Genomic DNA, 57,671 nt, shown 5'->3' with positions numbered 1-57,671 from the left:
ATATCCTCCGGCTCGAGCTCGAAATCGAACACGTCCGCATTTTCACGAATCCGTTCTTCCCTCACCGACTTGGGGATGGTAACAACGCCGAGCTGCAAGTGCCAACGCACAACGACCTGCGCCGGAGTTTTGCCGTACTTGGCAGATAGCTCCGCGAGCAGCGGAAGATCGAGATTGCCTTGCATCAGCGGGCGCCACGATTCAAGCTGAATGCCTTCCTTGCGGCAGAATGCCAGCAGCTTTTTCTGCGTGAGCATCGGATGGAACTCCACCTGGTTCACCATCGGCTTAATCCGGCAGTGAGCCATCAGATCTTCCAGATGACCGATCGTAAAGTTGCTGACGCCGATCGCCCTGATCCGGCCTTGGTCGTACAGCTCCTCGAGCGCACGGTATGTATCTATGTATTTGCCTTTCACCGGCCAATGGACCAAATACATGTCGACATAGTCCATCCCCAGCCGATCCAAACTGCTTTGAAAAGCTTTAAGAGTAGAGTCGTAGCCTTGATCATCGTTCCACACTTTTGTCGTTATGAACACCTGATCGCGCGGGATACCGGATGCCCGTACTGCGCGCCCCACATCTTGTTCATTCTTATATAACGAGGCCGTGTCGATGCTGCGGTAGCCGGCCTTCAAAGCTGCCGAGACCGCATTCTCCGTCTCTTCCCCCTCCTGCGTACGCCACACGCCCAGACCGAGCCGAGGCATCGTAACCCCATTCAAAAGCTCCACCGTCGAGGTGATTGATAGCTGCATCCGAATTCCTCCCTTGATTGGTAAAACCGCCTATTTGCTATTTTAACATTTACATATCTGTTCCCGCACATTGTGTGCCGCCATCCGGTCTGCCATACTAGGGAAAACAAAGTACGGAGAGGTGATTCGGATGAAAATCGATGTTTATTCGGATATGGTGTGCCCGTGGTGCCGCATAGGCAAGAAAAATATGAACGACGCTTTACTGGCGTGGAGCCAGGAAAGCGACGCGACGATCGAAGTGAATTATCATGCGTACCAGCTTGATCCGAGTCTTCCACCGGAGGGACTGCCTTTTAACGATGCGATGGAGAAAAAAATGGGTGGAGCGGAGCGTTTGCGGCCTATGCTGGAGCGGGTTACCGAGGCTGGTGCGGCGGTCGGCGTAACTTTTCGATTCGATGAGGTCCCCCGTATGCCGAACACTGTTCTGGCTCACAGAATGACAGCGCTGGTGCCTGAAGATCGGCAACCGGAATGGGTGGAGGCCGTAATGAGGGCTTATTTTGAAGAAGGCAGGGACATTGCGGTGAAGCAAGTCCTGCTGGACATTGCCGCAGAATTAAAGATCGACGCCGAGGATCTCGGCCGGCGCATCGACGCCGGTGAGGGGTCCGACTCCGTGCAGAAGGATATCGAGACCGCGCAAGGGCTGGGCCTAACCGGGGTACCGTTCTTTATCATTAACAATAAATATGCGTTGTCGGGCGCTTATCCGGCCGCGCAATTTCTCGAAGCGTTTCGCAAAATCGAGCGGCAAGGCTAGGAGAGGCCGGATTTGGTAGGGTCCGCTGAACTGCGAGCGGCTCGATAGGCTGGATTGGGCGGAGTCCGCAGAAGTGCAGCAGGCTCGATAGGCCCATTTTGTCCGTATTCGCGTGAGTTGTGCATGTGAGTCTAGATTTTACGGACATTTTGGGCGTATCGGTGAGCGTCGGCATGTGTTGTACGGCAAAATGCCGGCTCATATGCCCTTTTTGTCCTTATGCCAGCGAATCCAGCGTGGAGACAGACTTGTTACGGATGTTTTGGGCTTATGAGTTGGCTGTAGCGATCTTTTTCATCATTGTGGAGTAGTTGCAATGGCTGCTGCGGCTGATTAACGATGTTTTTCATCGTTAATCTCGCTTCCCTCACCCTTTGAACCCCATTTGCGCAGCGAAGTACGATGTTTTGCACCGTTGTTCGGGTCGGTCAGCGACGAGAAAGCGCATTAGCGATGTTTGGCATCGTTAATGCGCTTTTTGTTTCAGACGAGCGTATCGGTAATTGCACGCGCGATCCAGACGCCGGCAGCGCCGGCTTGCGCCAGGCCGCGGGTGACACCGGCGCCGTCGCCGCCGCAATAGAGGCCGGCGATCTCCGTCTCCAGCGTTGCACTCAGCTTGGGTCGCGCCGAATAGAATTTGGCTTCCACGCCGTAGAACAACGTATGCTCGGAGGCAATCCCCGGCGTTACCTTATCAAGCGCTTCGACCATCTCGATCAAGCTTCTCATCGTATTGTACGGAAGCACCAACCCGAGATCTCCAGGAACCGCCTCTTTCAGCGTGGGTTCGAGGAATCCCTCTTTGATCCGGCCGCCGGTGGAACGCCTTCCCCGCAGGATATCGCCGTATTTCTGCACAATGACGCCTCCGCTGGATAAATCGTTCGCCCTTTTACAAATTTCGCGAGCATACTCATTAGGTTTATCGAAAGGTTCGGTGAATTTGTGCGAAACAAGAAGCGCAAAATTCGTATTCGTGGATCCGAGCGCCGGATCCTTGTACGCATGTCCGTTGGCGGCCATGACGCCGCTGTGATTCTCCACCACTACATGCCCCGATGGGTTGCTGCAGAATGTGCGGACGCGTGTGCCTACCGAGGTGTTGTAGACGAATTTGCCCTCATACAAATGCTCGTTGATCTCCCTCATGACCACGTCGGATGTTTCGACGCGGACACCGACGTCCACCTGATTATTGGACATCCGCAGACGCCGGCGCTTCAACACTTCGCTCAGCCAAGCGGAGCCGTCCCGGCCGGGAGCGACCACCACCCGGGAAGCCTGCAGCTCCTCCCCATTCTTTAGCACGATTCCCCGCACCCGATGGCTGCCGTCCACTTTGTCGGTCAGCAAATCAGCGACCTCAGTCTTGAACCGCATTTCAATCCTTGTATCCAAATACGCGAAAATAGATTTCAATATCTGAAGATTCTGCTCCGTCCCCAAATGGCGAACTTGCGCGCGCAGCAGCTTTAAACCCGCCGCGAAGCCCCGGTGCTCGATGTTTTTCACCACTTCGGTGGTCGGATCGGTCAAGTTGATTGTTGCGCCATGCTCAAGATTGATTTCATCGACATAGCGGATGAGGCTCATCACTTGGGTGGGTGCCAGATAGTCCGTCAGCCAGCCGCCGAATTCAGTCGTAATATTGAACTTTCCATCGCTGTAGGCGCCTGCTCCGCCGAAACCCGCGGTTATGGAACAGGCGGGCAGACAGCCGGCGAAGTCCTTTCTGCCGGAAGGCGGCGGACAAAGCGCGATTTTGTTCTCCAGAATGGGACAGCGGCGGTAATGAATATCGTGTCCTTTATCAACTAAGAGCACCTTAAGGGATGGCGCTTTTCTTGTCAGCTCATAGCATGTGAAAATACCGGCCGGCCCCGCACCGACGACGATCACATCATAGTGGTTCATGTTGTGTGCTCCTCCCGAGTAACTTGCGCGTGTCCGTAAGAACGGAAAAATCCCGACTGCCGAAGGGTGTGGGTGTCCCACATCCTTCGTAGTCAGGAATTTGCGGCTCCTGGTAGAGACTCTCGGCCCATATTGCCGAGGATATACGATGGATGAATTCATTCGTTTATGATCATGCCATTCCGTAGAGTAAACCATTTATACGCACAAGTCAAGGGTACTTTCATTCAAATGTTCGTTTTTTACTCATACAATAATGGTATTGTTCTGCATTATTAAATAAATTTTATTATATTTCCGAACATTTAGTGTACTGCAAATGCAATGAAAAACGCTGCCGAATTACCGGCAGCGTGCTGATGAATGAAGATGATGGAGAGGATGGCCTGTGCGGAGTACACTTCTTACTGAGCAAATTGATGTTAAAACATGTTAAGATAAACAAGTATTCACGCCAACGCATCGTAGTCTTACACTATGTATTATGAAGGGAATGCTATATTTACAATGCTAAATCCTATTGCGATCGCAGTTGGCCCTCTTGAAGTTCATTGGTATGGAATCATAATCGCTATTGGTGCTTTGCTTGGTCTTTTACTGGCAATTCGTGAAGGCAAGCGGTTTGGCATTTCTCAAGATTTCTTTTTTGACTTACTTTTGATTGGACTACCATCCGCTCTCATTGGTGCCCGGCTCTATTATGTTGCTTTTGAGTGGGAGCAGTATCGTCATAATCCCATTGAAATCATACAGATCTGGCATGGTGGAATCGCTATTTATGGAGCTTTAATTGGAGCGATATTGGCTGGGATAATCTATACTCGTCGTAAAGGGCATTCTTTCTTACGAATCGCCGATATTTGTGCACCGGGGCTCATTGCAGGGCAAATGATGGGTCGTTGGGGCAATTTTGTGAATCAGGAGGCACCAAGAATATAAGAATTTCGCAGCTATTAGCAATTTGCATTATCTTAGTAGCGGTTATTGTTATCATCATGCGAAGAAAAACGATTAAGAATCCAGTTTATTATCGCGACCCAGTATTGAATGAAAAGGTGAGTATAGGCTCTGTGAGGCAGGAAGTTAGGGGAGTAAATTAACGCAAATTAAAAGCAGTTCCAACTGGGAACTGCTTTTTTGATTATGAAAAATGATCATAGGGGAGATCGCTTTTGTTATCCTCATATACAATTCTAACCCCTAGTGAATAATAGCTTTCTTCTTTATAATGACCATTGGGACACACTTTGGAACAGCATATAACATCATTTGTCGCGGACAAGAGCTCTTTGCAAATAGGACATCTATTTTCAAATAACTTTTTCAAAATGTTAAGCATAGTTTATCACCTTATAACCGATAAAATTACTTGGATTTATTATAACTTACTCTTCAGTCTAAGTATAGGGTTGTAAGGTTAATTATTTTCCATGATTGAGGCAAGGAGAGAGTTATGGACATATTCCTGTATTTTATTATGGTTCTTTTAGGGCTTATTGGTTCGTTTTTCTCAGGATTATTAGGCATAGGGGGGGCGATCATTAATTATCCTTTGCTCTTATTTGTTCCTCCGATTCTGGGATTTATTCCGTTCAGTTCACATGAGGTTTCCTCCATTAGTATGTTCCAAGTCTTTTTTTGCCTCAGCAGCAGGTTTCTTCGCAATGTTCAGGAAGGGGAAAAACAGCCGTTTCATTCACAAAGAACTAATCATCTACATGGGAACCAGTAGCTTATTTGGCAGTCTCATTGGAGGATTTGGTTCAGGCTACGTGCATGGACATGTTATTAACATCATTTATGGAATACTGGCGATCATCGCCGCCACCTTAATGCTGATTCCTAATAAGGCAAGAGAGGATAACACTTTTTCCCGTATCACCTTTAGCAAAGGAGTCGCTATCGTGTCAGCTTTTTTGGTTGGCATAGTATCTGGTGTAGTCGGGGCTGGTGGAGGGTTCATTCTCATTCCAATCATGTTAACGGTGTTGAAAATTCCCGCCAGGATCACCATAGTATCCTCGCTTCCTATCGTATTCATCTCCGCTATTGGTGGTGTGATCGGGAAACTGACGACAGACCATTTACCGATTTTACCTATTGTTTTTACCGTGGTCGGCAGTCTGTTCGGAGCTTATATTGGACTGAAAGTAAGTTCCAGAATAAACGTAAAAGTGCTGCGGTATGGTTTGTTTATCTTAACATCAATAATTGCAATTAAAATTTGGATATCTATTTTGGTTTCAACCTTCAATGATTGAAATATGAATATACAAAACGGATATCCTCTTGGCTCGAGAATATCCGCTGTTTTTATCTGCTTTTAATTAGTAGTTCGATGGCTTCAGCAACATCAAAGCATTTCGCCCGCGTTTGGCTTTGTGGCGAGACCGCCTATCTTATCCCAGTTTCTCTAGAATCTTGGTCAAATCGGTTTCACCGCGTGTTCGCATTTCACCGGCACCCTATGTTACAATGAAACGAACGGATTCGCGTACTCGAAGAGAGTGTGGTAATCATACATGAACTCATATCCCGCACAAGCATGCATTATATCGAAAACAGGCTTTCAACCCAAGGGTTGAGAGCCTGTTTTATTTTTTGCGCGGAGTAAACTTTGTTTGAAGGGGTAATCATTGTGGCGGTTAGGAATCATTCCGGATTATTAGCGATATGGATCAGCTTGGTCAGCAATATCATATTGACTGTTGTGAAGCTGGCAGCGGGGCTGCTGTTGGCCAGCCCTGTTCTTCTCGCCGACGGCGTGCACAACGCAGGGGACATCATCGCCTCCGGAGCGGCGCTGACTTCTTCTTTGGTATCTCAAAAACCGGCGGACGAAGACCATCCGTACGGTCATGGGAAAGCGGAAGTCGTGGCTTCGGCGTTCGTTGCGGTTATTCTGGTTCTGGCCGCTTTCTGGATCGGCGCGCAGTCCGTCCGCTCATTGTTCGAGCCGCCGGGTCAGGAAAGCTGGCTGGCACTGTGGGCGGCCGTGTTATCCTTGGTATGGAAACAAGCTCTGTACATTTACACCATCCGAGTGGGACATGCGACCAAGAGCAAAAGCGTGTTAGCCACGGCCTTGGATCATCTAGCCGATGTGTATGCGTCTCTCGCTGCGGTCATCGGGATTGGGCTGGGGCTGCTCGGCCACCATTTCGGTTGGTGGTGGGCTGCATACGGGGATCCCGTGGCCGGCATTATCGTGTCGCTTTTAGTGTTGAAATTGGCCTATGAAATGGGACGCGACGCTGTCGACATTCTGATGGAACACAATGTGGCGTTCGAGAAAATTTCCCGTTATGAGGATCTGATCTCCGGGCAGACGGAAATCAAGAGGATCGACAGGGTTAGAGCCCGCGAACACGGCCATTATATTACGGTTGACGTTCGTGTGGGCATACCCGGCGAATACACGATACAGCAAGGCCATGATATCAGCAGGGAGCTGAAAAAGAGGATCATGGAGGATGACTTGGACGTCGTCGAGGTCATGGTTCATTTGAATCCCTGGTATGTAGACGATACGCAGCGGGATAACTAGCAAAAGAGCCGTTCAAGGCGAACTGCGCCTCGAACGGCTCTTTTACATATATCAACAGTTAATGAGCAACCGTGTTGTACGTCATAATCCAGATCGAACCGATCACGATCGTTAAGAGGATGAAAATACCCAGTATCAACGCCATAAGATTCCAGCGGGGTTTCTGTTCCTCCCTCAGATGCATGAAGAAGATGAGCTGAACGACGAACTGTAAGACCGCGGTTACCAGAAGCACGACCATCGCCGCGGTTCCTTCCACCATGTCATTCAGTACAACAACGAGCGGAATGATCGTAAGAACAAGCGATAGTACGAAACCGATAACGTAAGATTTCAGTGAGCCATGGGATTCATGCGAATCATGGTTGTCATGAGCCGTATGCTGGGCCATCTTACATCACCCCCATCAAATAGACGATCGTGAAGACGAAGATCCATACGACGTCAAGAAAGTGCCAATAAAGGCTGATTACGTTCACTTTACGGCGAGTAACCGAAGTAATACCGCGCTTGCTCAGTTGAATCATGAGCGCGATCATCCAACACAAGCCGATGGACACGTGCAGACCGTGAGTTCCGACCAAGGTATAGAAAGCGGATAGGAAAGCACTTGTGCCGATCGTCGCGCCTTCATGCACCATGTGCACGAATTCAGTTACTTCCAGTGTAATAAAGTAAGCCCCGAGAAGTGCTGTGACGGCCAGCCAGCCGATGAGCCCTTTACGGTTGCCTTGGTTCATAGATAGTACCGCCAAACCGCTCGTGAAGCTGCTCGTCAAGAGAATGAACGTCTCTGCGATGACACCCGGCATTGCGAATAATTCTTGCGCCGTCGGGCCTCCGTTGGTGTTGCCGTGAAGCACCACGTAAGTGGCAAACAAAGTTCCGAATAGAATACAGTCCGTGATGAGGAAGAGCCAGAAGCCCATTAACCGCAACGACTCGAGGTCGTGATGGCCCTCATGCGCTTGTTGGTGTGCCATTAGCGAGCATCCCCCTTTGCAGCGGCTTCCGTACGTTCAATCTCGTCAACCGGAATATAGTAATCCGTATCGTAATTAAAGGAATGCGCCAGCATAGACAGAGCGATTCCGATAAAGCCCGGAATGGCCAGCCATAGCCAGTTGAATACAAGTCCGAAGCCTGCGGCAAACCAGAATGCGGATTTGATGATCGGTATGCCGGAGTTCTTCGGCATATGAATCGGCTCCAGCGGAGGCAGCGGTTTAGGCGCCTCGCCTTGCGCGCGTCTTTGCTTCTCTTCCCACCAGGCATCGCGTTCTTCTACATGCGGTATAGTGGCAAAGTTATACATTGGCGCCGGCGATGGAATGGACCATTCAAGCGTACGTCCGTTCCAAGGATCCGCAGGTGCTTTTTGCATGAACTTGATGCTGTGAAGAATCTGCCAGATTTGAAACAGGAAGCCGATTCCCATAAGGAAGGCTCCGATGGTGGATACGAAGTTCAGCTCCCACCAGCCGGTATCCCATCCGTAAGTGTTGACGCGGCGGGTCATCCCCATCAAGCCAAGCACGTACTGAGGCATGAAGCAGATATAGAAGCCGGCATTCCAGAACCAGAACGCCCATTTGCCGATCTTCTCGTTCAAGGTGAAGCCGAACACCTTCGGCCACCAGTAGTACAGTCCTGCGAAGAATCCGAACACAACGCCGCCAATGATGACCTGATGGAAGTGAGCAATCAGGAAATAGCTGTTGTGGAATTGGAAGTCAGCAGGCGCTACGGACAGCAGAACCCCGGTCATACCCCCGACGACAAAGCAGGGAATGAACGCGATTGCCCAGAGCATCGGTGTCTCGAAGGAAATTTTCCCCCTGAACATTGTGAACAACCAGTTAAACACTTTTACGCCGGTCGGGATCGCAATCGCCATTGTCGTAAGCGCGAAGAACGCGTTGACGTCGGCTCCCGAACCCATGGTGAAAAAGTGGTGCGCCCAGGTGAAGAACGAAAAGGCGCTGATGCTCATCAAAGCGAATACCATCGATTTGTAGCCGAACAGTCTTTTTCTGGAGAACGTGGCCACAATCTCGGAGAACACACCGAAAGCAGGAAGCACGATAATGTACACTTCAGGGTGTCCCCACATCCAAATTAAGTTGATGTACATCATTGGATTGCCGCCGCCGTCCAAGGTGAAGAAATGAGCACCCAAGTAACGGTCGATGAACAGCAAAGCCAAAGTAATCGTCAAAATCGGGAATGCCAGAATAATAGTGATGCAGCTCGACAACACGGACCAGCTGAACATCGGCATTTTCATCAGCTTCATGCCGGGCGCCCGCATTTTCAGAATCGTGACAATGAAGTTAATCCCGGTCATCAAGCTCCCGATCCCGGAAATTTGAATACCCCAGATATAGAAGTCCTGACCGACTCCAGAGCTGAACATCTTCTCGGAGAGCGGCGGATAAGACAGCCAACCGGCATCCGGCGAACCGCCGATGACGAATGAAATGTTGAACAGCATCGCTCCCATGAAGAACAACCAGAAGCTGAGGGAGTTCAAGAAAGGAAACGCAACGTCGCGCGCGCCGATTTGCAGCGGTACGACGAGGTTGAACAAACCGAACATAAACGGCATGGCCATGAACAAAATCATGATGACACCGTGTGTGGTGAATATCGCGTTATAGTGTTCCGGTGAAAGGAAGTCCATATTCGGAACGGCCAGCTGTGTGCGCATAAGAAGCGCATCGACGCCGCCGCGGAACAACATCAATATAGATGCAATGATATACATGATACCGATTTTTTTATGGTCGACCGTTGTCAGCCATTCCGTCCATAACCAGTTCCATTTTTTGAAATAGGTTAGTGCGGCTACGACAGCGATCATCGTTAATCCGATGGAAACGTCAGCGCCGTAAATAAGAGGATCGCCGGTAACGAAAAATTCGGAGGCGAATTTCTTAATGCTGTCCCACATGATTGTACCCCCCTTGCTTTTTGTATTAGTGATTCATATGATCCATTTGATGTTCTTGGTCAGTGGCAGCTTGATTGGTCCCTGCAGCATCCGGCGCATTTCCATGCTCGTGGCCGGCAGCTTCGCCGGAAGAGCCATGGTGATGACCGGAACCGGATTTCTGATATTTGTTGACGATCTGTTGGAACAAACCTTCAGGAATTGCGGAGTACGTGACATTCTCGGACAACCCCGGTTTGGCCAGCTGTTTATAGCCGTCCATTGTAAGCGCCGGTGAGGAGCCCTTAATATCGGACACCCATTTATCAAATTCTTCTTGAGAAGTGGCTTTTGCCTCAAATCTCATTTTGGCGAAATCTTTGCCGCTGAAGTTCGCACCGGAACCGAAATAAGTGCCGGGTTCGTCCGCGATCAAATGAAGCGTCATCGCCATACCGGACATGGTGTAAACCTGTCCGCCAAGCTGCGGAATCCAGAAGGAGTTCATCGGCGCATCCGAGGTCAGCTCGAAGCGAACCGGTACATCCTCAGGAAACTGTACATAGTTCACTGTTGCGATCCCCTGTTCAGGGTATTGGAACAACCATTTCCAGTCGAGCGAAGTCACCTGAATCACAATCGGTTTAGCTTCGTGCTCGATCGGTTTAGAAGGCTCCAGTGCATACGTATAACGAACCGTAATTGCAGCCAGAATCACAATGATAATAATAGGTACGGACCACCAGATGGTTTCCAGCTTCGTGCTATGCTCCCATTCAGGTTGATATTTGGCCTTGCGGTCCGGCCTTTGGCGATAACGCCAGACGATCACAAACGTGAGAACCAATACCGGCACGATAATTACCAAACAAAGTATTGTGGATATGATCATTAAATCCAGCTGCTGTTGGCCGATGGAACCTTTCGGATCCAGCACGAGAAACTTATCGCTGCAGCCGGCGGTGAATAGCATAATGAATACGAATGAGATCGCTGCGGACAGACGCCGTATTCCTTTCTTCATCTTCATCTCCCCCATCTCGTTACTTCAGAAAAATTACCCTTAGAAACGTGTCGAAAATCATAATTGACCCTTATGTACTCACCTTAACAGAAAGCTGAGGAAGGTTCCGTACAGTTAACAAATGCGTCAAATATACGTCAAAAATCTGCAATACAATGTTCACTGCTTAGACACATTGTGAAAAAAAGAACATAGTCACTCACAACAAAAAGACTGCTCCGGCAGAAGTTTCCTTCCGCTCGAGCAGTCTTGAGCGTATTCCGTAAGTATTTTAAACCGGTTCCTTGGCCGTCTGGACCGATTCGGAAGATTCCTGGTTTTTCTGCATCAGAGGCGCGATGACACCGAAAAGCATAATCTGACTGCCGCCGACGAGAAAACCGATCCCAACCATTAACCCGAGGTTGCGGTCGTTGAATTCCGCGAGATTAAACATACAGCAGAGGATGCCTACTCCGATCACCATTAAGGCTACCCATTTCAGCATGCGGGCCATTTCACGATTCTTCATGACGTTCCACCCTTCCATGATGAGCAATATGTGAATATTTTAGCACAGAATTGTGACGATTTGAAGACATTAATTGTGAATGCGGCAGATGACAGCAACCTATTTATAAAATACCCCGTTCAGGTGAATATCGAACATCGGCTAAGACTTTAGTCGAGGAAACGTTTGACCTCCCGGCGGATTCCAAATGAACAGCGCTGAGCTAAAATGAGGTCATGGAGCAGCAGTTGCTCAGAAATGTGGAGAGGAAGAACTTAACGATGAGAGAATTAAGAGTGTTGACAGGAATTGTACTTATTTTATTCGGCCTCGGCGCTTTGGCCTTTTACAGCTTCGCCCACCAGGATAAATTATCGGACTACGAGAAAAAAATGGACCTTCAACGCACAAGAGTTACATGAACTGAACGTGGTCAGCGATTACAATATGGATGTCTCTTTTGTGAAGAGCGGCAATGGCACCAATTCGGTGTTGTTACAAGGAAAAGGCACCCCGAAAATGATCGAGGATACAACGAAAACCGAAATTTCCGAACAGAGTCTGCAACTCGCCTTAACACGGGAGGGCAGAGGCTTCAACCTTTTTAATTTCAATTTGAGCGACTCCACACAACATCTGACGATTTCCGTCACCGACGATGCCGTATGGGAGAAACTGAATCTCGAGCTGGATTCAGGAAATGTGAGAGTAAACGATGCCGCCGTGACTAAGCTGCTTGATGCGAAAATCACAGTGGATTCCGGCAACATCTCAATCAAGAACTTCAAATCGGAACAGCTGAACTTCCAAGTGGATTCCGGAAATGTAACGGCGGAGGATGTTCAAGCCAATCTGACCGGTGCCACCGATTCCGGCAACATCCAGATCAGGAACTTCGCCGGCGATTCCAAGCTGTCCGTCGATTCCGGCAACATCAAGCTTTACAAGCAGGACATTGGGGAGACCGATCTCTCCGCCGATTCCGGCAACGTCTATGTACAGATGCCTTCCTCGTTTGCAGGATTTTATGATTTGCAAGCGGACTCGGGCAGCGTGCGCGCGCCGGATTCGAAACGCGAGACCAACGATTACGTAAAGGTCCGCACAGACAGCGGGAATATAACAGTGGAACAGAAATAAGACGGGGTTGCTGTGGAGGTTATTTCTTATGAACGAAATAATTGCAAAGCTTGAACTCGGCTGCGCATTACTATTGTTGATTCTTGCCTGGAAAGCGGGCAGCAAGGCCGCACACTTGTCGCAAGGCGGTTCAGTCGAAAGGCTGAACCGCAAAACACGGAAGATGTTGTTCTGGTCGCTGTATGTGACCCTGCCGGCTTGCGCCATGATCGTTGTAATGTTCAGCTCCCTTCCGTCATTGGAACCCGTATTGTGGGAAGAACGTGTATTGCTTCATATCCCGCTGGTGGCCGCTCCGTTGCTGGCCGTACTGCTGCTGGCTGTCCCCAGACTATGGATATTGTGGCGCGAAACCGGTTTATCGACCGGTGCCCCGCTGCCGTCCTACATTTTCCAACAAGCTGCGCACCCGTCGGTGATCGTGCCGTTCCAAATGACCGCACTCGGCGCTGTCACCGTATTTTATTTCACACTCGCGTCTCCCGCCCCGCTCAGCATAACCAAAGCCATTGTTCCTATTGTAGTTTGGTTTTTTGTTTCCGCCGGCTTGTGGATCATCTACGAGCGCCGCTGGAAACAGGCCGCGAAGCCCGATACGAAAGCCGTGCCTTCCTCAGTCTAAAGCCGCGGTCACCCCGAACCTTTCTATTCCATTCTCCCACCCTGAATGATGTAAGCTTCGAGTCCAACGTTCCGCCGGGAAATACTTTAAACCGCTCCCAGCGGCTTACTGAGTGCGAAACGCGGGTTTCTCTCCATTTAAACCGCTCCCAGCGGTGAACAAGGTCAAGAGATACTCGCCCTGCACGCCGCTCCGCAGAAGTGGATTATTCGTCAGCCCCCGTATTCATCCACGCAACTTGTCCATCGCAGCATACAATGCGAGTAAGAACATCAGGGCAAGGGGTGGTGATGATGTCCGGGCAACCTGTGGCCTTAACGCTATTGGGCAGCAGCGGGGGACTTGCCAAAGCGGTGCTGGCAATACTCAATCGGTCTGTTCAGGATGCGGCCGATCCGATTCACTCCATTATTCAACACTCAACCCTACATCTTATAGATATCAAACAGAAAGATCCCGCTTATTACGCGGATCTGTATCCCCACTTATTTTCCCGGCTTAGTTTGCATCAATTGGACTTAATGGATGTGGAAGCATTCCGCGAACATCTCATAAACAGCGGCACGAAGGCGGTTATTGACGTCTCTTGGGCCGACACGCTCCACATGCTGGGATGCTGCAACGAGATGGGAATTGCCTATGTAAACACAGCATTGGAAAACAGCGAGGTGGACGACGATGCCAGCCTCTACGGCTTTCCTCTAGCGGAACGCTATGAACGATTCGAACGCCAAAAAGATACGTTCAACAACAGCACGTCCGTTATCTGTTCAGGCATGAATCCCGGCATCGTGCAATGGATGGCGATGAAACTGCGACAAGAAAATCCCCAAGTTAACCCGCTCGCCTGTTACATCATTGAGCACGACAATTCCTTTTACTCGGACCAGTCGGTTGTTCAACCTGAAACCGTGTATACGTCGTGGTCCGTAGAATGCTTTCTGGATGAGGCGATTCATAGCTATCCGATGTTCGTTCGGCACAGAATTCCATTGTATCTGTATGAGGATGTTTATTCGGCGGAATACCGCGTGTCTCTAGGCGACAAGACTTTTTACGGGTGCCTCATGCCGCATGAAGAAGTGATGACCATGGGTAAAATGTGGGACTGCGAAATCGGGTTTATCTACCGGGTCAGCGAGGCTACAACGGAAGTGATCCGAGCCCATTTGGATGATACCGATGTTCTTTGGGACTGGAAGCAGCAGATCATTGAACCGTCCGTTTCCGATGTGGAAGGACAGGACCTCGTCGGGGTGTTGATGGTTTACGAAAATGAAGAGAAGTATATGTATAACACACTGAGCAGCAGAGATATTTTCCCTAAATACCGGACAAATGCGACTTATTTCCAAGTTGCTTGCGGAGTTTACGCCGCCTTATCCAGTATTCTGTTAGATCCCTTGCCAAAAGGCGCGCATTATGTGGAAGAGCTGCTGCAGACAGGAAAAAGCAAGTATGAGAACTATTTGACCTATTACATGAAGGACTTTGTTCGAGGCACGAACCCTCGCTCGGACGGGCTGCTGCACCAAAGAAGAAGGGAAGCCTAATACGCTTCCCTTACGATGTCTATGAGGACGCGGTTGGTATCCGTCTGAATTCTCGCATCCTTATCAATGCTGGAAAAGTAAAGCGGCATGTGAAACATATCTTTCAGCCGTTCCTCCGTCAAATGTCGGGTTTCAACCTTCATTTTTAAGTCCTTGCTCTCAATCAGGGCTTCTGTCGCAAGGCATAATGCCCAATCCTCTCCACTGTCCACAATGTAATCCAGATGATATGGCAGCGAGTGAAAGCCGGCTTTCCTGAGAGTAGCCTGAATGCAGCCGAAATATTCGGGCATCCAGGATGAAGCGGAGCAGGCCACGGCCACCGCTCCCCCCGGCTTTAAACTGCGCCTCAAAAGCATGTAAAACTCGAGGCTGAAAAGACGAGAGAGACTAGGACACCGCTCCGTCGGTTCGGGCAGGTCGACAATAATGACATCCCATTGCCTATTTCTTTTTTCCACGAATTCTCTGCCGTCTGCAATAACCGTCTCAACTTTCGAATGGTTCAAGGCTCCTTGATTAAATCGAACAAGCCCCTCAACCTTTTTGCCGAAGTTCATCATAATTTCATCGATATCAACGACAGTGACAGATTCCACTTCAGGATATTTTAAGGCTTCGCGTGTCGTCACACCGCCTCCTCCGCCAATGATCAGCACATGTTGAACCTTTCGAGCTGCTGACATCGGAACATGCACAAGCGCCTCGGCATACATATTCTCATCCTCTGTCGTACTGAACATAAGCTCCCCATTGCTGTAAACCCATGTTTCTCCTTGACGCTCCACGAGTGCGATTTTCTGTGTCGGGGTTTTTATTTTGCGGACAATCCGGTAAGCTCCTTCCGGCTTCTCTCTGTCATAAATGTAAGCATGAGGAGATCCCTCACCCCACCGGCGCCAATACAACTTGTACAGAATTTGTGCACCAACGATTGCTCCGGCCCCAAGAAGAAATGTGAACAGGTTGTCCAATTTGTCATCACTCCCAGCTGCTCATATGCTGCTAGGGTCATCTTATTCCGTTTTTAATCGGACGTGCCTAAATTCCGCGATAGACCAGTCGGTTCTTAACAAGGAAAATTTCACCACTTGTCGAAGTAGGTAACAACAATCGATTGAGGAGGAATTCCTTTGACGCCGATTTCCGTTGCCATTCAGGGTATCACCCAGCTGTCCATCCGCGTTCACGACGTTGCTTCAGCCGCACGATTCTACAATGAAACACTGGGACTGCCGCTCCTGTACTCAGAATCCAATATGGCGCTGCTCGACTGCGGCGGCATCCGACTGCTGTTAAGCGTCCCGGAGAAACCTGAATTCGATCATCCCGGTTCGACCGTTTATTTTCGGGTGGCGGATATAGAGTCCAGCTATCGAAGCCTGCTTGAGTCCGGAGTGGAATTTTCGGGCAAGCCTCACAATAGCTGAATTTAATGGTATGGCGGTCTGGATGGCTTTCTTCTACGATCCCGATAGAAATCAGCATGCGCTGACAAGTGAAGTGCCGATCGTGTAGTAAGCCCTGAAAATCAAAAGCCGATTCCGCAGTTCTGTCTCTCTGCTACGGAATCGGCTTTTTGCCTGTTAAATTTTCAATCGCAGACGTGTCAATTTGCGAATCAAGCTCAAGCCAAAGTAAATGCCTGCCAATAACCCTAAGTAATATTTCAACGCATCATTGACGACCGGGAACATACTTGTTAGAAAAGCACCGCATAACAGCGCGAAGCAAACAACAAAACCGATTTGAAGAATTCGTTCAAACAATGGCACATTGGCGACTTTGCCGTTGTTCTCCGTACGGTTATGCTCGTATGCTATCAATGCTCCAACAAAAGCAGCCGCCAGCAACAAGCACATCATGACTGCACGTCCGATTGATATTGAGCTATAAGAAGCATAAATATAAGTGGGCAGGTTTAATCTAGTGTCCCATCTATGCACTGCTTCAAGAGCCATCCAATTATTCATGTTGTGGATTCGCAAAAATTGTTCAATCAGCACCATCAACCCAGCCGGCAATATTAAAACCAAACCTGAGAATACAGTCTGCGATGCTATACTGCCGCTTACGGCACCTAAGAATAAAGCCAGTGTATAAACAGCGGCCACTGTAACCCAGGAATAGAGGGCCTCCTGTAAGTGATAGCCGACACTGAAATGGGCAGACACAGGTGAGCTGGCCATAACGATCATATCAATGATCGTATTTAAAACGATCGATCCCGTTAGCAGACCTGCACCGAACAGCCATTTGGAAAGGAAAATTTGACGTCTTGCATAGGGCATGGAGAACAGCATCTCTTGTGTACCATTGCGTCTCTCCCCTCCCATCTGAATCAAAGCGAGGATGAAGAATGAGATAGCGAGCACCATTCGCGCACCGGCCTCGAAGTTCCCGTAATTGTAGGCGGTCTCGACTGATTTCGCCCACTGCGTATAAGCATCAATTGACTCCGGCGAATCCAGAAACCATCTTTGCAACCGAAAAAATCCCAAGGTGATAAAATGTGCGACGGGCACAATCCACAGCAGCGCTCTTGCCTGACGCATCTCTCTGAGAATAAGCGTTTTAACCCACACGGCTTCGACCTCCCAGCTTCCAGACAAACAAATCTTCCAGCTTCATCGGCAGGGGCTCCATGAGCATCGGATTCAACTGCGCCAACTCCTCCAGCGGTCCAGGCTTTCCTTCGATATCTACCAGGACGGTATACACACGGCCGACATGCTCCAATACATGCACGTTGGAAGAAGACAGCCAAGATTGCGGCGCTTCCTCTTGAAAAACCACCTGAAACTTGCGTATACTGCCGTCCGTCGTTTCTGTTATGCTGTGGCTGTCGATCCTGCCATCTTTCATCATTAATACCGTGTCTGCAATTCTTTCGAGCTCTTCGAGCAAATGGGATGAGATCACCAAGGTTGTCCCTTCCTCAGCCGCCTCGACCAGCAATTTTAACACTTGCTTCTTTGCAATAGGATCTATTCCGTTCGTCGGTTCATCGAGAAGCACAACCTGTGCTTTAGTTGAAAGGCCGAGGGCTGTCCCGAACATCATTCTCATCCCTTTAGAAAACTGCCTGACTTTACGGTGCATAGGGAGATCCAATTTCTTCATCGTGTCCAAGAAATACTTTCTATCGAATCGCGGATAGACCTTGCTGAACAAATGAGCGCTCTCAAAAGGCGTGTAGCCGAACAGCGCTTCCGGATTGTCCGGGACAAACACGATGTTGGTTTTTGATTGCGGGAATTTATGTACGGATAGTCCCTCGAATTCGACCGTTCCCTCATCGGGCACCATAATGCCGGCGATCGTTTTGAACAGCGTTGTTTTTCCTGCGCCGTTACGGCCGACAACACCCGCGACTTGTCCCTCATTCAGCGAAAAATCAATACTTTTCAGCACTTCGAGCTGCTCTATGGATTTACTTAAGTTCCGAACGGTCAGCATCGCTTTCCCCCCAATATCGTTCCGTTTCCTCTCCGATCAAAGCTGCGAACGATTCGCGTGTTAAACCGAGATGCCGGGCCTCGACGATCAGCCTTCTCAATTGCTCACGCAGCTGCTCGCCCCTCTCCCGCTCCATCCCCGGAGAAGCGGCAGGCTTGCATACAAAGGTCCCTTTACCGCGAGCTGTCGCAATGACACCCTGACGCTCCAACTCCTGATAGGATTTGGCAACCGTGTTCGGATTGATCAGCAGCGTGGCGGAAAGCTCGCGCACGGAGGGTACTTTATCCCCTTCGCGCAGCACGCCTTTGACAATGAGCTCTTTCATCTGATTGACGATTTGTTCATAGATCGGCAGTAAACTCCGCTCGTTGATCTGTAGCATGCGACAGCGGTCACTCCCTTCCGACACTTCTTAGTGTATCACTTAACATAGTACACATAATACAATCCATTGAAAATTATTGCAACGCTTAATTTGAGGTCTACAAAAAAATAGAACCCCCCGTTAGGAAGGTTCCAATTTGACACTGCTAGTTGCCTAACAACTGCTCGACTTTCTTCTGTGCATTATCAAGAGCTGTCTGCGCATCTGCGCTGCCGAGCTTCGCTTTGTCCAGCTCTTCTCCTACGGCACCCGTCAGCTCGTTCCATTTTTCAGGTTTTGGGCCAACCGGCGGCAATACGAGCGAATCCAGCGCTTCCGTCACGATCTTCTTCGACTCCGGAGGCGTCTGCTTATAGTAAGCGTCCATTACCGCATCATCATTAACGGCAGGAACGCTCCAGCCTGCCTCAATGCGTTTGTTTACCGCCGCAGAATCACTGGTCATGAACTTGATGAACTTCCAGGCGGCATCCGCGTGCTCGGTGTTCTTGGAAGCGACAAGGCCGTCCGCGAAGAAATGGTGCGCTTTCTGCGTGTTGCCGGGCTCGAGCGCGATATCCCATTTGACGGTCGCATCCGCAAACCTGCCGAAGTTCCAGATTCCTGCGCGCAGCATGGCAAGCTTGCGTCTTTGAACGCATTCAAATCCGCATCCGGTTGATTGAAAGTATCATCGTTCAGGGCCGGAGAAACTTTATGCTTGCCGGCTTTGTCGAGCATCCACTGCAGCGCTTCCACATTCTCTTTGCTGTTGACCGTCGGCTTGCCGTCCTTGTCGAAGACGCCTCCGCCGTTTTGCGCGATCGTTTTGTAGAACTCCCAGAATTGAATCGGCGCATAAGTGCCCCAGATGCCGGCTTTCGCATCCGTCAGCTTCTGAGCGGCTTCCAGCTCCTCTTTCCAAGTCCAGGACGCTTCCGGATATTTCACTTGCTTGGCATCGAACAAGTCTTTGTTATAGAAAAGGACCACATCGGAGAAGCTTTCCGTGACACCCATTTGCTTGCCGTTATAATTAAACGCGTCATAGGCGAGCTTCTTATAAACATCCGGTTTGAAGCTTGCGTCCGATTGAATGACAGGACTCAAGTCGAGCAATTGATCTTTGACCGCGTAAGTCATGAAGTTCTCATAGCCGACTTCAAAAACGTCAGGCGCCGCGCCGCTGCCCAGCAGGGTGTTCAGCTTCGTATAGTAGTTTGCGAATTCGACCACTTCGACTTCTACTTTGATATCTTTGTTCGCTTCTTCGAATGCCTTGACCATGGCTTCCAATGTCGCTTCCTGCGAACCGCTGGCGGTATAGTTCATGAACTTGATCGTCACCGGCTCTTTGCTTGCTTCCGGTTGTTGACTGCTTGCATCAGGTGTCTGGCCGGCTGTCTGACTGGCTGTCTGAGAGCCGCCCGCGTTACTGTTATTTCCTCCGCAGGCACTCAGCAGCACCATACTTAGCATTAATAGAATAGCCCCGCTCTTCTTAAACAAAAGTACCCTCTCCTTTGATGGTCTCATTCGACATTCTCTTACGCTGTAACCTAATCGCCGGCATTTTGCCCTTGGCTCAACACCTCCCGCATCAGTGAACTCGGTCTATTTGATACCGCTCATCGTCATCCCTTTAATGAAATAGCGTTGAGCGAATAGATACACGAGAAAAATCGGAACGAAGCTGACCACATTGCCTGCCATCAGAATGTTCCATTCCGTAGCCCAGCGGCCTTGCAGCTTGCTGAGCCCGAGCGGCAGCGTCATCACATCTTTGCTGCTGGTGACGATTAACGGCCAGAGAAAGCTGTTCCAGGAACTCATGAAAGCGAATATCGTTAAAGCGGCCAATGTCGGCTTGATCAGCGGAAGGATTAATTGCCAGAACACCCGATAGTAGGATGCGCCGTCCATAAAGGCCGCTTCGATCAGGTCATTGGGAATGGTCATCATGTGCTGGCGAAGCAAGAACGTGCCGTAAGCGCTGAAAATACCGGGAAGGATCAATCCCGTGAACGTATCGATGAGATTCGCTTTCTGAAAAAGAATAAATAAAGGCGTTAAAGTGACCTGCATGGGAACCATCATCGTAATGAGGAACAACATAAATACCGCGCCGCGTCCTTTGAACGGAATTTTCGCAAACACATACGCCGCCATTGTGCATACGAGAAGCTGCAACAAAGTGGTAACGCCGGCTGTCAATACGCTGTTCAACAGAAACTTGTAAATCGGAAAATACTTTTCAATCTCCGTAAAGTTATCGAACTTCCAATTCGACGGAATGAGCTGCGGCGGCATTTTGACGACTTCAAGGCTGTCTTTGAAAGCTCCCGAGAGCATCCACACGAAAGGAAATCCCAGAACGACGGTGGCAGCGAGCAGGATGATATGCGTAAGTATGCTTTTGACTGTCCAACGTTTATCTTTCATAGACGACCCACCTTTTTTGAAGCCATTGCTGAAGGAACGTGACCGCGAAAATGATGACAAACAGCACCCAGGACTGTGCGGACGCAAATCCCATTTTGTTAAATTGGAACGCATTCTTATATACTTGCTCCACAATAGTGCTCGTGCTGCCTGCGGGACCGCCATTGGTCATGATCAGCACCTGGTCAAACAGCTGGAAGGAATTGATCAACGAAATGGTCATTACGAAAAATAAGGAAGGTGTAAGCATCGGCAATGTAATGTTGCGGAACTTGTTCCATGCAGAAGCTCCATCCAATTCGGAGGCCTCATAGTAGTCATCTGAGATATCCTGTAAACCGGCCAACAGAATGATCGAAACAAATCCGACGTCCTTCCATACCGTGACCGCTATTACGGCCGCCATCGCCCAGGTCGGATCCTGAAGCCAAACCGGACCCTGGATTCCCACCAGTGACAGCAGGTAGTTGACGATTCCGCTCTGTCCGTTCAGCAGCCACCTCCACACGATGGAAACAGCTACCCAAGAGGTGATGACGGGTACGAATATCGCAGCGCGGTAAAATTTCACACCTCTGATGTTCCGGTTCAACAGCACCGCAAACAAAACCCCGAACACCATCACAAGCGGCATATAGCCGATGAGAAAAACAAACACGTTAAGAAGAGAGGTATACGACTTCTCATCTTTGAATACTTGAGTGTAATTGTCCCAGCCGACGAAATTCGCCTGCTTCCAATTCGTCAGCAGATCCCAATCCGTGAAGCTGATCACAATGGAAGCAATCATAGGGACCAACTGTAACAGCATCAGTCCGAGTATAGCCGGTAACAAAAAGAGAAAAGCCGCAGTTCGACGGTTCCATTTGCGCTGTCCTGCCATATGCATGTGTCCTTTCCGTCTTATTGGGCCTGCCGGATTAAAGCTTTCTTACGGTCTGGCGGACTGCGAGCTCAAGCGGCATAAGAATGGGCTGATCGGTGCGATGCTCGGCATTCTGGATTGCGGACAACAGGCGCTCAGCCGCCATAGCGCCCCGAGCTGTAATATTTTGTTTCACTGTTGTGAGCGGTGGAGTAGACATTCTCGCATAGAAAATATCGTCAAACCCGATAATCGACACATCGTAAGGCACCTTCCTCCCCCCCTCGCTAAGGCCGCGCATAACACCCAAGGCAACAAGGTCGCTGGTGGCAAAAACGGCGGTAATCTCAGGGTGTTTGTCCGCGATGATACGGCCCGCTTGTTCGCCGTACTCGTAGCTGACGGAGTGCTCGAACACATAATCCGCGTTGTAGAAAAGATTTGCTTCTTTCAGAGCTCTTTTATAGCCGAGGAAACGCTTCTCAATGACTCCATCCTTGCGGATCATCCCGGTGACAAGAGCAATGTTGACATGCCCGTTGTCGATCAGGTGTTTCACTGCCAAATAGCCGCCTTCTTCGTCATCCAGTCCGATCACATTGAAGTAGCTGTCGTTGATGTAGCTGTCAATGAGAACGATCGGCATGCTCACTTTTTTTAACTCTTCATAAAAGCTTTCCTGATAGATTCCCATGATAATGGCTCCATCCAGGTTGCGCTGCATCGATGTATCCAGATATCCGGCTCCTTTATCGACCCCTGACAATATCATGTGGTATCCCGATTGCCGAAGCTTTCCCTCAATTCCGCATACCAGTTCGCTGTAAAAAGGGTTTTGCAGCAGCAGCTGGGATTGATCCTCCGTTTGCGGGATGACAACTCCGATCAGCTTTGACTTGTTGTTAGCCAGACTCCGGGCTGAAAAATCGGGAATATAGTTCAATTCCTTAACCGCGCTGTGCACTTTATCCACGGTTTCCGGCGACACTTTGCCTTCCCGTCCATTGAGTACATAAGATACGGCCGCGGTCGATACGCCCGCTCTTTCCGAAACATCTTTCAGAGTGACACGCTTCAATTTTTCCACCTGCCGACGTTGATTAGGTTGCCGCAATACTTACTTAAGCGCTTAACCTTTTGAAATCATTATAAAGGCACAATAAAGCGATTTCAATCCTTTATTTTCTAAAAATTTATTTATAATATGTGATTATTGTATTAACCGCTTAACCTATTTGGGCGATTACTTTGAAAATAAGTGTAGTGCCGCGAAAAATTCCAGCTTGAATCCGAACCCCATTTTTCTCTATCATTAGGGTATTAAAAGCGGCGGTTTGAAGGGAGAACGGGGAAATGAAAATATTAGTTGTGGGTGCGGGTGCGATCGGCGGTTTTCTGGCTGCTCGCATGTTGGAAGCGGGGCTCCATGTCACTCTGTTAGTGCGTGAAGCAAGGAAGCGGCAGCTGCTAGAAACAGGGCTGGTCGTGGTAAGCCCTGCGGGAGACTTCAATGGCCGGCCGACGATGCTCGTCAGCGGGGAATCCGCAGAGCCATTCGATCTTGTCATTATGGCTTGCAAGTCATACGCGCTTGACGCGGTATTGAACGATATCAACCTTACTTGCATGAGCAAACGGTACTCCTTCCCTTCTTGAACGGAATGCGGCATATGCACAAGATTGCGAAAATGTATCCTGAACAGCCTTTGCTAGGCGGTGTCGCCCGAGCCGAGTCCACGTTGGATGAGCAGGGACGGATCATTCATCTGACACCCTTTAACCGTTTCACCTACGGCAATTACGGTCAAATTCCCGATGAGCTGTATAACAAAATCAAATCCCTATTTTCAAAAGTAGCGGCATTAGTGGAGAAGGAAAATATCAAGCAGGATCTATGGGAGAAATATTCCTATATCAGCGCCTTAGCCGGATTGACCACGCTATTTCGAGGAACGGTCGGCGACATTCGTGATACTCCGGGCGGTCTGGATTGGTTCCGCCGTGCGTTCACGGAAACAGCAGAGGTCATTCGACATGCCGGCGGACAGCTGGCTGACGATCTAGTAGATCGTTATATGAAAGGAATTCCAGACATGTTGCCGGACAGCACCTCTTCCATGCACCGGGATATGCAAAAAGGCCTGCCCACCGAACACGACATGCATGGTTATTTAGTAGAGCTGGCACATGATCATGGCGTGCAGGCACCTCTGTTGGAAGTTATCTTTCAAAACCTCGAAATTTATGAAAACAAGCGCAGATAAATGAAAAGGGGCGGAACTCTGCAGCGTGTCATCATCTGCAGGGTTCCGCCCCAAAGTTTACTTGATTCGAACCTTATACGGCTGACTGATATAATTCGGATAGTTCCACACTTTAAAGGTTAAGGGTTGATTGTAGTCTTTGATGTTCAAGTAATGATAGCTTTCTGATGTGGCAGTGCCTTCGCCCCTAAATGAGCGTGTGGAGGACACGACATTTGCTACGTCGGCCATCTTGTACGTGTTCCCTTCCCCATCCTTGAAAGCCTGTTCCAAGAACGAGTAACCCATATTGTCCTCTTCATTGTCCACAACATAGGCGAGGGTCATTTTTAGAAATCCGTTCACTTCGGCAACTTCCTTCAGCCTAAGTTTGTCGTCCGGTGCTTTGATCATTTTCTTCGCGTCGGTATCGATTACGACTTCCATCTTGTCCTTCTCCACCGCACGGAACCATTTCCCTTCCACGTACAGCTCTTTTGGCTTATCAAAGAAATTGCTCTCGAAATAGATGGTGTTGCCCGTCGCCAGATACGAGTTCCAAACCGTGCCCTTATCGTCTGTCAGGTGAATGTCCCCCGGGCCGAAAATGTGCTTCAGGTTTTTCTCGTCATAGGCAAGCTCGACCGCGATGCGGAGGGGGTGAACCGTTGCTTTTAAAATATGGATCCGCTGCCCTTCGACTTCGATTGTCTTATTCAACGGATATTCCTCTTTCATTCCCGCAAACTTGGCATGATCGACCGGTATCGTAACTTGATAGACCGGTCGATCGTCCGGCACTTCGGCAACTCTCGGTTGAGGGATGTCCGAGATTCTGGCGTCAACCGGAGCGAGGCTGTTATCATACAGTTTTATTTTTGTCGACAACACAAGTTCCTTGGGAATGGCTTGCCCAACCATTTGCATATCAATGGTGCCTCTATACACATTCGCACGGCCATCTTGCTCCGAATCCGAAGGATCCCCATAACTATATGATGCAGGCAAAGATTTGCCATGGATGTCCTTTACAGCAGGATTGTCGATTCGAGCATCCGCCTCCCAATTTGCAGCCTCTATGGCGTAGAAAATCACCAACCGGGTTTCATCCGCAAGTATCCCCTCCACCGTAAACCGGACGCCATCGTGCTCATCGGACACCCCGACCGGCTGAATGAAGTCGTTGTCCACCGCCAGCTGCAGTCCGCGATCCTGGTTGCGAATCAAATCCACAAAGGCCTCCATACCGGGTATATCGCGAACCATGGATGCGAAGACGGGCGATATGCGGATGCTGAACACGCAGCAAATGAGCAGCAGGCAGACAGCCGCACTCGACCCTATTTTGCGGCGGAAGCTCCTGCGCCTGACATCACGCTCGGCACGTCCTTTCTCGATCCCTTGCAGAATATGAAAGTCCACGCTGTCTGGAATCGGTGAGTGCGCTCCTCGATTTCCCGCTTTGCTCAACTCATTTTCTAAGAAATCCATTTCAGGCAAATTCCCCACACCCTTCCGGACCAATATGGGTTCGCAGTTGTTTCAGGGCTTTGTTCAGCCAGGTCTTCACGGTGCCTTCAGGCTTCTCCAGCAGGCGGGCGATTTCGGTAAGCGTCATGTCCTGATAATATTTCAAAATAATAATGTGCCGGTAATGCGGTGCGAGACGGTCGATGGCCCCTTCCAAGCTCAATTTGTCGTCCGATGGCGGAGAGTCGGCTTTCCTCTCGGGAAATTCAGTAAGGATGACCACTTTCCGCTTGCGTTTCTGCTCATCGATACAGTAGTGAATCAGAATGCGGATCAGCCATGTCGCGAAATATCGGGGCTCTTTTATTTTACGAAGCTTCACATATGCCCTGCAGGTTATCTCTTGAATGGCCTCCAAGGCGTCACTCTCATTCTTTAAATAAGCGAATGCAATTCGATATAAGCGTTCTTTCTCGGCGCTGACCAGCTGGAAGAAAGCTTCATCATCACCTTGCTGCGCCGCCAGAACAAGCTGTTCGATCGTCATGAAGCTTCCCCCTTTCCTGATTAGACTGATGAGAACGCCAAACGGTTTTATGCGGATTACAAAAAATAAGGGCAAAGCCGAATTACCGACTTAACCCGATGTCATCAAGCATCGCTTTTCCCGGTCCACCGTCAAAATACAAAGTGAGCTTCGTCCAGTTGGAAGGATCGAACCGGGCATTTGCATCATGAAATTTGTGAAGCGGAAGTTCATAGGTTTGAAAAACCGGCTCGGAAGGCTCTTTGTACCTGTCTTTCAGCAGAATGGATTCCTTGCCCGGCAGCCAAGTATAATCCGTCACCGGCAGAGGCTGAATGTCCATGAATTGTGCCAGCGGCAAGCGTACGGCGACCCCCGCGGCATCTTCCGCTTCCACTTCTATAGAAATGTCGGCTAGAGTGCTCCGGGCAGACAGGTCATGTCCGTAATCGGCCATAGCGAAAGATACGACAGAATCGTCTGTCGGATCGAAGTCGCCGGAAATCACGCTGACCTCATACGAAGCGCTCTGCTTCCATTCGAGGATGACTCCCTTGTTTCCTTTGGCTTCGCGCTGCCGATTGACGGCTTGCACGTGCCGCCATTGAGACATGTTAACCGCCTGAGCCATCGTGGATGACGATAATTTCGCACGATCGTCCGCCTCGTAATCCGCAATCCGTTGAAAGCTGCCGTTCTGGTATCTGTTGTAATAGCGGCTTGCGGGCAGCAGTTGCAATGCGGTGCGATAATCTCGAAACAGATTGTGAAATTCCGACGATCCTTTTAACACAGTTTCAAGAAATGCTGACACATACACTTCGGCAATATGCCTCTGTTCCTCTGCCTTAAGCTGTCCTGCCGGTGTTATAAAGAGACGTGTCGGGAGAGCAGCATCGGATTGCCATTCGGTGTTAAACTGGCTGTGATTGGCATCCGCGATATAGAGGGACGTCTTGAACCCATTGGCGTTGTGAGGAAAAAGTGTCCTTCCGTAGAGCCGATCCCCGTGAAAATCTACCAAGTCCGAATCCTTCGCACCGTGAATCGTTAAAAAGCTAATATCTTTGAGTTCCGCCTGCTTACCGTCCACTAATGTATCGGTTGGGGCAAGTGCGACCACGCCCTGTACCGAGTAGCTGTCAGCGCGCGGCAGAGCGCTGTCTTCCTTAAACCATTTGTCCCGGTCCGCAGCCATAGCGGCCGCCTGAGCTCCGCGGGAGTGCCCGAGGAGGGCGATGCGCCCGAAGTCGATCCGGCCATGGAACGGAGAGCTTTGGTCCCTGCTAAAGGTCTGGATCTGCTCAATGTGCTTGAGCAACAGCCAGGTCCGCACCTTCATATCCGCCTCAGGGAGGTCCGACCATACGGAATAATTCAAGAAATTCTCGTCTATGGAAATAGCCGCGATCCCTCTGCCGGCCAGCAATTCGCCGAGATAGCCATATCCTTCATCCGAGAACTGTTCCATCAGATGATTGCCGTGAAGCATAAGGACAAGGGGATATGGCCCTGGCCCCTCCGGCAGCCAGACCCTTCCGTTAAGAGGAAGCTTCTTCTGGTCGAAGCCCCAGAACATCGTGCGGAGCCATCGCCAATCTTTGATATAGGCCGATGCGTCAACGGATGTCGACAACTGCCGGACTTCTTTGCCGTATTCGGGACGGTGCCGGTCTTGCCCGCTTCCATATGTAAAATAGCTGAAGGCGTGGTCACCGGGTATCGACGGGTCAACAGATAGAGGATTAACGGCTGAAACTGCCGCAGAAATGCCGGCATCGTTCTGATCTGAAAGGATAGAAGTGAAAAAGACAGTGCAAACCACAATCAATCCTGCCGCAGCCGCCAGCTTTGAGGCAGTGCTCGTTTCTTTAACCCAGCCGGCAAGCCATGCTCCTGCCACCGGCAAGAGAGCCGCCGCTCCGGTAATGAGGACCGCCAACACGATGGAGGCTGGCAAATTAAACTCTGAGAAATAGAAGAGGACAGCCGTCAGTACGATGGAATAAAGGATACTCCCCGTGAAGAACCGGGGGATTCGCAGGCCGGACACCGCAAGCACGATCATTACGATCGCCGAGGCAATCCCAAGCGCAACGGTGTTCAAGACAATTCCGCCGAGCATATCGAATATGGCGCCTAAACCTGTCGGCATGCCTAATGCAGCGACAGCCGCAGCTAAGCAGGTAAATACCCAGACACCGGCTATGGCAAATCTCCATAAGCCGACATCGAACCGATGCATGCGGGATAACCTGTGCCTTATCCGGTTACGGACAGGCTTTAACCGTATATTTGTTACATTGCGTTCAAGGTTCATTAAAGTCGCCTCAGTCTGACATCAATTATCATTCATCCCACGGCGTTTCCCCGTCGTCCGCCTTGCGCGCATTCTGCTCCATACGCCGAAGAACGTCGCCCAGATCCTCGGGATGCAGCAGTTCAATCGGGGATACCCCTCTATCGAACTGAAAGGATTCTCCTTCAATCAACACCACATAACGGCCGTTCATGCGGGCGATATGAATGCTTTCGCCGTAATCGGCCATAAGCCCTTTCACAGCGACATCGCCCAGCTTGAACTTGAGCTCGAGCTCCGGCTGATGCTCGATAATTTGGGCAGCCGCTTCAAGCACATGCTCGTGCGCCCATTTTTCCTGCAGCTCCCTTTTTTCAGAAGCTGCCCAAACCTCCAATTGCTGCTCCTCCTGACGGCGCTCCTCCACCTGTGAATCCTGCCATTTGTCCTCCATGAACTGATGGACCAAACCCATGACCTGCTCGTTTACGATTTCCGGCTTTGATTTTTCATAGGTGACATATTTGAGAAACTCCTCGAAATACCGCGCATGCGAAGCTTGATGGATTTTCAGCTCCCACTCCTCCAGCATCCCTTCCTCAGGCATGTGGGGATATTGAATAGACTTGATGTTACGCGCGCTAATCGCCATCTCTACGTGTGAAATCAAGCTTTTCTCATCCGATATGCGGGCGATATTGGACTCGAAGTCACATTTCAGCAGAAACAGGAACGGCTCGTCGAACAATTCGTTCAGCTTTCCAAGCGCCAATATAAAAGCCCCGCCTCTGACCGCATTCGTATCCATATAGATTCGGAGCAGATCGTCAGCGGAATGATGAAATTCGTTCTTATCTGCAGCCGTTCTCAATCGCTGGAACAGATTATAGTTCGGATTGCTGGTCAGCTCGTGGCCCGGCTCCACAATAAAACGGCCGATCTTCGTCGGGACCTGTTCGGCAGCCGGATTGACCTCCGCTTTGCGCTTGGCGATTCTCTTAAACTCACTGTCCAGGAATGTTCTAAGCTCGCTGTCCTGGTACTCCTCGTGCGTTAACGTTTGATAATGCTTGTATTTTTTAGGGCCATCCGGGTCTGTGCCCTCGCTGCGAATAACAAAAAAAAGACAAATATTGAATGGAAAATTTCATAATGGCTCCCTGTTGGACAAGATGTAGTTGTGACGCGCGGCCGCTTCTTTCTATCGAAGTTTACCGCTGACAATCTGCTATGTAAAGCATATAATTCGGTTAATATACTCCCGGCAACAAACGAAAAAAGGCTCCCGTTCCGTCGCCGGAATGGGAGCCTTTCGGCTTGAAGCGAATCAGTGCTTCGTCGTCTGCACCATGCGCACAAGCATATGAGCCAATTTATGACGCTCTTCTTCAGTGCCTATTTTCCACAGCTCTTGGAGCAGCATCTCCTCGCTGTTGCGAGGCTCCTCATGGCTGGCCAGGTAATCGCCGACCTTCTGTCCAATGACAGCCATTTGCTCCTCGCCGAGACCGATGCTCTCCGCAAGTTTCATTCTCTTTCCGAGATAGCCTTTGAACTCCTCAAAGTCGCTTAAAATCCGATCTTTCTGCCCGGGGTCCATATTCGAGATTGCTTGTTCCACTTTGCCCGGTTCGACCTCGCCGTCTTTTCCGACAACATGGTTGTACTCCGCCATCCGAATTCCTCCTTGCATGGATTTGATTTCGCTCTAATTTTTAACCGTATCGCGGGGTTTTGAACCCTTGCGGGTTTTGCTTTCCGCTAAGTGGAAATGATAAACTCGATTCCGTAAAGCATAAGAGTGACGAGGAGGAGCCTATGAACAACTTCACTTTCTATAACCCTACACGGCTCGTGTTCGGCAAAGGAGTATTGGATCAGCTCCGCAGTCTGATTCCCGCATATGGGGGCAACAATATTCTGCTCGTATACGGCGGAGGCAGCATCAAGAAAAGCGGTCTGTACGATCAGGTGTTGGGCCATGTAGGCCCGAACGTACATGAACTGAGCGGCGTGGAGCCCAACCCGCGCTTGACGACGGTACAGCGGGGCATCGATATTTGCAAAAAGGAAGACATCGATTTTATTCTCGCCGTCGGGGGAGGCAGCGTCATCGACTGCGTCAAGGCCATCTCCATCGGCGCCAAATATGAGGGCGATGTGTGGGATATCATTACCCGCAAAGCGAAGCCGACATCTGCGGTACCCTTCGGAACCGTGCTGACTTTGGCCGCTACCGGTTCGGAAATGAACGCGGGCTCTGTCATCACCAATTGGGAAACGCAGGAGAAATACGGCTGGAGCAGTCCTCTTACCTTCCCGCGCTTCTCGATCCTTGATCCCCAGTTCACGTTCAGTGTTCCAAGAAACCAGACGATCTACGGCATGGTCGATATCATGTCGCATGTGTTCGAGCAATACTTCCACCACGGTGAGAATACGCAAGTACAGGATGAATTCTGCGAGGGTATCCTGCGGACGGTTATCCGGACAGCACCGAAGCTGCTCGAAAATCTGGAGAGCTACGAGCATCGCGCAACGGTATTGTACAGCGGCACCATGGCGTTGAACGGCATCCTGGCGATGGGAGTTCAGGGTGATTGGGCCACCCATAATATCGAGCACGCAGTGAGCGCTGTGTATGATATCCCGCACGGCGGCGGCCTGGCGATCCTGTTCCCCAACTGGATGGAATATGTACTGGATGAAGGGGTGCCCCGGTTCAAGAGACTTGCCGTGAACGTATTCGGTATCGATCCTGCCGGGAAATCCGATCGTGAGACGGCAATGGAAGGCATCCGGGCCGTGCGATCGTTCTGGAGTTCCATCGGCGCGCCAAGCCGATTGGCCGATTACGGTATCGGCGGCGACAAACTGGAAGTGATGGCGGACAAGGCGATGGTGTACGGTCCGTTCGGTCATTTCAAAAAGCTCGACCGTGACGACGTGCTTGCGATATATCGCAAGTCGCTCTAAAGACAAGCACAAAAAAAGCTGCAACCGATGCCTTACGGCGGTTGCAGCTTTTTTGTCAATTGCCGTTGCTTACAGGGACCTGTGTCTTGAGGAATTCATTAATTTCAATCGTCCGTTTGCCGTCCGATTTCTCCACCAGATTCATGAAGGCTTGAAGCTTTACGATAAGCTTGTTGCTGCTTCCGGCGTTAGCGGCAAGCAGTGTGTTATAAGCCGTGCGGGCATTCGGATTGATCTCCTTGGTGACAGGGTCGAATAAAGGGGTGTTATTCAAGCCGTAGAACATTTTAAGCTTATTGCCCTCGTAAAGTCCCGAAATTTCCCGTTTACGGTTCGATCCTTTGTAATTGTCCAAGAAATCCAGCTGCTTCGCCGTCCGTTCCGCCAATTCCGTCCACCCGATGATCAGCGCCCCATCTCTCGCGGATGGCCGGTCCCTCTCGATCATCATCACACCGACATAGTCACTGATATCTTTGGCCACAAAGGGCTGGTATTTCCGATAAATTCCATAATTCAATTCGAGGTAATACATGCCTTCGGATGTAACAACCTTCAAGCCCGCATCTCTTGCCTTCATCAGTAAGTTACGAACTTTATTGTCCTTGATCACGCTGAGGAGAGCCGTAAAAGTAGTGCCCTTCTTGCCGGCAGCCGGAACAATCACTTTCTGAACAGCCGGTTTGATCATTTCACTCTGAAGCTGAAAGAAAGCCCGGGTTTGAGCGGTTTCCAGATGGAGCACCATCAAAGTTGCTTGTCCGGCCGTCACTTCGTGAATGTGGTTGTTGAGATACTGAATCGTGTAGGCGAGCTTGGCAGGATTCTTCAGCGACTGTTCAAACTTGTTGTACACCATTGCTGCCTGAGCGGATTTCGACTGTGCGGCCGGCGCTGACGGCTTGGCTGCATAAGCAGCGGTCGCAGCTCCCGCTTGCAATGCAACGGCCAGTGCGACAATGGATGCTTTGCGGTACATACCCATATCATTTTTCCTCCTGTTATCCCTCGGATCGTTCCGACAGACTCAGTGGAAGATTTACCCGTTTCCGAACCCTGCGAAGCAAAAATCGACAGACTTTTAACGGCCTTGATTGGTCATTCTGATGACCTCCAGCAGGTTGATTTTGCTATGGGTCTGCTCCTGATAAAGCCATGGTTCTTGCACGTGGTCTACGAACAGGATTCCATGCAGATGATCCGCCTCATGCTGTATGCAGCGGGCGAGCAGCCCTGTTGCTTCCAGCACGACAGGTTCTCCTTGCCGATTCAGGTATTGAACCTTGACCTGGCTCGCCCTCTTGACGTAGCCGTAATATCCCGGAAAAGACAAACAGGCTTCGACGCCCTCCAGTTCCCCGCTTGATTCCACAATCTGCGGATTAATCAGCTCGATCAAGCCGTCTCCGACATCCATGACAATCACTTGCCGTATGATCCCGACCTGCGGGGCGGCGAGCCCCGCCCGCCCCGGCACGGCGTACAGTGTCTCGGCCATATCGTCAAGCAGCTTCAGTACTTTGGGTGTAATCGCATCGACGGGCTTCGCCTTCTTGCGCAGCACGGATTCTCCAAACGGTAAAATTTTTAGTACGGCCACGGTGACATAGCCCCTTTCCTTCATCTAACTCAAATATAACATGAAGAATTTTTCATGTGCATCCTGCAGCGTTTAACTTTGAAGCCAAGTTGGGTATTTACAGGAGAGCAATAAAACACATCCAGAATGAAAGAAGGGGATCTTCACATGGACAACCAAGCGAAGAAACGCAAACCGCTGACCCTGCTGCTCACCGCTGTGATGGGTATCACGCTGGTGTTCGGAGCCACGGCTTGCGGTGACAACAACGACAATAACGGTGTCGACGGCGGGAGCGTGGATGCAGGCGGCAGCACTCCATCTGCTACGACTCCGGCTGATCCGTCCGTGAGTCCGTCGGCCAGCCCATCTGCAAGTGCTTCCGCTTCGCAATAAGCGATAACGGAAAATAAACCGCGAGCTCAAGTGCTTAGGCACCCGGGCTCGCGGTTTTTGCTAATACCTCCTAATTAATGATTATCAGGTAAGATCACCTTAGGACCGCTCCATTCCTCAGGCATCAGCCGCCGGTAGCGGGGCTGAAGATACCGGTCATCGACGAGCACGAGAATTCCCCGGTCCTGTTCCGAGCGGATCAGCCTTCCTCCCGCCTGCATCACTTTGTTGATACCGGGGTACACGTAGGCATAATCGAATCCGTTCTTGCCTTCCCCGTCGAAATAATTTTTAATCAGGTCCCGTTCCATGCCGATCTGCGGCATTCCCACGCCAACGACCACAACACCGTTCAATCGGTTGCCGATCAGATCGATACCCTCGGAAAAAATGCCGCCCATAACGGCAAACGAGGCGAAAGCCTGCTCATTATCGGCATCGAACGCAAGAAGGAAGCTCTCGCGCTCGTCCTCTTTCATTTCAGAGGTCTGAAGCTGGGTTCTGACAGTGCCCTTCTCAGCGGCGAACGCTTCGTATACATTGTTCATAAATTCGTAGGACGGAAAAAAGAAAAGATAGTTTCCCGGGCGCTCATCAAGCAGCCGATGCAGCAGCCGCACCAAAGGCGCTATGCTGCGCTCACGATCGCGATAACGGGTCGATATCGGCATGACGGACACTTCCCACTGGTCAGCGGAAAACGGAGAGGCGATGGAGACGCTGTAATCGTCCGGATCCGCCCCGAGCATGTCCATATAATAACGAAGTGGAGAAAGTGTGGCGGAAAAATAAATATGGGAGCGGTAACCCTTTCCTGTCTGGCGCAGCAGATGAGCCGGGTTGCGGCAGAACAGCTTCAGCCGCACGTCGCTTCGCGACACTTCGACGAAGGTGACATACCGTTCATCGTAGAGCTTTGCAATTCTTAGAAAGGTTTGAACGGCAAAGTAAACGTCAAGAAGCCGCTCAATCGCCTGGCCCGCCCCGTTGATTGCCAGCTCCCTCTCCGCTTGCCCGCTGAATGCCTCCGCCAACTCCCTCAATTCTGCCGGCTGATCCTCCAGAACGAGCGATTGATGCTCGCTCTGTTTGCGCAGCTTGATGAAGAAGTCGTTGATCGCCTTCACCGCCGCGTAAATTTCCGAACGCCTCCCCTTAAACTCGCGCTGCAGCTCCAGAAACTCCCTCTTGTCCAATGTGGCGGAAAACATCTCTCTAGCCCGGTCAATCAGATTGTGCGCCTCATCCACGAGCAGAACGGTGCTGCCTTTATGCTCGGCGGACAACCGTTTGAAGGATACGCGAGGGTCGAATATGTAATTGTAATCGCAAATTACGGCATCTGCGGCATATGCGGCATCAAGCGAGAATTCGAACGGGCACACCTTGTGCTTCCGCGCATATTGTTCGATCACCTGACGGCTGATGCGGGTTTCGTTGGATAACAAGTCAAGCATAGCGCCGTTAATGCGGTCATAGTAACCGTCCGCGAATTCACATTGCCCGCTTCCGCAGAGGCCGGTATCTGCATGAAAACAAATCTTGTCCTTCGCGGTGACCGTAACGACATGCATGTGAAGCCCCTTGCCCGCCATTTGAGCGAAAGCTTCTTCTGCCGCAGTCCTCGTTATGGTTTTGGCTGTGAGGTAGAAAAGACTGTCCGCCGTTCCCTGCCCGATCGCTTTCACGGAAGGAAACAGGGTAGAGATCGTTTTGCCGATGCCGGTTGGGGCTCTGGCGAACAATTTCCGGCCCTCTTCGATTGTTTTGTATACCGAGCCTGCAAGCTTTCTCTGCCCCTCCCGATACGTCTCGAAAGGGAATTCCAGCCTCGCGATGCTCTCGTTTCTCTTCCTTCTGTGTCGATAAATCATCCGGGCATAAGGAGCGTAGCGCTCAATCACATCGCCCATAAAATGCTCCAGTTCCTCGAGAGAAGCCTTTTGCTCAAACCTCTTCTGTTTTTCCGTGTCGATCTGAACGTATGTCAATCGGATTCGCATGCCCGATATATCATTCTTCTTGGCGTACATATAGGCGTAACACTTGGCCTGCGCCCAATGAACGGGATAAAGGTCTTCCGTTATATGCTCAAGGTCCAGTACCGTGGATTTGATCTCATCAATCAACAGGCCGTCTTCAGTCTGCAGCAGGCCGTCGCAGCGCCCGTCAATGACAAATAAGAGATCGCCGTGAACGATCTCCGAGCTTAAATAGACTTCCTTCTGATCCTGCTCACCGTATTGCTTCTGGATTTTCTGGTGCGCCTTACTGCCTTCCGTGAGGCTGGCAGCTGTACGGAATCCGGTATCCAGACTGCCGCTCCGGAACACATGCTCGACCAGGCTTCTTACGGATAAAGCAACCGTTTCAGACATAATCCGCTCCCATTTATTTCCGGGTAAAACCTTCTTCCTTCAAGTAATCGAAAGCTTCTTGATACGTTTCGAACGCCGCATCCAGGTTAAGGCCTGCGAAAATGTACCACATGTCGTCCTCGTATTTCACGCTAAGCGATGAACCGTTGGGGCCGGTCCAATTCTCTTCTTCCCCATCCTGCAGCTCGGGAGACGCTTCCCCGGTCAATGAACGGATCGACTCTGCCACAAGGGTGCGGAGCTGCTCAGCATTGTAATCGCGAACGTTGACGAATCCCTTGTCATCCGTCTCATAACCTTCAAACCGGCCTGCAAATATAAACCCATTTCCATTGGGATGGAAGTGAAAGCCGACCATTTTCTTGTCAAATGCACTTTGCTCATAGTGGTAATTGACGCGTCCGAGCGACACATCTTTCCGCTGCAGCTCCGGGAACGAGTCCATTACGGCAATCTTTTCTTCAAAACTTAGCATTCGCCGCGCCTCCGTATTCTTGTTCGTGATAAATATAATTGTAACATACATACCAAATTTTGCTTGTAAAATGAACTGAGTGTCATTATTATAAATGACATGAGATTCATTTATTTTATGAAGGAGCATTTTCATGTCCCCTAAAGTATCGGATGAGCACAGAGAGCAGCGAATAAGGCAAATTCTCGAAGCGGCGGAACGCGTTTTCGCCCGTAAAGGTTATGAACCGGTCACGATGAAGGATATCGTAGAGGAAGCGCAAATGAGCCGGGGCTGGATTTATCTTTATTTCCAGAGCAAAGAGGAAATATTCGAAGCCTTCATGGAGAAGAAAGATGAAGAAAGCGGCCGAGAAATGCAGACAAAGTTGTCCGGAACTTCCTCAGTGTGGGATGCAATCCGGTTAATGTTCAGCCAAGTCAAAACCGATTTGGCTTCGTCGGACAACAACACGGATCTCGCTTTTTATGAATTTTACATCTCAGGTTACCGCAATGAAGCAAGAAGGGCCTTGTTCACCCGCAGGTATGACCAGGCGATTGCCCGCATAGTGCCTCTCATACAGCTCGGGATTGACCGCGGTGAGTTGAGCCCCATCCTCCCTGTTGAATTAGCTGTGAAGATCGCTTCCTCGCATCTGGACGGTATTCTTATACATCAGCTGGCAGTTGGGCCGGAGAAGACGGAATCGGTTAAGCAAATCGATGCCCTAATTGAGTACTTGAGACATTTGCTGGGGGTGAAAGTGCAATGATGCAGCTTTTCAGAAACATGACCTTCACCAAGCTGTTCATCGCCAATTTCACTTCACAGCTGGGCAGTATTGTCGGGAGTATGGCCTTTGCCTTTTACATGTTGGACCGATTCAGTTCCCAGCCCTATTACACAACACTGGCTGAGCTCATGTATGCTTTGCCGGTCTTGCTTGTTTTTCCGTTCGTCGGTGTGCTCGCCGACCGTCTGGACCGCAAGCGTATTGCGGCAACTGCGATTGGATCCGTGCCGGTTTAACTGCAATGCTTCTGCTCGCCATACATCAGGACTGGATAGTTGCGGCGTTTGCTATACTCTTCCTTCGCAGCGCAGCAGCGAAGTTTTTCGGGCCTGCCGAAATGGGCTTGATGCAGGGCACATTGAGCAGCGAGCAATATGTGCGGGCCGCCGGTATGAACCAGATGGTCATGGGGATGTTCATGCTTTTCGGGATGGGGCTTGGCGCCGCATCTTACCGTTATTTCGGAATTGAAGGAGCCATCATCATTGACGGCGTCAGCTTTGTGATCTCCGGTATTTTGGTGTTGTCGTGCCGGTTTGCCCTAGAGATCCGGCTCCCGAATGGCAAAGCCCGTTTGAAAGACATCGGCGTCCGCTCAATATTCTCTGATTTTCGTGAAGGGTTTCGTTACATCCGCAATCACAGATTACTGCTCGCCATTCTTTCGGGATATTTCATGTTCGGAATTATTGACGGGGTGTTCGCGATTCTCCCGGTTTTTACAATGAAATACAAACTCAGTCCGCAGGAATACGAGACTTACTCTCCCCTGGTCATGGTGTTCCTCGGTATCGGGTTTATGATCGGCAGCGCGCTGTCCTCCGCAATGATCAAAAGATTCTCGGCGACTGCCGTATTGATTGCGGGTATGTTCTCATCCGGAATACTAATCGTTCTATTCTCGGGCATCACGAGTGTTTGGCTTTATTTAATCCTTATACTCATTGTCGGCATCCTGGTCTCGCCCATTAATGTCGTGTTAGGGGGCTGGATCCCCGAGCTCGTGGAGCCAAGTAAGATGGGGCGAGTCGTCGCTTGGTTCGAACCTGTCATCATGCTCGCTCAATCTCTGACTCTTGGCTTGATTGCAATCGCGTTTCCATCCTTTGTTTCCATTGGTGCGCTTTATATTGTGGCAGGATTATGCCTGTTGACTGCCAGTGTGTATTACCGGCTCGTACTGCCCAGGCTTTTCCGCGATCATCATCCGTCTGCCGCTCCCTCTTCAAGGTCTACGGTTGAATTCGGGGCGTAGAGGGTAATAAATACTGCGTTCGAAATTGTACAAAGGAGTGATTCCAATGGACAACAACGTATTTAAAGGCAAGTGGAAGCAGCTGAAGGGGGAAACCCAGAAGCAATGGGGGAAACTTACGAACGACGACTTGGACGTTATTGACGGCGAGCGGGAAAAGCTTGTCGGCAAGCTTCAAGAGCGTTATGGTTTCGCAAAAGACAGGGCAGAGAAAGAATATGATGACTGGTCTGCCACCCACCGCAACTAAACCTACAACCGTGCACATAAGAAGCCAGGAAGCTCCAAGGAGATGGAGCTCCTGGCTTTCGTCATGTCCGGGCCGTCCGTGTCCGTCTACTCTTTATCAATCGGATTTTCGATGTCATGCCTGTAAAGATCGATATAGAGTTTGCCATCGGATCCTTGTACGGCGTAAAAGACATCTTCAGTCCTCTTATTCATTTTCTTTATTTGATGCTGTACATTTCTTTTTGAAATATGATTTTCATGAAGATTTTTTTCGACGAACTTACCGTCTATGATCAGCTCAATGGGAAAGTTCGAATCGGAAGAATGAAGCTTCAAATCTTTTTTTCGTCACGGTCTTATATTCATCCTTCTTCATGACAGCCAGCTCCCCGTTAACCTCCAACACAGCGTATTCAACTTCGCGGATATCGAATACTCCCTTTTGTCTTAAGGATTGATTCAAGGAATCTATCGTGTATTTAATCTTGCTCATATTTTTCTCGAGAATTTTCCCCCGTTCAATCACAATCGTCGGCGTACCCGATAACCAGACTCTTGATTTTCTGAATTTCATTGTTATTACGGTTACCAAGAAGGATACGGCCATAAAGGCAACAAGAGATAATACCAGATCTATCGCTTTAATCTTGACGTTAAACGCAAGATTAGCCGCAATGGCTCCGATTGTAATTCCGGTTACGAAATCGTGAAACGTCATATTTGAAACAACCTCTTTACCAAGAATTCTCGCAAAGACCATAAGGATGATGAAGGTCAAAACCGTTCGCCATAATATTTCAATATAAGTGTGCATTTTCAATCCCTCCACAAATCATTATGGGGGAAAGAACATACTCATATACCACCTGAACTGACAGCGAAGCCAATGCATTTGCAGCAGAATGGGATAGGTATATAATGAGTAAAGTCCGCAGATGTAAAAGTATCGGAGATAAATCGTATGATCAAAACACAAAAACGCATACTCGTGATTACTGCCGTTGCGGCTGAGAGAGATGCCATAATGCGCGGTGTACGCGGCGACGACCGGTTTGAGGTTATTGCGGCAGGAGTCGGCACGGCTGTGGCAGCAGCCCAAACCGCGAAAGTTTTAACCGCCGGCAATTACGGGTTAGTCATCAGCGCGGGGATTGGCGGCGGCTTCGCCGGGCGGGCTGCAATCGGGACCGTTGTTGTAGCGGACGAAATTGTCGCCGCCGACTTGGGAGCCGAGACCCCAGAGGGCTTTATCAGTTTGGACGAGTTGGGTTTCGGATCCGCGCGTATCAAGATCGATAGAGAATTGGCGGCCAAAGTGACGGACAAGCTGTCTGCGGCCGGGATAACATCCCGCTTCGGCACCGTCCTCACCGTGTCGACCGCAACCGGGACCAGCGAGACTGCCGAGCGATTAGCCGCACGAGTGCCCGAAGCTGCGGCCGAGGCCATGGAAGGCTATGGTGTTGCAGTTGCAGCCCGACTGTACGGCGTACCTGTCCTTGAAATCCGTGCCATATCCAACCCGGTCGGTCCGAGAGACCGCGCCGCATGGCGAATCGGAGAAGCGCTGGAGTCGCTTCAAGCAGCAAGTTCTATTTTACCGGAGGTGCTTTAGTTGAATATTGCCTTTTCCCCTTGTCCTAACGATACATTTGTGTTCCACGCATGGGTACACGGACTTGTGCCCGGAGCGCCGAAGCTGAACGTTACTTATGCAGATATCGATATAACCAATAAATTAGCGACTACCGCCAGTGGCGGGGACATTCTTAAAATATCCTACGCGGCATTGCCATGGGTGCTGTCCGAATATGCGCTGCTTCCTTGCGGAGGGGCACTGGGCAGAGGATGCGGACCGCTGGTATTGACGGCCGGCAACACGGGAAATGCACAAGATCCTGCGGTACTCACGGGCAAGCGGGTGGCTGTACCGAGTGAACGCTCGACTGCGTATTTGCTGTTCCGGTTGTGGGCAGCTCAGCAGGTGCCTGGTGGAGTAGGGGAAATTGTGGTGATGCCTTTTCATGAAATCATGCCGGCGGTGCGCGATGGCAGCATCGACGCAGGCCTGGTCATCCATGAAGCGCGCTTTACGTATCCCTCGTATGGGCTCAGCATGCTGACCGACCTCGGAAGCTGGTGGGAGTCGGATACCGGCCTGCCGATTCCACTCGGAGCGATCATCGCCCGGCGGTCACTGGATTTGGACGCAATCAGCCGGTGGGCGCGGGCATCCGTCGAATATGCGTGGCTCATCCGGACGTGTCCAGCGAGTATGTCATGCAGCACGCGCAGGAAATGTCACCGGAAGTGGCGCAAGCGCATATCGCGCTATATGTGAATGACTTTACTGCAAATTTGGGCGACGCCGGCTACGCCGCTGTCAACGCTTTGCTCAGCCGGGCTTCAGAGGCAGGGTTGGTACCGGCTTTCGATCCGGCAATGCTGCGGTAAGTGTCTGTACACTTCCAGCCTAGCAGATACATGTCTTTTTCTTTGTTCCAAGCTTCGCGGCGGCTGCGACTTTTCGGATATAATCCGCCGCAAGCGGTACTTTGCACGCGGTTCGGCCGACGTCGACATGAACTTTTCCGATGGCAGCGGCTGTTTCCATGGCTACTTCGTGAAGAGATTCAACTGAGGAGCCTGTGACAATGACAAAACTGTTCATCACATATCTGACGCGGTTTCTTTCTTCATGTATTGTCGCTTCAATGCGCTTGAGGAGACCGCGTATTTCGTTGATGTCCAATTGTTCATTCGATGTTATGGATATGTAGTTTGCATAAGTGCTCCAGCCGCATGCCGCAATCCATTCCTGATCGGATTCGATCCATTCCCGGGCCAATTCTAACGCGAATCGGCTCTCGGCAGCGGCGCCTGCAACGGTATACTCAGACAGCATGTACCAGTTTGCTTGCTGCGCCCAAGTGAGCAGGGTTTCTTTTGACATTGTCTGGGGGTTTACCGTAAGTCCAGCCAAGTACATCGCATCGCTGTTACCGGTTTCGTACAGCGCCAAAGCCAAGTTTTGATCCTTTTTCACAGGTTTGACCAGCTTCTTCAAATAGCCGACTTTAACGCCGAACAAAGGCTCTTGCGCGCCATGGCGGATAAACGTTTGCTTCGTCTGTTCCGTGCCCATTTCCTGCAGACTTTTCATTACTTCCCCCAGTGTCATAGCCGCACCATCCCACAATAGAAATCTTGCACAATCTATCATATACGATGAGCATGGCCTGTAAAAGCGTATTTCCGTATTGCTCTACTGCTGCGGCGGTTTCGCCAGACGTTCCTGCGCCATGCGAATCATCTCGCGGACCATCGTTCCGCCGATTTTGCCGCCTACTTTACCGGCGTCTTCGGTTTCGAGCCGTCCGTTGTAAACGGGATTTAGCGGCACTCCCATGTCTTTGGCGACTTCGTATTTGACGTCCGATGGCCGATTTGGGTCAACCGCGTAACCTTCCCGCCGCATGACCTCTCCTTTAAAAACATTAAGCGCGTCTCCTGCGCCGGGTACCAAATGCTTTCTGCGTCCCCTTCTCGACATACCTAGCACCGTCTTTCTGTACGATTTGATGTGTCCCCATAACATGCCTCATTGGATTCACTTTATGTGCTTCGCAAACAGGAACAGCAATCACCGATGTTGAGGTAACAGCCTCTTGCGCATGAACACCCAGCTGAGGATCGGAGCACTCCCCACAAACAGAAGCATGCAGTTGATCACTAGCGGCTCCCGGCTCACGTATACGGTCGTGATGAAAATGATCATACCGGTGATTCTCCCGACATTGAGCGCCAGCTCTCTCATCACCACATACTCAACCCGCTCCTTGACGCTGTCTTCAGCCGTTCCGATCATATCGAATACCGCAGATGTCATGGGAATGGTGTAAAGCGGAATAAACAAAGCGGCCCCGATGCCGAAGATCAATAAATTCGTATAGTTCACGCCAAAAAACAGCGGGATGATCACAAGCGTCATCACAATGGTCCCGACCAACATAGCCGGAGGGCGCCAGGCAGGCTTCAACCATCTTCCGGTCGCATAAAAGCTGACGAATCCTACCGCTGAGGTAATAAGCGCAAAATTACCCAGCTGCATCTCACTGCCGGTGTGGATGAATACCAGCAGCCCGATCATCACCCCGAACACACTTTCACGCAGTCCTTGTGCGGCAAGCGCTCCAAAGATCGGCCGCCACGGGGTTCCCCGCTTCTTCATAATCCGGAAAGGCAGCAGCCAATGGTAATTGCCTTCCATCCTCCGGTTCCGCAAAAAGAAGCTGACCGCCACACACGCCACAAAGATGCCCAGCGAGATCATGAACACAATTCGGTACCCTTTCTCATCCGCTAACCTGGAAATCAAATACCCCGAGCACCACGGTGCGATCATGCCCACGACAGAGCCCATGACCCCCGTCCATCCGTTGAATCGGTCTCGATTGCCTGCATTGGTCACTTCGAAATAGATCACGTTGAAGGACAGCCAGAAGAAACCGATCGATAATCCTTGAATGATGCCAAGCAGCCAAATATAATGAAAAGCGTTTTTGCCGAGCAGAAGCACAGTGGCGTAGAACACCGCAGACACAGCGGTACCGATCCGCAGACATATCATTTTGTTACCTTCTTTCACCCAGTTGCCTGCGATCCAGAAAGTCACGGCCATGAACACATTGGTGAGCAGCGTGAACCATCCGAGTACGGTAAAGTTATTGCTTTCTTTCCATATGTAAACGCCGAGAAATGTGCCGGACAGAGCATTTGCCGTTATATAAAGGCCATTGACGATAAGCAGCAGCCAAGTCTGTTTATCCAGGCTGCCTCTATGATGAGCAGGTTTATGGCTTTCGTGCATGAGCATCTCCTCTTAGAGCAGTGAAATCCAAATACCGTTTTAACCTGCCCAAAAGTAATAACAAAAACGCCCAATTTTTCTGGAAAATCTGTATACTTATTCTCATAGAAGTGATCTGGGGAGGCGGACGCAATGTTAAAATTATTCGAGTACAATTGGCAGGTTCGCAACGAATGGTTGGACTGGTGCGAATCGGTTACCGAAGAAGAACTGCTGAAGAAACGGACCGGTGGACCTGGAGGCATTCTCTACACTCTTTTTCACATTGTGGATGTCGAGTACAGTTGGATCTCCTGGTTGCAAGGGAAAGTTCCGCCGCACGAACCTCCGTTCGAGGAGTATGCAACCGTGCAAAAACTGAGAGCGTTCTCGGAACGCTGCCATTCGGAAATTGCGCCTTTCGTGTACGGCTGGAACAGCGATATGGAGCGAAAGATTTTAGAGGACGAAAATTCCGATGGTGAGGCTGAAAACTTCAAGTATGGAGAGGTTATGCGGCATGTGATCGCCCATGAAATTCACCATATCGGCCAGCTGTCGGTGTGGTCACGCGAACTCGGCAAGCAGCCCGTTACAGCAAACTTGATTCGCAGAGGCTTGTTTGATGAATAGAAATTGCAGCTTACGTACGCGGCTGTTTCGGTAACCCGGAACGGCCGTTTTTCATTTGAGATGCATGAAAATATGGAAATGGAGGGAATATAAAGTCAAATACATTCCCGAGGTCTTACTATGCCCCTGTTTAATCGGCTGAAAAAATGGCTCGTCAGACAGCTCGCGAATCCCCCTTCCGACGCTGCATCTGCAGATATTACCAACTCACAGGAACACTCGCATCAAGAAGCAGCCGATCTCGACTCACGTGTTAAATCATTAAAAAAACACCTCGAGCACTGCTCGGATGTCATCTACCACAAGTTCACCGCAGGCCCTGATGTTCCATGTACCCTTGTCTATATGAAAGGGATGGTGGATCTCAAAACAGTGGAGCAAAGCATACTCAAGGAACTCATGTCCTTTGACTCTGCTGAATCTGCGAACCAATTCCGCATACTGATATTCGAGTATAAGCAGATTCCTGTCGCTCAGCAAAAAATACACTTCTCCGTGAAGGATACAGTCCAGGACATCTTGGACGGCAATGCGGTGCTGTTGGTCGACGGGGAGCCGCGAATCCTTTCCCTCACCGCAGTCGGTTACGAGAAACGGGCGATCACGGAAGCACCGAATGAATCCGTCATTCGAGGTCCCCGGGACGCCTTCGTGGAAGACTTGGACACGAACCTTACGTTACTTCGACGGAGGCTTAAGTCTTCATCCTTCAAGGTTGACATGATGATGCTGGGAACAGAAAGCCATACTCAGCTCGCAGTCGCTTATTTGGAAGGCAAAGCCAGGCACGAAGTTGTAGACGAAGTGAAAAAACGTATAAAGGACATCAAAGTAGACGCCATTCTCGGTGCCGGTTATGTGGAGGAACTGATTGAGGATCATCCCTACTCGCCCTTCCCCCAAATGCAGTATACCGAGCGGCCGGACACCGTTACGGCGTCCCTGCTTGAAGGCCGCGTAGCCATACTGATCAACGGGACACCCGACGTTCTTCTTGCGCCGGTGACCCTCTTTACACTCTTGCAATCGGCGGAAGACTACTATCAACGCTACATAGCCGCCACTTGGATTCGTTGGATCCGGTACCTTTTTCTTTTCGTATGCTTCTTACTGCCTTCTCTCTACATTGCGATCACAACATTTCACCCCGATATTATACCCGAGAGATTGCTGGTCACCATTGCTTCTTCAAGGGAAATCGTTCCGTTTCCTACAATGGTGGAAGCCTTTATGATGGAGTTCATCTTTGAAGCGCTGCGGGAGGCTTCCCTGCGTATTCCGAAAGCCATCGGGCAGGCCGTATCGATTATCGGCGCTCTCATCATTGGAACCGCCGCTGTTGAAGCGGGCATTGTGTCGCCCTTTATGGTGATCATCGTCTCCTTAACCGGAATAGCTTCCTTCATTATTCCTCATTACGATTTAGGACTTGCCTTCCGGCTGATCCGGTTTCCCATCATGATTCTGGCCGCCACCTTCGGATTATTCGGAGTTGCCTGCGGACTGATCATGCTCTACCTGCATTTAGTGGAGCTTCGCTCATTCGGGGTACCGTATATGATGCCGATGACTCCGATCAGACCTAACGATCTTAAGGATGTCTTGGTAAGAGCGCCTTGGTGGGCTATGAAAACCCGTCCCTCATTCACCAGCATTGATCTCAGAAGGCAGCGAAAAGTTTCCCGACAATGGACAAGAGAACTTGATGAACCGGAGTGATCCGATAGGATGAGATACTTGTCAAAGCTCCCGCTCTTGGTTCTATTATGTACTCCACTATTGATTCTCGGCGGCTGCTGGTCTTCTGAGGAATTGCATGACCGGGCGTTTGCCAGGGTGATGCTTCTTGATAAAGCGGACAACGGTATTGAGCTCACTCTCGGATTTCCTCTCCCGAATCGCATGTCGTCCGGGAAGGCGGGTGGAGGGGATGCGGGAGGCGCATCTGCCAAGCCTTTTACCTTTGTTACGAAAACAGGCAAAGATATCGGCGATGCTTACCGGCAAATTCAATCGGATGTCCCCCGAAGAATTACATTCGGTCAATTGAGGAACGTTCTGATCGGGAAGAAGCTGGCTCAAGAAGGTGTTCAGCCGATAGCCGATTTTGCCGCGCGCGAGCCCTCTATCCATGTTAACGCCAATCTCTTTGTTACCGAGGGTAAAGTAAAGGATTTCGCCGACATACCCGTTGTCTTCGAAAGATTTCCAACGGATATCTTAACTGCCTATGCGGAAACAAAAATTATCGTCCCGGTCACCATCAAGGACCTGTTGATGTCCGTGTATATCGGCGGGGATCTGGTGCTTCCAAGGCTTGTCTTTAGCAGAAAGGGGGCTGAGTTTGAAGAAAACGGCAATAAATGGATGGGAACGGATGGTTCGGTCATTTTGAGGCAAGGAAAAATGGCAGGTGTTTTGAGTACTCCCGAGACGAGAGCCGCTCTATGGATCTAGGGGAACGTGGAGAATTCGGAATTCAGCGTTCCCTCTCCGAAAGATGGGAAAGATGTCGATTTTCTCGTTTGGGGAGCGAAAAACAAAATAAAACCGCATGTCAATGGAAGCCGGATTAGTTTTACCGTTACATGTAACGCTAGCGCAAGCTACTCGCGACCAAATCCACGATCAATGTCACCGATGTCGAGAGCCTGAATGCGTTGGAAAAAAGTCTTGAGAATCAGCTTGCGGATCGAATCAGCAGCGCCTTTGACGCAACAAAAAGGATGAAATCCGATGCATTCCAACTTGGGAACTACCTGAAATGGCGGTATCCTCAAACATGGAACCGCAATAAAACGGAGTGGAGACAGTTATATGCGGAAAGAGTCATTGTGGAGCCGGATGTAAATATTACTATCAAGTGGTACGGCACGGCGGAGAAGCCGGAATGGAACCGGATCCTGTCTGCGAAGGAGAAGTCCGAATGATCACGATCCTGATTATCTTTTCTCTAATCGCCTATTTCGACTGGCGTTATCTACAACAGAATAAGCGAACGAAACGCGCCGTGATTCGGGTGATGGCGGTGGCCTGTGTTCTTACTCTCGGCATGGAAGCGATCTATCTGCTCAGAGACCGCTGGACGGTAGGCATGCTCATCGAGTCGATATTTTTCCCCTTACAAAAGCTGATCTTCGTGGAGACGCATGAGTAACGTGAAGAGCTCGGGAAGAATTACGCCGCTGCAGGTATATATGTTTTATTCCCAGTTTTTATTTTCCAGCATTATCGGGTTTTTCGTCGCCCCTCTGCTCAGGAACGCCCAATATATGGCTTGGGTTTCCGTTGTTTTGGGAGCAGTCATCGGCCTGATCATCGGTTATTTGTCTTATCGATTATCAATGAAACGGCCGAACAAGCTATTCTGGCAATACGGCCATGAGATCGTGGGCAAATGGATTCATCGTGTGATCAGTTTAATCTTGGTCTTAGTCAGCTTATATGCCGGGGCATTCGTCTTACGGCAGTTGACCGATTTTATGGTACAGATTTACTTGCCGGACACTCCCAACTGGGCGGTTGCGTGGTGTTCGGAATTTGCTTGGCGCGCGGCGTGCGTTCGGGTATAACCACCCTGTTCCGCAGCGCCCAGGGTGTTTTTTTCTTCAGCATCATTTCTGTCGCTTTATTTCCGCTGTTCGCCACTAAAGAATTCAGGATGGATATGGCGATTGGCCTGTTAACAAACGTTAATCTACGCGGCACCTGGAATGGTGCGATGATGGTTGCGGCCATATTCGGCGAGATCGCTTTCGTTGCTTATTTCTTCGCTTATTTTGCTCATCAGCCCAAATTGAAAAAATCGTTGTTTTGGGCAGTGTGCACAGCGGCGGCAGTGATATTGTCCGACGTTATTGCAACCACGTTATTGTTCGGTCCCGAATTGGGTGCAAATTTCACTTACCCGATCCTGGAATTGATCCGTTATGTACATACGGGAGCTTTCCTTGAGAATCTGGATCCGCTCCTGCTCGTCTTTTGGCTGTACAGCATGTTTCTCAAGATCAGCTTCTTGTTATTAACCTCTGTTACAGGTCTGACATACACGCTGGGTCTGAACGACCACAAGCCTTTCGCTTATACGTTAACTGCCTTCGCGGTGGGCTTATCCTTGTTCATGTTCGAATCTACCGCAAATGTAGAGGAAATCACGCGTCACGGGGAATCCGCGTTTCTCCTGCTGATCGATCTCGTCCCCGCGATCTACTTACTTGTAGACTGGCTGCGGTCCATGGGCAGGAAGAAAGATCAATCGCAATCCGCACAGGCAGTTTCATCAAAATAAAATGGATAGAGCAGCAAGTCTTTGCTGGCCTATCCATTCTGCAAGCCCGCCGTGTTAAATGACACACTCCGTATTGCAGACATAGCTAACGGCAGAGCGAGAGCCTAAAGGAATAATCTCATAAAGATAACGCTGGATAAGTTCCTGTTCAATATCTGTAACCCGTGTCGTGGTGCGTATATCAAAATGAAAAGTACCCGTATTGATTTCATATCGGGTAAAAGTGATTTCACCGGTTGAGAGCATGCTATTCATTACTGCAATAATGCCATACTGATCCAGGTTTCTATTGAGGGCCGTTTGTACGATGAGATCCGGTACTTCAAACACTTCAGGAACCCGGTCCTCCCTAATGAAGGGGTAAGCCTTTACTTTAAAGCTGACGTACGGAGCTAAATACCCGGCAGCAAACCGTTGTAAAGAAGCAGCATCTCCTTCCTGCAGCCGCAGCTCCTCGTCCCATGCATAGATCGTCGCCGTATTCCTGGCCGTAGTATGTATTCTTAAGTATCTAAGGTGTGGGTTATGTTGTTTGATCATGTACTCCGATAACAACCGAGTCCCCATGGCCATCACCCCGTGCCCGATATATAAATGTAGAGCTTCCGGTTAACCGCTGATAACCGAAAGCTCTACCTTGCAACCTCTTTGCTATTCAATTGTATGCTTACACTCCCATCTTCAGATTAGACTTGCACGAAATGTCCGTCATGCAATCGGTTCATATTCCAATGAGTTGAACTGCGTCCCCGCATATCCCTTCGGCGAATCATTCACGCCGTGTACCGGCATTCGGATATGCTTCGCTTACCTGGTTCAATGGACTATCCCCTTTCGCTTTGTTGGTTCTCATTATACAATGACGTCCCGAATTGCTCAAATATTCAGAATATTTAATTATCGGAGAAATACTGCGTTTCCCCGGATTTCCGCCGTGTAAGCGTTATCTATCTCCTTTATTCTGCCAATTGCTCCATGGAAGCCGCTTTTACAGTGCGCGGTTTTCTGCCGGCTATAAAAACGCCTCCCAGCACGATGAACAATCCCGTTATTAAGCTCCATGTAATTTCCTCGTTCAACAAGCTGTACCCCCAGATCAGGGCTGTGCACGGAACCAGATAAGTCACCATTGTGGCAAACTCGGCGCTGCCGTTCTGAATGATATAATAAAAGAGGATGTAGGCAATGCCCGATCCGAAAGCGCCCAGTCCAATAATCATCGGAATATTGCTTACAGAGATAAGGTCCGAGTAAGAGACCGTTTCCGTTGCGAAAGCCATGCTTCCGCTGGAGATCATACAGGTCAGCAGGGTTCCGAACGTAATCTGATACATCGAATACCCGGAGAGAAGACGCTTGGACAGCTGGGATCCGATACCATAACAAAGGCTGGCGGTAAGCATGCCGATAAAGCCGATCACATCTACCGAAATGATGGTCTCGGAATTTACTCCAAGCAGAACGATCAGGCCGAACGAGGCGATGCTGATGCCCAGCCACTGCATCTTCGTCGAGACATTTTTGAAAAACAGCATCCCTATAAAAATCGTCCACACCGGTGTCGTAGCATTGAGGATCGAAGCCATACTGCTCGTTAACCGGGTTTCACTGAATCCGATGAACGCCCACGGAATAGCCGTATTGATGAGAGCCATCGCGGCCATCGGAATCCACGGAATCATACGGAGATTGAAGGGCTTGCGGAAAGCGAGCATAATAACAACAACGACAACCAAACCGGCACCCGAACGCAGAAACGCGATCGTCCACGGGCCGAAATCGTTAAGGAGCACCTTGATAAAATAAAAAAGAACCGCCCCAAATGAGACTGAGCAAAATGAGAGCAAAATAAACGAGACGCGGCACGATGAACCTTCTTCCTGATATGAAGTCTGCTCGATAGAAAACATATTCTGTTCCAGCAACATAATTCTAGTATAACCTTTGACGATTTTCATTTAAAATAATTTTCAAGGAGATGTGATCACGTTGAGAGAAGAGCTTCTGAAAAGGTTCACCGCATATGTACAAGTGGACACGCAGTCCGATGAGGACAGCGAGTCATGCCCGTCCACGCCCGGGCAGCTAACGTTGGCCAAGATGCTGGTGGAAGAGCTGCAGTCCATCGGCATGAAGGAAGTCACCATGGACGACAACGGTTATGTGATGGCGACGCTTCCGTCGAATACGGACAAGGACGTGCCGACGATCGGCTTCCTTGCGCACGTCGATACCGCGACGGATCTCAGCGGCGCAGGCGTTAACCCGCAAGTCGTCGACAACTACGACGGCGGCGATATCGTTCTGAACAAGGAGCAGAAAATTGTTCTGTCGCCTGCGGACTTCCCTCAATTGGCCGGATATAAGGGTCAGACCATGATCACCACGGACGGCACGACACTGCTTGGCGCCGACGATAAAGCCGGAGTCGCGGAGATCATGACCGCTATGGAGTATCTCATTCAGCATCCGGAGATCAAACACGGTAAAGTGCGGGTGGCTTTTACTCCCGATGAAGAGATCGGCAGAGGGCCTCACCGGTTCGATGTGGCTGCTTTCAACGCAAAGTACGCATACACGATGGATGGCGGCCCGCTTGGCGAACTGGAGTACGAGAGCTTTAACGCCGCATCGGTGCGCATTACGATTAAAGGTAAGAATATCCACCCCGGATACGCAAAAGGCAAAATGATCAACTCCGGTAAAATTGCGCTGGAGCTCAATCGCAGACTGCCTGCAGACGAAGCGCCGGAACACACCGAAGGTACCAGGGCTTCTATCATTTGCAATCGATTAACGGCAATGTGGAAGAGACCAAGATGAGCTACCTGATTCGGGATTTCGACCGGGAAAATTTCGAGGCGCGCAAAGCGAACATGGCCCGTATCGTCGAAGAGCTGCAAGCAGAATACGGCAAAGATCGCATCATCCTTGATATGAAAGATCAGTACTACAATATGCGCGAAAAGGTCGAGCCGGTGAAAGAAGTGATTGACGTTGCGCATACTGCGATGCTCAATTTGGGCATTCAGCCGGTAGTTAAGGCGATTCGCGGCGGTACGGACGGTGCGCAGCTGTCTTATATGGGACTGCCTACGCCGAATATTTTCGCCGGCGGTGAGAACTTCCACGGGCGGTATGAATTCGTGTCGCTGGATACGATGGAGAAAGCCGTCAATGTCATCGTTGAAATCATTCGGTTGTTCGAACAGAGAAAATAAAATGAAAAGAGCTAACCCTTAAGTTATGCGGGTTAGCTTTTTTCGTTAAACAGATTATTTCTTAGTCAGCCGTTTTAACAAACCAAACGCCGACTTGATTCTTGATCTTCGCAAATTTTCTCGCACATACCGATAATCCGTTAAGATAACCCCCGCATCCCGCATTGCATAAGCAAAATCCTCATCCAGCGCCAACCGGTATTCCCACACTCTTTTCTCCCATGAAGGGATCAGCCTTCGCATCTCCGCATCATCAACTCCGGGATGGATATAGGTCTCGCACACACCCTCAGGCAGATTATAGATCTTATGGATGAGCGACTGTTTAAAAGTGTCGTATGTTTCGCCGTGCTCGACATGGAACGGATGGGACAAAAGATAGTCAGGCATCCCAACCCCAAGAGTGTCGGCAAGCGCCGTCAGTTTGGCGAGGATTTCATCGATTCCGGGAACGGCGGCAAGCATGGTGTCGTTCGGATCCACTTTACGGAACAGTCGAAAAGGCAGCCTTCTGATAGAACACTGCCACAGCACGTACGGAAGGTGACTTCGACCGGTCTCAATACCGTACAGGCTGCCCATATGATTGTCGACGTGCGTGATGTTCAATCCGGCGTCTCTTACGGCTTGGAACTGGGCCGCGATTTCCGCCCTTACATCTTGTGTTTGCGCCTTCTTTTCGAACTCGAGCACCGTCTTGTGCATATAGCCCGTGTCGTCATGGAGTGACTTCCGGCCCGTAAGGCTCCTCCAACGAAGCGCGCTGAATTCGCTGGTCAGAGTCAGATGAAGCCCCACTTTCCCTTCACCTTTGCTGCGCGCCCATGCGGCAGCCTCCTGAAATGCCGGAGCGGGAGGCATAATCGTAGCTGATGATACTTTCCCTTCTTCGAGCAAATGCATAATTGCCGCGTTGGCCGCCTTGCTTTGACCAAAGTCATCGCAGTTCAAGATCAAATATCGCTTCATATCGGCATGCCGGTATCCTGCTTACGATCTGCACTCGGCGTGATCTTCAGAAATAGTGAGGTGACAAAGGAAACGACCAGCAGGCAGCAAGGCACCACGCTGATCAAGTATTTGAAGGTCGCTTCAGGGTTAGGGCCGGGGTTATCCCCGCTTACATAGCCGAAAATCATACCGACCACCCAAAAGGCCAAAGCGGAGATCAATCCGCTCGAGCGCGTGATAAAGCCGGCGACCGCCGTATACATTCCTTCTCTTCTGCGGCCGGTCCTCTCCGCATCCCGGTCAATAATCTGCCCGCTCAGCACAGCCGGCGTTACGAGGAAACCTGCCAGCCCGAACCCGGTAATGACGCCTGCAATTATCCCGCTGTTTAGATCTTGGCCGAACCACAGCGGAATGACCGCGAGCGCATAGAACCCGAGTGACAGCCGCCAACCTGTCACCCCGCCGAATTTCCTTACAATCAGAAACCATAGCGCCACAAGAGGAATGACGGAGACAAATACGGATGCAAACAGTATGGGTACCTGCGACTCCTCTATTTTCAGAACATATTTGGCGTAAAAAGGAATGATGGAACTTAGTAGTCCATTCACGGTTTGAGCAAAGGAATTAGCGATATTGAAAATCCAAAAATCCCTGTTTTTCAACGTTTCACGGAACGCATCTCTGAGCTTTAGCGGCTCATCTTTCCTGGCGTCCTCCTTCTCCCTCACACTTGCCATGCACATCCACATGAACACAGCAAAGACAAGCCCGTAGATGAGCGCCATATTACCGAAACCGAACGCCTTGAAAAGGACGGCAGTCAGCGTGGAACCGATCAGCAGCGCGACAATCTGAAATGCCTGCTGAATGGCCGAAGCCTTGGCTCTCACTTTGTCCCCCCGGAATAATTCCGGAAACAGCGCGCCGTAGTTGACCCATAGAATCGTCGATACGGTTTCATAGAGGATCAATGCGGCGAGGAACCAGATGAAAAGACTCATCCCGCTCATACCTTCCGGTACGGCGAAGATCATCACAAATGTGAGAATGAAAAAGGGCATCGCGGAATAAATCCACGGCTTCCTGCGTCCCCATCGCGTTCTCGTTCTGTCCGACAGGTAGCCGAAAATCGGTTGGTTGACCGCATCCCAAATGAGATAGATGGTTCGCGCGAGTGTGGCCAGACCGACACCAAGTCCAAGTTTCTCAATATAATAGTAGCTGTAATAGGTGCTGAACGCCTGTACGGGGATCATCATGGCCAGCATGCCGAGCGCATAAGTCATCGGGGAATTCAGAAGCGTTTTTTTCATCTGATAATACCCTCCGTACAACCGTCCGTCACCAATGAGGCATTGTCCGGTCATCGGTGACAAGGTCGTCAATATAGTTGCTTGATTTTTCCATATTATCACAAGAGCCTATAAAATAGAACAAGCCGACGCCGTTTCGGCGCCAGCTTGCAATCGTGTGAATCCAGAGTTTATTTTTGCACTTTTACGGTAGTTTGTCCTACAACTAAGTAACCGTTAGCGTAACCGCGGAACTGAAGGACCACTTCAGATCCGGTCCATTTGAAATCGGAACGCTCAAACTTGAATTGTCCGTTTTTCGCTTGGTTGTAGTACCCGTTGTTGCTGCTCAGCGCCTTCACTCCGTTAAGTGTCGCTTTGTTCAAGTCAAAGCCTTGAGTGCTGAACCCGTCAGGCAGATCTACACGCACTGTGAATACGCCGTTATTGCCTTTAATGACTTTAGGTGTGACTTCAATAGTCGCCGCAATGTATACGGTAAGCTGTTTCTTGATCGTAGTCGTTAGTCCGGCTCCATTCGTCACGGTGACAATGATGTTATAGATTCCCGGTTTATCCGGTTTAAACGCGCCGCCGTTAGCGACAACAGTATCCGCGCCGGACTGCGGACCGGAAACCGTCATTTTTTCAACTGCGATCCCTGACAGGTTATCTGTCGCAGTATAAGTCAGTGTTAAGCTCTCGCCTAGACTGTATTCGCCGTTCAAGTTCATCGACACAATCGGGGCTGTTTCATCAATCTTTACGTCAGCTGAGCTGGCCGCTTCGATGTTGCCGGCTTCGTCAATGGAATAGAAGGTTAATTTGTGCACGCCTTCCCCGGTAACTTGGACAGCAGTACCTGCTGCATACTCCGATCCATCGACCGAGTAATACGTTTGTTTTACACCGCTCAGTGCATCCGATGCTTTCAAGCTCACCATGACATCTTCTTTGGACCAGCCTTCAGGTGCATTCGAGGCAGTCACAGGTGCGGTGCTGTCGATTTTCACTTCGGCGGATTGAGCTTTTTCGCTATTGCCCGCTGCGTCCACGGAATAGAAGGAGACTTGGTTTACGCCTTCTTTGTCGATCGTGAATGAAGTGCCTTCCACAAACTCCGATCCGTTGATGGAGTAGAATGTTTTGTCTGTGCCGCTGTGTTCATCCGTTGCGGCAAGCGTTACGAAAGCAGCTTGCTTCGTCCAGCCTGCCGGTGCTTTGAAAGCTGTAACCGGCGCGGTACGGTCGATTTTGACTTCGATGGTTTGAGCTTGTTCGGAATTGCCTGCCGCGTCTACGGAGTAGAAGGTAACTTGACTGATGCCTTCTGCGTCAATCGTGAACGATGTGCCTTCCAAATATGCAGATCCGTTAACGGAATAGAGCGTTTTGACAACGCCGCTGTGTGCATCCGTTGCGCTCAAGCTGACCGTAACATCCTCTTGAGTCCAGCCTTGCAGCGCATTGGAGATCGTCACAGGGGCCACGGCATCGATTTTTACTTCAATCGTTTGAGCTTCTTCCGAATTGCCTGCTGTATCGACTGAGTAGAAAGAGATTCGGTTAACTCCCGCTTGTTCCAGCTTGATCGAAGTTCCTTCAACATAATCCGAACCATTGACAGAGTATAACGTCTTGGCCACACCGCTATGTGTATCCTCAACACTCAACTGCACAATTGCTGCTTTCGACCATTCAGCGGTTTCGCTTGCCCGAGTCACAGGTGCACTTTTGTCAATTTTAACGTCAATCGATTTCACTGCTTCTTTGTTGCCGACTTTATCAACGGAATAGAAGGAGACTTTCGTAACACCCTCTTCAGTAACCGTTAATGAAGTGCCGGCAGTGTACTCTTGGTCATTCACAGCATAATACGTTTCCTTTACACCGGTTTCATCGTCGGTTGCGGTCAAAGTAACGACAGCGTCTTGATTCGTCCAAGCGGCCGGTGCATTCGCGGCTGTGACCGGTGCTGTTGTGTCGATAATCAGTCTTGCCAGAACAATGTTGGACTTGTCAGACTCACCGAATGAGTTGCTGTACGAAGTGACCACATATTCATGATCCGCATAAGTCAGATTCGTCAGCGTGTAGGACAAGTTATTCAAATTCTCGACGAGCAATACGGGTTTTCCATCAACAATCTCATATACGTTGTATCCATTGGCGTAAGTTACAAAGCCCCACGAGATTCGTGCACTCGTATCGCTAAGCAGCTTCAGGCTTGCCACTGGCGGCTGCATGACCGGATAAACGATTGTCTCACTGTAGCGGTTAGAAGCCGCCGATTCACCGAAACGCGTGTTGAAAGCCGTTAATTCGTAATGGTGAGTATCCTCGCTGAGATTGTAAACTTTGTAAGTCAGCGCATTTCCCTTATAAACCAGCGTACGTGTATTGCCGGTGACTTCGTATAGGCGATACTCAGTCGCCCAAGTCACTGTTTTCCATGTAAATGTAATGTTGTTGGCGTTAAAGACAGCGCCCGCCAGCACCGGCGGTTGAACGACCGGCCAGGTGAGGTTGAAATTTACTACAGCAGGGGCAGGAGATTCTCCAAAACGAGTGCTATAGGAATGAATCTCGTAGCTGTAATCTCCTTCCGGCATATTGGTGAAGCTGACAGAAATGCCGGTTTGCGTCTTGACTAACAGTTTTTGTCCTGCGACAACTTGATACACATTATAGCCGGTTGCGTAAGTAGAAGCAGTCCATCTCAACGTGATATCGTTGCCATTCGTGATGGTCGACGTCGGATTAGCCGGCGCTTGCATGATCGGGAACACTAGGGAGAGGCTGACTTCGCTGACTTCAGCGGACTCGCCGAAACGATCGCTGAATGAGCGAACCTCGTATTTATAATCTCCTTCAGGCGAATTGGTAAAAGTCGCTGAAGTGCCGTTCACGGTGGTCTTAAGTACAGGAGCACCATCGATGATCTGGTACACGTTATATTTGTTTGCGTAAGTCGCTGCAGTCCATCTCAAAGTAATGTCATTCCCGTTCGTGACCGACTGTGTCAGATTAGCCGGAGCTTGCATTATCGGGAACACCAATGAGAACGTCAGCTCACTGCCGGAAGATTCTCCGAAGCGGTCACTGAAAGAGTGAACCTCGTAAATATAATCTCCTTCAGGCAAATTAATAAATGTTTTAGAGGTCGTTGTCACCGTGCTTTTCAGGATTGGCTCGCCATCGACGATCTGGTATATCTTGTACGCCGTTGCGTACGTTACGGAATTCCACTTCAACGTGACATCGTTACCGTTCGCAATGGTATGCGTGAAATTAGCCAGGAGAATATAGCTTTGAAGTTCATTCTTACTCAAGCCGTTTCGGCGAGTCCGCAGACGGAGCGAAGCTGACGTTCACTATGGACGGACAAGTCATGCCGGCACCGGCGAGCCTGACGCAAACGATTGCAAACGGCAATGATGTAACATTGAAATGGGCGGCTGTACAATATGCGACAAAATATATTGTGTACCAGGTCATTGACGGAAACAAAGTTCTGAAAAGCTCGCCGACCGGCACTTCTCTTTCTCTGCCAAACCAGGCGGCAGGACAATATACGTTCGTCGTCCATTCCTTCTCCACGCTGTTAGGCGAATCACCGGCCGGCGCGGAAGTCACTTTTGATCTGGTATATCCGACCATACTGGCTCCAGCCAATGTGACATCCAGGATTGTCAATGGCAATGATGTGGTGTTGACTTGGACAGGAGCAGCATACGCCGCTAGTTACAAAGTGTATGAGCTTGCAGGTGATGAAAAAATCCTGAGAAGCACCGTCTCAGCTCTAAGTGCAACATTGCCTAAGCAAGCGGAAGGCGATCACATCTATCTCGTTCACACCGTGAGCACCCGATTCGGAGAGTCTTCGGAAGGAGCCCGGATCCAGGTTACGATAGATCAACAGACTATGCACTCGCTACGTTAC

Annotated in this window: 57 protein-coding genes, 7 pseudogenes and 1 riboswitch (1 of these 65 running past the window's edge); of the genes and pseudogenes, 29 read left to right on the top strand and 35 right to left on the bottom strand. The window is 50.1% G+C overall.

What is annotated here, in order from left to right; genetic code table 11:
- Positions 1-761, bottom strand: partial view of an aldo/keto reductase gene (locus tag SD71_RS06295; RefSeq protein ID WP_041061105.1) — the 5' portion only. The gene continues 67 nt to the left of window position 1, outside the view; the window shows 761 of its 828 coding nt (coding positions 1-761); the start codon lies at positions 759-761; its stop codon lies off the left edge, out of view.
- Positions 762-891: 130 nt separating this feature from the next.
- Between SD71_RS06295 and SD71_RS06290 the strand changes: the two genes are divergently transcribed.
- The gene (locus tag SD71_RS06290) at positions 892-1,527 is read left to right on the top strand and encodes a DsbA family oxidoreductase (protein ID WP_041061101.1); all 636 of its coding nucleotides are present in this window, start codon (positions 892-894) and stop codon (positions 1,525-1,527) included.
- A gap of 483 nt (positions 1,528-2,010) precedes the next feature.
- Here the strand turns inward: SD71_RS06290 and SD71_RS06285 are convergent, their stop codons facing one another.
- Positions 2,011-3,444: an NAD(P)/FAD-dependent oxidoreductase gene (locus tag SD71_RS06285; protein WP_041061099.1), complete on the bottom strand. Its 1,434-nt coding sequence runs from the start codon at positions 3,442-3,444 to the stop codon at positions 2,011-2,013.
- Between the two features lie 69 nt (positions 3,445-3,513).
- Positions 3,514-3,613: riboswitch (purine riboswitch) on the bottom strand.
- A 338-nt stretch (positions 3,614-3,951) separates the two neighbouring features.
- Between SD71_RS06285 and lgt the strand changes: the two are divergent.
- The 3 genes and pseudogenes from lgt to SD71_RS06270 all read left to right on the top strand — a co-directional run.
- Positions 3,952-4,371: pseudogene (gene lgt / locus SD71_RS06280) on the top strand (prolipoprotein diacylglyceryl transferase); the annotation flags it as partial.
- A 526-nt stretch (positions 4,372-4,897) separates the two neighbouring features.
- Positions 4,898-5,705, top strand: a pseudogene (locus SD71_RS06275) (sulfite exporter TauE/SafE family protein).
- A 377-nt stretch (positions 5,706-6,082) separates the two neighbouring features.
- Complete coding sequence (locus tag SD71_RS06270) at positions 6,083-6,991, top strand: cation diffusion facilitator family transporter (protein WP_152619361.1); 909 nt, start codon at positions 6,083-6,085, stop codon at positions 6,989-6,991.
- 58 nt (positions 6,992-7,049) lie between these two features.
- On the opposite strand, the gene cyoD is transcribed toward SD71_RS06270, so the two are convergent.
- From cyoD to SD71_RS24170, 5 genes are all read right to left on the bottom strand, one after another.
- A complete protein-coding gene (cyoD, locus tag SD71_RS06265; RefSeq protein ID WP_041061096.1) occupies positions 7,050-7,382 on the bottom strand; it encodes a cytochrome o ubiquinol oxidase subunit IV in 333 nt (110 codons plus the stop codon).
- Between the two features lies 1 nt (position 7,383).
- Complete coding sequence (cyoC, locus tag SD71_RS06260; RefSeq protein WP_041061093.1) at positions 7,384-7,974, bottom strand: cytochrome o ubiquinol oxidase subunit III; 591 nt, start codon at positions 7,972-7,974, stop codon at positions 7,384-7,386.
- Positions 7,974-9,944: a cbb3-type cytochrome c oxidase subunit I gene (locus SD71_RS06255; RefSeq protein ID WP_041061090.1), complete on the bottom strand. Its 1,971-nt coding sequence runs from the start codon at positions 9,942-9,944 to the stop codon at positions 7,974-7,976. The genes cyoC and SD71_RS06255 overlap by 1 nt, the downstream gene beginning before the upstream one ends.
- A 25-nt stretch (positions 9,945-9,969) precedes the next feature.
- On the bottom strand, positions 9,970-10,953 hold the full coding sequence (cyoA, locus tag SD71_RS06250; RefSeq protein WP_200889566.1) for a ubiquinol oxidase subunit II: 984 nt from the start codon (positions 10,951-10,953) through the stop codon (positions 9,970-9,972).
- 265 nt (positions 10,954-11,218) lie between these two features.
- A complete protein-coding gene (locus tag SD71_RS24170; RefSeq protein ID WP_041061087.1) occupies positions 11,219-11,458 on the bottom strand; it encodes a hypothetical protein in 240 nt (79 codons plus the stop codon).
- A gap of 260 nt (positions 11,459-11,718) precedes the next feature.
- Here SD71_RS24170 and SD71_RS23880 point away from each other — a divergent pair, with 260 nt between their 5' ends.
- From SD71_RS23880 to SD71_RS06225, 4 genes are all read left to right on the top strand, one after another.
- On the top strand, positions 11,719-11,859 hold the full coding sequence (locus SD71_RS23880) for a hypothetical protein (protein ID WP_161793345.1): 141 nt from the start codon (positions 11,719-11,721) through the stop codon (positions 11,857-11,859).
- Positions 11,860-11,899: 40 nt separating this feature from the next.
- Complete coding sequence (locus tag SD71_RS06235) at positions 11,900-12,577, top strand: DUF4097 family beta strand repeat-containing protein (protein ID WP_161793344.1); 678 nt, start codon at positions 11,900-11,902, stop codon at positions 12,575-12,577.
- Positions 12,578-12,605: 28 nt separating this feature from the next.
- Entirely contained in the window at positions 12,606-13,199 is a 594-nt protein-coding gene (locus tag SD71_RS06230; protein ID WP_041061081.1) for a hypothetical protein, read from the top strand.
- A 290-nt stretch (positions 13,200-13,489) separates the two neighbouring features.
- A complete protein-coding gene (locus SD71_RS06225; RefSeq protein ID WP_152619359.1) occupies positions 13,490-14,752 on the top strand; it encodes a Rossmann-fold NAD(P)-binding domain-containing protein in 1,263 nt (420 codons plus the stop codon).
- Here SD71_RS06225 and SD71_RS06220 read toward each other — a convergent pair.
- On the bottom strand, positions 14,749-15,726 hold the full coding sequence (locus SD71_RS06220) for a spermidine synthase (RefSeq protein WP_041061076.1): 978 nt from the start codon (positions 15,724-15,726) through the stop codon (positions 14,749-14,751). The two genes, SD71_RS06225 and SD71_RS06220, sit on opposite strands and share 4 nt — an antisense overlap.
- Positions 15,727-15,885: 159 nt before the next feature.
- On the opposite strand from SD71_RS06220, the gene SD71_RS06215 reads away from it, so the two are divergent.
- The gene (locus SD71_RS06215; RefSeq protein ID WP_052476027.1) at positions 15,886-16,182 is read left to right on the top strand and encodes a VOC family protein; all 297 of its coding nucleotides are present in this window, start codon (positions 15,886-15,888) and stop codon (positions 16,180-16,182) included.
- 156 nt (positions 16,183-16,338) lie between these two features.
- On the opposite strand, the gene SD71_RS06210 is transcribed toward SD71_RS06215, so the two are convergent.
- The 8 genes and pseudogenes from SD71_RS06210 to SD71_RS06180 all read right to left on the bottom strand — a co-directional run bounded on the left by SD71_RS06210 (position 16,339) and on the right by SD71_RS06180 (position 22,963).
- Positions 16,339-17,337, bottom strand: a complete 999-nt coding sequence (locus SD71_RS06210) for an ABC transporter permease (RefSeq protein WP_041061074.1) — start codon at positions 17,335-17,337, stop codon at positions 16,339-16,341.
- Positions 17,327-18,211, bottom strand: coding sequence for an ABC transporter ATP-binding protein (locus SD71_RS06205; protein WP_041061072.1), 885 nt, complete (start codon positions 18,209-18,211; stop codon positions 17,327-17,329). The genes SD71_RS06210 and SD71_RS06205 overlap by 11 nt, the downstream gene beginning before the upstream one ends.
- Complete coding sequence (locus SD71_RS06200; RefSeq protein ID WP_041061070.1) at positions 18,186-18,596, bottom strand: GntR family transcriptional regulator; 411 nt, start codon at positions 18,594-18,596, stop codon at positions 18,186-18,188. The genes SD71_RS06205 and SD71_RS06200 overlap by 26 nt, the downstream gene beginning before the upstream one ends.
- Before the next feature lie 148 nt (positions 18,597-18,744).
- Positions 18,745-19,215 carry an extracellular solute-binding protein gene (locus tag SD71_RS25500; protein WP_152619358.1) on the bottom strand — a complete coding sequence of 157 codons (471 nt, stop codon included), beginning with the start codon at positions 19,213-19,215 and terminating at the stop codon, positions 18,745-18,747.
- A gap of 89 nt (positions 19,216-19,304) precedes the next feature.
- A pseudogene (locus SD71_RS25495) lies at positions 19,305-19,910 on the bottom strand (extracellular solute-binding protein); the annotation flags it as partial.
- A gap of 282 nt (positions 19,911-20,192) precedes the next feature.
- The gene (locus SD71_RS06190) at positions 20,193-21,020 is read right to left on the bottom strand and encodes a carbohydrate ABC transporter permease (RefSeq protein WP_041061068.1); all 828 of its coding nucleotides are present in this window, start codon (positions 21,018-21,020) and stop codon (positions 20,193-20,195) included.
- Complete coding sequence (locus SD71_RS06185) at positions 21,010-21,903, bottom strand: carbohydrate ABC transporter permease (RefSeq protein ID WP_041061414.1); 894 nt, start codon at positions 21,901-21,903, stop codon at positions 21,010-21,012. Before SD71_RS06185 ends, SD71_RS06190 begins: the two co-directional genes overlap by 11 nt.
- A 37-nt stretch (positions 21,904-21,940) precedes the next feature.
- The gene (locus SD71_RS06180; RefSeq protein ID WP_041061066.1) at positions 21,941-22,963 is read right to left on the bottom strand and encodes a LacI family DNA-binding transcriptional regulator; all 1,023 of its coding nucleotides are present in this window, start codon (positions 22,961-22,963) and stop codon (positions 21,941-21,943) included.
- Positions 22,964-23,238: 275 nt separating this feature from the next.
- Here SD71_RS06180 and SD71_RS22050 point away from each other — a divergent pair.
- Together SD71_RS22050 and SD71_RS06175 are read left to right on the top strand one after the other, a co-directional pair.
- Positions 23,239-23,627 (top strand): annotated as a pseudogene (locus SD71_RS22050) (2-dehydropantoate 2-reductase N-terminal domain-containing protein); the annotation flags it as partial.
- Positions 23,628-23,750: 123 nt separating this feature from the next.
- Complete coding sequence (locus SD71_RS06175; protein WP_407637526.1) at positions 23,751-24,149, top strand: ketopantoate reductase C-terminal domain-containing protein; 399 nt, start codon at positions 23,751-23,753, stop codon at positions 24,147-24,149.
- A gap of 57 nt (positions 24,150-24,206) precedes the next feature.
- Here the strand turns inward: SD71_RS06175 and SD71_RS06170 are convergent, their stop codons facing one another.
- From SD71_RS06170 to SD71_RS06150, 5 genes are all read right to left on the bottom strand, one after another.
- Positions 24,207-25,619 (bottom strand): DUF4179 domain-containing protein, encoded by a 1,413-nt coding sequence (locus SD71_RS06170; RefSeq protein WP_041061064.1) that lies wholly within the window; start codon positions 25,617-25,619, stop codon positions 24,207-24,209.
- 1 nt (position 25,620) lies between these two features.
- The gene (locus SD71_RS06165; RefSeq protein WP_041061062.1) at positions 25,621-26,145 is read right to left on the bottom strand and encodes a sigma-70 family RNA polymerase sigma factor; all 525 of its coding nucleotides are present in this window, start codon (positions 26,143-26,145) and stop codon (positions 25,621-25,623) included.
- Positions 26,146-26,227: 82 nt separating this feature from the next.
- Positions 26,228-28,369 (bottom strand): alpha/beta hydrolase, encoded by a 2,142-nt coding sequence (locus SD71_RS06160; protein ID WP_152619357.1) that lies wholly within the window; start codon positions 28,367-28,369, stop codon positions 26,228-26,230.
- A gap of 103 nt (positions 28,370-28,472) precedes the next feature.
- Positions 28,473-29,537: a DUF3900 domain-containing protein gene (locus SD71_RS06155; protein ID WP_407637525.1), complete on the bottom strand. Its 1,065-nt coding sequence runs from the start codon at positions 29,535-29,537 to the stop codon at positions 28,473-28,475.
- Between the two features lie 213 nt (positions 29,538-29,750).
- On the bottom strand, positions 29,751-30,098 hold the full coding sequence (locus SD71_RS06150) for a DUF3243 domain-containing protein (RefSeq protein ID WP_041061053.1): 348 nt from the start codon (positions 30,096-30,098) through the stop codon (positions 29,751-29,753).
- Between the two features lie 143 nt (positions 30,099-30,241).
- Here SD71_RS06150 and SD71_RS06145 point away from each other — a divergent pair, with 143 nt between their 5' ends.
- A complete protein-coding gene (locus tag SD71_RS06145; RefSeq protein WP_041061051.1) occupies positions 30,242-31,399 on the top strand; it encodes an iron-containing alcohol dehydrogenase in 1,158 nt (385 codons plus the stop codon).
- 55 nt (positions 31,400-31,454) lie between these two features.
- Here the strand turns inward: SD71_RS06145 and SD71_RS06140 are convergent, their stop codons facing one another.
- Positions 31,455-32,384: a hypothetical protein gene (locus SD71_RS06140; protein ID WP_052476022.1), complete on the bottom strand. Its 930-nt coding sequence runs from the start codon at positions 32,382-32,384 to the stop codon at positions 31,455-31,457.
- A 96-nt stretch (positions 32,385-32,480) separates the two neighbouring features.
- Complete coding sequence (gene def, locus SD71_RS06135; protein WP_041061048.1) at positions 32,481-32,999, bottom strand: peptide deformylase; 519 nt, start codon at positions 32,997-32,999, stop codon at positions 32,481-32,483.
- Positions 33,000-33,146: 147 nt separating this feature from the next.
- Between def and SD71_RS06130 the strand changes: the two genes are divergently transcribed.
- The gene (locus tag SD71_RS06130; protein WP_152619356.1) at positions 33,147-33,374 is read left to right on the top strand and encodes a hypothetical protein; all 228 of its coding nucleotides are present in this window, start codon (positions 33,147-33,149) and stop codon (positions 33,372-33,374) included.
- 74 nt (positions 33,375-33,448) lie between these two features.
- Here the strand turns inward: SD71_RS06130 and SD71_RS06125 are convergent, their stop codons facing one another.
- Positions 33,449-35,752 (bottom strand): ATP-dependent DNA helicase, encoded by a 2,304-nt coding sequence (locus SD71_RS06125; protein WP_041061041.1) that lies wholly within the window; start codon positions 35,750-35,752, stop codon positions 33,449-33,451.
- 13 nt (positions 35,753-35,765) lie between these two features.
- A complete protein-coding gene (locus SD71_RS06120) occupies positions 35,766-36,227 on the bottom strand; it encodes a hypothetical protein (protein WP_041061408.1) in 462 nt (153 codons plus the stop codon).
- Positions 36,228-36,360: 133 nt separating this feature from the next.
- Here SD71_RS06120 and SD71_RS06115 point away from each other — a divergent pair, with 133 nt between their 5' ends.
- From SD71_RS06115 to SD71_RS06105, 4 genes are read left to right on the top strand one after another with little or no spacing between them, the layout of a single operon-like run.
- Positions 36,361-36,981 (top strand): TetR family transcriptional regulator, encoded by a 621-nt coding sequence (locus tag SD71_RS06115; RefSeq protein WP_041061038.1) that lies wholly within the window; start codon positions 36,361-36,363, stop codon positions 36,979-36,981.
- Positions 36,978-37,238, top strand: a complete 261-nt coding sequence (locus SD71_RS22045) for an MFS transporter (RefSeq protein ID WP_052476021.1) — start codon at positions 36,978-36,980, stop codon at positions 37,236-37,238. Before SD71_RS06115 ends, SD71_RS22045 begins: the two co-directional genes overlap by 4 nt.
- 5 nt (positions 37,239-37,243) lie before the next feature.
- Complete coding sequence (locus SD71_RS06110; protein WP_052476020.1) at positions 37,244-38,257, top strand: MFS transporter; 1,014 nt, start codon at positions 37,244-37,246, stop codon at positions 38,255-38,257.
- A 46-nt stretch (positions 38,258-38,303) separates the two neighbouring features.
- Positions 38,304-38,507 carry a CsbD family protein gene (locus SD71_RS06105; RefSeq protein WP_041061035.1) on the top strand — a complete coding sequence of 68 codons (204 nt, stop codon included), beginning with the start codon at positions 38,304-38,306 and terminating at the stop codon, positions 38,505-38,507.
- A gap of 86 nt (positions 38,508-38,593) precedes the next feature.
- Here SD71_RS06105 and SD71_RS25835 read toward each other — a convergent pair whose 3' ends face one another.
- The gene (locus SD71_RS25835; RefSeq protein ID WP_326998710.1) at positions 38,594-38,824 is read right to left on the bottom strand and encodes a YetF domain-containing protein; all 231 of its coding nucleotides are present in this window, start codon (positions 38,822-38,824) and stop codon (positions 38,594-38,596) included.
- The gene (locus SD71_RS06100) at positions 38,787-39,302 is read right to left on the bottom strand and encodes a DUF421 domain-containing protein (protein ID WP_326998709.1); all 516 of its coding nucleotides are present in this window, start codon (positions 39,300-39,302) and stop codon (positions 38,787-38,789) included. The genes SD71_RS25835 and SD71_RS06100 overlap by 38 nt, the downstream gene beginning before the upstream one ends.
- Before the next feature lie 147 nt (positions 39,303-39,449).
- On the opposite strand from SD71_RS06100, the gene SD71_RS06095 reads away from it, so the two are divergent.
- Both SD71_RS06095 and SD71_RS06090 read left to right on the top strand, forming a co-directional pair.
- Positions 39,450-40,103, top strand: a complete 654-nt coding sequence (locus SD71_RS06095; RefSeq protein WP_041061032.1) for a futalosine hydrolase — start codon at positions 39,450-39,452, stop codon at positions 40,101-40,103.
- Positions 40,104-40,942 (top strand): annotated as a pseudogene (locus SD71_RS06090) (1,4-dihydroxy-6-naphthoate synthase).
- Between the two features lie 19 nt (positions 40,943-40,961).
- Here the strand turns inward: SD71_RS06090 and SD71_RS06085 are convergent.
- The 3 genes from SD71_RS06085 to SD71_RS06075 form a co-directional block, all read right to left on the bottom strand.
- Positions 40,962-41,669, bottom strand: a complete 708-nt coding sequence (locus SD71_RS06085; protein ID WP_041061030.1) for a DNA alkylation repair protein — start codon at positions 41,667-41,669, stop codon at positions 40,962-40,964.
- Positions 41,670-41,753: 84 nt separating this feature from the next.
- Positions 41,754-42,041: an alpha/beta-type small acid-soluble spore protein gene (locus tag SD71_RS06080; RefSeq protein WP_041061027.1), complete on the bottom strand. Its 288-nt coding sequence runs from the start codon at positions 42,039-42,041 to the stop codon at positions 41,754-41,756.
- A 90-nt stretch (positions 42,042-42,131) separates the two neighbouring features.
- Positions 42,132-43,358 (bottom strand): MFS transporter, encoded by a 1,227-nt coding sequence (locus tag SD71_RS06075; protein WP_041061024.1) that lies wholly within the window; start codon positions 43,356-43,358, stop codon positions 42,132-42,134.
- 132 nt (positions 43,359-43,490) lie between these two features.
- On the opposite strand from SD71_RS06075, the gene SD71_RS06070 reads away from it, so the two are divergent.
- The 8 genes from SD71_RS06070 to SD71_RS06045 all read left to right on the top strand — a co-directional run bounded on the left by SD71_RS06070 (position 43,491) and on the right by SD71_RS06045 (position 48,258).
- Positions 43,491-43,970, top strand: a complete 480-nt coding sequence (locus SD71_RS06070) for a DinB family protein (protein ID WP_041061021.1) — start codon at positions 43,491-43,493, stop codon at positions 43,968-43,970.
- 120 nt (positions 43,971-44,090) lie between these two features.
- Positions 44,091-45,689 carry a spore germination protein gene (locus SD71_RS06065; protein WP_041061018.1) on the top strand — a complete coding sequence of 533 codons (1,599 nt, stop codon included), beginning with the start codon at positions 44,091-44,093 and terminating at the stop codon, positions 45,687-45,689.
- An 18-nt stretch (positions 45,690-45,707) separates the two neighbouring features.
- Positions 45,708-46,427: a Ger(x)C family spore germination protein gene (locus tag SD71_RS06060; RefSeq protein WP_152619355.1), complete on the top strand. Its 720-nt coding sequence runs from the start codon at positions 45,708-45,710 to the stop codon at positions 46,425-46,427.
- A 6-nt stretch (positions 46,428-46,433) separates the two neighbouring features.
- Entirely contained in the window at positions 46,434-46,625 is a 192-nt protein-coding gene (locus SD71_RS26155) for a hypothetical protein (protein ID WP_407637523.1), read from the top strand.
- Entirely contained in the window at positions 46,598-46,900 is a 303-nt protein-coding gene (locus SD71_RS06055; protein WP_082034082.1) for a Ger(x)C family spore germination C-terminal domain-containing protein, read from the top strand. Before SD71_RS26155 ends, SD71_RS06055 begins: the two co-directional genes overlap by 28 nt.
- Positions 46,897-47,127 carry a hypothetical protein gene (locus SD71_RS06050; protein ID WP_041061009.1) on the top strand — a complete coding sequence of 77 codons (231 nt, stop codon included), beginning with the start codon at positions 46,897-46,899 and terminating at the stop codon, positions 47,125-47,127. Before SD71_RS06055 ends, SD71_RS06050 begins: the two co-directional genes overlap by 4 nt.
- Before the next feature lies 1 nt (position 47,128).
- Positions 47,129-47,542: a GerAB/ArcD/ProY family transporter gene (locus tag SD71_RS25490; RefSeq protein ID WP_052476019.1), complete on the top strand. Its 414-nt coding sequence runs from the start codon at positions 47,129-47,131 to the stop codon at positions 47,540-47,542.
- Positions 47,500-48,258, top strand: a complete 759-nt coding sequence (locus SD71_RS06045; protein WP_052476018.1) for a GerAB/ArcD/ProY family transporter — start codon at positions 47,500-47,502, stop codon at positions 48,256-48,258. The genes SD71_RS25490 and SD71_RS06045 overlap by 43 nt, the downstream gene beginning before the upstream one ends.
- A gap of 54 nt (positions 48,259-48,312) precedes the next feature.
- Here SD71_RS06045 and SD71_RS06040 read toward each other — a convergent pair whose 3' ends face one another.
- Both SD71_RS06040 and SD71_RS06035 read right to left on the bottom strand, forming a co-directional pair.
- The gene (locus tag SD71_RS06040; protein WP_235427017.1) at positions 48,313-48,798 is read right to left on the bottom strand and encodes a hypothetical protein; all 486 of its coding nucleotides are present in this window, start codon (positions 48,796-48,798) and stop codon (positions 48,313-48,315) included.
- A gap of 416 nt (positions 48,799-49,214) precedes the next feature.
- Positions 49,215-50,216: a DMT family transporter gene (locus SD71_RS06035; protein WP_235427016.1), complete on the bottom strand. Its 1,002-nt coding sequence runs from the start codon at positions 50,214-50,216 to the stop codon at positions 49,215-49,217.
- A 31-nt stretch (positions 50,217-50,247) separates the two neighbouring features.
- On the opposite strand from SD71_RS06035, the pseudogene pepT reads away from it, so the two are divergent.
- Positions 50,248-51,479: pseudogene (pepT, locus tag SD71_RS06030) on the top strand (peptidase T).
- Between the two features lie 54 nt (positions 51,480-51,533).
- On the opposite strand, the gene SD71_RS06025 reads toward pepT, so the two are convergent.
- The 3 genes from SD71_RS06025 to SD71_RS06015 all read right to left on the bottom strand — a co-directional run bounded on the left by SD71_RS06025 (position 51,534) and on the right by SD71_RS06015 (position 57,060).
- Positions 51,534-52,448, bottom strand: a complete 915-nt coding sequence (locus tag SD71_RS06025) for a polysaccharide deacetylase family protein (RefSeq protein WP_041061003.1) — start codon at positions 52,446-52,448, stop codon at positions 51,534-51,536.
- Complete coding sequence (locus SD71_RS06020; protein ID WP_041061000.1) at positions 52,445-53,749, bottom strand: MFS transporter; 1,305 nt, start codon at positions 53,747-53,749, stop codon at positions 52,445-52,447. Before SD71_RS06020 ends, SD71_RS06025 begins: the two co-directional genes overlap by 4 nt.
- Positions 53,750-53,919: 170 nt before the next feature.
- Positions 53,920-57,060: an OmpL47-type beta-barrel domain-containing protein gene (locus SD71_RS06015; protein WP_052476016.1), complete on the bottom strand. Its 3,141-nt coding sequence runs from the start codon at positions 57,058-57,060 to the stop codon at positions 53,920-53,922.
- 44 nt (positions 57,061-57,104) lie between these two features.
- On the opposite strand from SD71_RS06015, the pseudogene SD71_RS06010 reads away from it, so the two are divergent.
- Positions 57,105-57,671, top strand: a pseudogene (locus SD71_RS06010) (OmpL47-type beta-barrel domain-containing protein); the annotation flags it as partial.

This window comes from Cohnella kolymensis, from assembly GCF_000829465.1.
In the GTDB taxonomy this organism is placed as follows: Bacteria; Bacillota; Bacilli; order Paenibacillales; family Paenibacillaceae; genus Cohnella; species Cohnella kolymensis.
The sequence above is the reverse complement of the archived record's forward strand: the minus strand, read 5'-3'. Positions and strand labels throughout refer to the sequence as shown.

Coding starts and splice junctions, on each gene's coding strand:
- SD71_RS06290 (WP_041061101.1), top strand. CDS start 892: ATGAAAATCGATGTTTATTCGGATATGGTGTGCCCGTGGTGCCGCATA.
- SD71_RS06285 (WP_041061099.1), bottom strand. CDS start 3,444: ATGAACCACTATGATGTGATCGTCGTCGGTGCGGGGCCGGCCGGTATT.
- cyoD (WP_041061096.1), bottom strand. CDS start 7,382: ATGGCCCAGCATACGGCTCATGACAACCATGATTCGCATGAATCCCAT.
- cyoC (WP_041061093.1), bottom strand. CDS start 7,974: ATGGCACACCAACAAGCGCATGAGGGCCATCACGACCTCGAGTCGTTG.
- SD71_RS06255 (WP_041061090.1), bottom strand. CDS start 9,944: ATGTGGGACAGCATTAAGAAATTCGCCTCCGAATTTTTCGTTACCGGC.
- cyoA (WP_200889566.1), bottom strand. CDS start 10,953: ATGAAGATGAAGAAAGGAATACGGCGTCTGTCCGCAGCGATCTCATTC.
- SD71_RS24170 (WP_041061087.1), bottom strand. CDS start 11,458: ATGAAGAATCGTGAAATGGCCCGCATGCTGAAATGGGTAGCCTTAATG.
- SD71_RS23880 (WP_161793345.1), top strand. CDS start 11,719: ATGAGAGAATTAAGAGTGTTGACAGGAATTGTACTTATTTTATTCGGC.
- SD71_RS06230 (WP_041061081.1), top strand. CDS start 12,606: ATGAACGAAATAATTGCAAAGCTTGAACTCGGCTGCGCATTACTATTG.
- SD71_RS06225 (WP_152619359.1), top strand. CDS start 13,490: ATGATGTCCGGGCAACCTGTGGCCTTAACGCTATTGGGCAGCAGCGGG.
- SD71_RS06205 (WP_041061072.1), bottom strand. CDS start 18,211: ATGCTGACCGTTCGGAACTTAAGTAAATCCATAGAGCAGCTCGAAGTG.
- SD71_RS06200 (WP_041061070.1), bottom strand. CDS start 18,596: ATGCTACAGATCAACGAGCGGAGTTTACTGCCGATCTATGAACAAATC.
- SD71_RS25500 (WP_152619358.1), bottom strand. CDS start 19,215: ATGCTGCGCGCAGGAATCTGGAACTTCGGCAGGTTTGCGGATGCGACC.
- SD71_RS06190 (WP_041061068.1), bottom strand. CDS start 21,020: ATGAAAGATAAACGTTGGACAGTCAAAAGCATACTTACGCATATCATC.
- SD71_RS06185 (WP_041061414.1), bottom strand. CDS start 21,903: ATGGCAGGACAGCGCAAATGGAACCGTCGAACTGCGGCTTTTCTCTTT.
- SD71_RS06170 (WP_041061064.1), bottom strand. CDS start 25,619: ATGGATTTCTTAGAAAATGAGTTGAGCAAAGCGGGAAATCGAGGAGCG.
- SD71_RS06165 (WP_041061062.1), bottom strand. CDS start 26,145: ATGACGATCGAACAGCTTGTTCTGGCGGCGCAGCAAGGTGATGATGAA.
- SD71_RS06160 (WP_152619357.1), bottom strand. CDS start 28,369: ATGCATCGGTTCGATGTCGGCTTATGGAGATTTGCCATAGCCGGTGTC.
- SD71_RS06150 (WP_041061053.1), bottom strand. CDS start 30,098: ATGGCGGAGTACAACCATGTTGTCGGAAAAGACGGCGAGGTCGAACCG.
- SD71_RS06145 (WP_041061051.1), top strand. CDS start 30,242: ATGAACAACTTCACTTTCTATAACCCTACACGGCTCGTGTTCGGCAAA.
- SD71_RS06140 (WP_052476022.1), bottom strand. CDS start 32,384: ATGGGTATGTACCGCAAAGCATCCATTGTCGCACTGGCCGTTGCATTG.
- SD71_RS06130 (WP_152619356.1), top strand. CDS start 33,147: ATGGACAACCAAGCGAAGAAACGCAAACCGCTGACCCTGCTGCTCACC.
- SD71_RS06125 (WP_041061041.1), bottom strand. CDS start 35,752: ATGTCTGAAACGGTTGCTTTATCCGTAAGAAGCCTGGTCGAGCATGTG.
- SD71_RS06120 (WP_041061408.1), bottom strand. CDS start 36,227: ATGCTAAGTTTTGAAGAAAAGATTGCCGTAATGGACTCGTTCCCGGAG.
- SD71_RS06115 (WP_041061038.1), top strand. CDS start 36,361: ATGTCCCCTAAAGTATCGGATGAGCACAGAGAGCAGCGAATAAGGCAA.
- SD71_RS22045 (WP_052476021.1), top strand. CDS start 36,978: ATGATGCAGCTTTTCAGAAACATGACCTTCACCAAGCTGTTCATCGCC.
- SD71_RS06110 (WP_052476020.1), top strand. CDS start 37,244: ATGCTTCTGCTCGCCATACATCAGGACTGGATAGTTGCGGCGTTTGCT.
- SD71_RS06105 (WP_041061035.1), top strand. CDS start 38,304: ATGGACAACAACGTATTTAAAGGCAAGTGGAAGCAGCTGAAGGGGGAA.
- SD71_RS06100 (WP_326998709.1), bottom strand. CDS start 39,302: ATGCACACTTATATTGAAATATTATGGCGAACGGTTTTGACCTTCATC.
- SD71_RS06095 (WP_041061032.1), top strand. CDS start 39,450: ATGATCAAAACACAAAAACGCATACTCGTGATTACTGCCGTTGCGGCT.
- SD71_RS06085 (WP_041061030.1), bottom strand. CDS start 41,669: ATGACACTGGGGGAAGTAATGAAAAGTCTGCAGGAAATGGGCACGGAA.
- SD71_RS06080 (WP_041061027.1), bottom strand. CDS start 42,041: ATGTCGAGAAGGGGACGCAGAAAGCATTTGGTACCCGGCGCAGGAGAC.
- SD71_RS06075 (WP_041061024.1), bottom strand. CDS start 43,358: ATGCACGAAAGCCATAAACCTGCTCATCATAGAGGCAGCCTGGATAAA.
- SD71_RS06070 (WP_041061021.1), top strand. CDS start 43,491: ATGTTAAAATTATTCGAGTACAATTGGCAGGTTCGCAACGAATGGTTG.
- SD71_RS06065 (WP_041061018.1), top strand. CDS start 44,091: ATGCCCCTGTTTAATCGGCTGAAAAAATGGCTCGTCAGACAGCTCGCG.
- SD71_RS06050 (WP_041061009.1), top strand. CDS start 46,897: ATGATCACGATCCTGATTATCTTTTCTCTAATCGCCTATTTCGACTGG.
- SD71_RS06040 (WP_235427017.1), bottom strand. CDS start 48,798: ATGATCAAACAACATAACCCACACCTTAGATACTTAAGAATACATACT.
- SD71_RS06035 (WP_235427016.1), bottom strand. CDS start 50,216: ATGAAAATCGTCAAAGGTTATACTAGAATTATGTTGCTGGAACAGAAT.
- SD71_RS06025 (WP_041061003.1), bottom strand. CDS start 52,448: ATGAAGCGATATTTGATCTTGAACTGCGATGACTTTGGTCAAAGCAAG.
- SD71_RS06020 (WP_041061000.1), bottom strand. CDS start 53,749: ATGAAAAAAACGCTTCTGAATTCCCCGATGACTTATGCGCTCGGCATG.